The sequence below is a fragment of the Novosphingobium mangrovi genome, from assembly GCF_022818885.1.
Lineage (GTDB): Bacteria > Pseudomonadota > Alphaproteobacteria > Sphingomonadales > Sphingomonadaceae > Novosphingobium > Novosphingobium mangrovi.
Genome location: NZ_JALHAT010000018.1, coordinates 1 through 56,642, shown reverse-complemented (window position 1 = coordinate 56,642; position 56,642 = coordinate 1). Strand labels below are relative to the sequence as shown.

Below are 56,642 nucleotides of genomic sequence, written 5' to 3'. Positions count from 1 at the left end.
TGGGCCGGGTGAGCCCGGCTTCGAGCGAGGCGAAGGGGGCGCCGCCGCTTGCAAAGGCGCTGCGCGTGCGGATGTCGATGGCGCCGCCAATGGCGTTGGGATCGCGCTCGGGCGTAAAGGTCTTGAGAACGACGAGCTCGCTCACCAGCGCGGTGGGCAGGATGTCGAGCCGCACACCCCGGCTGGCGCTGTTCGAGCCGGCTTCGGGAATGCCGGTCGAGGCAATGGGAAGGCCGTTCACGGTGACGTTGTTGTAGGTCTGGGTGAGCCCGCGCACGACCGGGGCTATGGGCACGTCGCGCGGGTGTTCGTTGTCGGCAATGGGGATCACCGAGATGCCCGGGATCCGGCGCATGGCGTCGACCACGCTGGTGTCGGGGAGGCGGCGCACCTCGTCGCTGGAGATGGCATCGGCAATGACGCGGGCCTCGCGTTTGGCCGCCCGGGCGCGGCGCTCGGACATGCGCAGTCCGATGACGTGGATGGGATCTCCGGTCAGCGGGGGCGGTATGTAGGCGGGTGCTGCGCTGGACGGGGTACGCGATGCAGCTCCCGTGCGGGCGGAGGCCTTCGGGCGCGTGCGGATGAGGACGGCACCGCCCCGGCGCTGGGCGATGAGGCCTGTGCCCGCAAGGATGCGTTCGAGCGCGTCCATCTCCGCCATCCGTCCGTGCGCCCCGCGGCTTTGTCGGCCCTCCAGCGTTTCAGGCGAGCTCAGGACCTGCACGCCGCTTTGCGCGGACCAGGCGTTGAGCGCGTCGCCCAGCGCGCCTGCCGGGATGGCGAAGTCGCGCGTGCGGGCATCCGCAGGGGAGGCCGCAAGCGCCACCATCGCGGCAAGGCTGGCTGCAGCGGCAAGGCGCATCACCGGCCGATTTCCCCGCGGTCGAATGGGGGCGTACTAGATGCGGTCGAGCACCAAGGCATGACCGGTGTCCTTCACCGAGAAACCGTGGAGTAGGCCCAGATTCTCCAGCACCGTGACCGGCTCGGCAAGGTGCAGACGGCCCGCGACGCGCGTGCGCAGGAGGGCCGGATCCTCGACCAGGATCTGCCGGTCGGTCCAGCGCTCCAGCTGGGGTACGAGTTCGCCCAGCGGCATGTCGCGCACCCGCAGCCAGCCGCTGCGCCAGCTTTCGACGTCCTCGCCCGGGAGGCGCGCGAGCGGGGCGATCACACCATCGGCGAGGCGCGTGGCGTGACCGGCGGGCACCCTGACAGGGGCAACACCCGGTGCATTGGCGGCAAAGCGTACCAGACCGCGTTCGACCTGCAGGTCCACGGCCTCTCCGTTGAGCGCAACGTCGAAGCGCGTGCCCAGCACGGTCACGGTGCTGTCCTGTGCGCTGACGGTAAAGGGGCGGGCCGGGTCGTGCGTCACGTCGAACAGCGCCTCGCCTGTCTCGAGGCGGACTTCGCGCCGGTCGGCCCCGATGCGGGCGAAGAGGCGACTGTTGCCATTGAGATGGACCTGCGATCCGTCGGCCAGCGTGATCCCGCGGACTTCGCCGGGGCCGGTGCTCCAGCTGCTCTCGGGCGTGAGCTGAAAGCGCAACTGCGGCAGCCCAAGGGCGAGCGCGCCGACAAGCAGGGCGCCGCCCGCGGCCAGGCCAAGCGCGCGGCGGCGCGACGCACGCGCAGCTGTTCCGGCGTTGTCGTTGCCTGCGGGCCGCGGCGCGGTTTCGGCATGAAGGCGCAGGCTGTCGGTGACCGCCTCGTCCATGCAGGTCGCCCAGAGCGCTTCGAAACGCGCACGCCGGTCTGGCCCGCCGGCAAGCCAGGCTTCGAAGGCCATGGTATCGACCACATGGCTGAGATGGCGGGCCACCCAGAGTGCGGCGGCCTCGTCCTCGTCGTCCGGGAGGGTATCGCCTGGCGGCGTCATGCCGGTTCGTCCTGGCTGGCCATGGCGCGGTGGAGCGAAAGCACTGCGCGCGCGACGTGGGCATCGACCGCGCTCGGGCTGATGTCGAGCTGGGCGGCGACGTCCTTCGCGGAAAGCCCGTGGAGGCGGCGCAGGATGAAGACCTCGCGCCGCTGGCGCGGCATGGTGGCAATGATCCGGGACACCGTGTCCATCCGTTCGCGTTGCAGCATGGCGTGCTCCTGGGAGGGTTGCTCGCTGGGAATCTCGATTTCGCTGGCGGGCACGTCTTCGGCGCGGCGCAGACCCAGGCGCGCGTGATCGACGATGAGGTTGCGCGCGATCCGGCGCAGCATGGCGCCCACGTTGCGCACGGTATCGGGGGCGTAGTGGGCCAGGCGCACGAAGCTGTCCTGGACCACGTCCTCGCTCGCGGTGTGATCGCCCAGCCGCCTATAGGCAAAGCCGTAGATGTCGGTGCGCAGTTTGCGGTACGCCGTTTCGTCGAAGTGCATCGTGACAGCCCCGTATCCCCTTGGGGACGCCGCCTATGGCCTTCGCGTGACAGCTTGAAGACGATGGGGATGTCTTGCCTCTGCGCGGCTCAGAACGGCACGGCGTGGGCTCCGGCGAGGAGGTCGCGCACGAGCCTTGGCACCTCTTCGCTGGCCGGGCCCTCAAGGACATGGAGGATGTCCGCCGTGCCGGTCGGAGCCGGGTTGACCTCGATAGTGACGGCGCCGTTCGCCCGGGCAAGGCCGATCAGGCGGGCGGCGGGGTGGACGCTGGCGGATGTGCCGATGGCGATGAAGATATCGGCTCGTGCCGCGAGGGCTTCGAGCGCCTGGCGGTGGCGCGGGGTTTCGCCGAAGAGGACGACATCGGGGCGCAGCGCGGGCGCGTCGCAGGCTGGGCAGTCCTCGCGCACGGGGAGCTCGCCCTCCCAGCCCACGCGGTTTCCGCATTCGGCGCAAAGCGCGGCAAAGAGCGTGCCGTGCAGGTGGAGGACATTGCGGCTGCCTGCGCGTTCGTGCAGGTCATCGCCGTTCATGGTGGCGAGCGTGAAGGTCCCGCGGGCTTCTCTGGTCCAGCGCTTCTGCAACTGGGCAAGGGCGGCATGGGCCGGATTGGGAGCCACTTCGCGCAGCTGCGCCCGGCGCGCGTCGTAGAAAGCATGGACCTTGTAGGGCTGGGCGGCGAGCCCTTCGGCCGAGCAGAGCGCGTGGAGATCCACATCCTCCCACAGGCCGCCTTCGCCGCGGAAGGTGGCAAGGCCGCTCTCGGCGGAAATTCCTGCGCCGGTCAGGATGACGAGATCGGTCATGGCGTGTGTGGTCCTGTACTTTCAGCCCATCCTAGCGATGCCGGGCCGGGCGCAAAGGCGGTCCTGCAAGGAAAGACCGGGAAAATCAGGCTCGAAGGTGGGCTCTCCCGCGCAGGTGCGCGCAGATGGCAGGTGTGGCGCGTCGATCCGGGCAATCCGGCACAAAATCCCGGTTGGTTCGCGCTAGGGCCTGTGCTGTAAACGGGCAGTACGGGACGCAAGGGCCTCGAGGCCCTCTGGAGGACACGATGGCAATCCGCTTTACCCTCAATGGCGACGAGACGACGCTTGATGTCGATCCGGCCAAGCCGCTCTTGTGGACGCTGCGTGAGGATATCGGCCTGCCCGGCACCAAGTTAGGCTGCGGGGCGGGCCTGTGCGGGGCCTGCACGGTCCACGTCGACGGGGTGGCCACGCGCTCGTGCATCACGCCTGTAGGCCTCATCGAAGGCCAGAGCGTGACCACTATCGAGGCTGCCGGGGCTGACCCTGTGGGGCGCCATGTCGTCGCGGCCTGGTGCGCGCTCGACGTGCCCCAGTGCGGCTATTGCCAGGCCGGGCAGATCATGAATGCGACCGCCTTCCTCCACGAAGTGCCCGAGCCCACCGATGCGGACATCGACGCGGCCATGGCGGGCAACTTGTGCCGCTGCGCGAGCTACACCCGCATACGCGCCGCCATCAAGGATGCGGCGCACAAGGCGAAGGAGGCATGAGCATGGCTCGGACCTCTCTCAGCCGCCGGGGTTTCATCGCCGCCAGCCTGCTTGCCGGTGGCGGCGTTGCGTTCGAGTTTGCGCTGCCGCTGGGCCGGGCCTCTGCGCAAGGTAGGGATGCCGCGCCGATCACCGCCTTCGTGCGCATCCTGCCCGACAACCGCGTGGTGATCGGGGGCAAGAACGCCGAGATCGGGCAGGGCGCCAAGACCATGCTGCCCATGCTCATCGCCGAGGAGCTCGACGTCGCCTGGGACAGCGTGACGGTGGAGCAGACCGATGCCGATGCCACGATCTACGGCGCGCAGTCGGCGGGCGGTAGCCGCACCACGGGGCGTGAGTGGCTCCCCATGCGCCAGGCAGGCGGGGCCGCGCGCGCGATGCTGCTGGCGGCGGCTGCGCAGGAATGGGGTGTGCCGGTTGCGTCACTGTCGAGCGCGCAAGGGCGGGTGATCCACGACGCGAGCGGACGCTCGGCGCCCTACGCGGATTTTGCCGCAGGTGCCGCGCGCCAGACAGCGCCCGATCCCGCGTCGCTGACCTTGAAGGACCCGTCCGCCTTTCAGATCGTGGGTACGCGGGTCATGGGCGTCGATACGCCTGCGATCACGCAGGGCAAGCCACTGTTCGGGATCGACGTGGACCGGCCGGGTATGCTCCACGCCGTGCTCGAAACCTGCCCGGCTGTGGGGGGACGTTTTGTTTCGGCCAACCTCGACGAAATCCGCGCGATGCCCGGCATTGAACATGTCGTCGTGATCGAGGGGGACGGGCAGGCCGAATCGTTGCTCGACGGCGTCGCGATCCTCTCGAAAAGCTGGTGGAGCGCCGACCAGGCGCGGCTGGCACTCCAGGTCGAATGGGACACCCGCGCGGTGGAGGGCTACTCCACGCAAGGGTATGCCAAGTGCGCCGCCGAGGCGCTGGACCGCGGACCTGAGAAGACGGTGCTGGACAAGGGCGATGTGGCCTCCGCGCTTGACGGTGCCAGCCAGCGGATCACGGCGCGCTATGCCGTGCCGATCCTGGCGCATGGCACGCTTGAGCCGCAGAACACGACCGCGCTGTTTACCGGCGATGCCATCGAGATCTGGTCGCCCACGCAGAACCCGGAAAGCGGACGTGCGCTTGTGGCCGCAGCCCTGAGGCTGGAGAAGGAGGCGGTCCGCATCCACTTCACCCGTATCGGCGGAGGCTTCGGGCGGCGCCTCATGGGCGACTACATGGTCCAGGCCGCGGCCATCGCGGCCAAGGTGCCGGGCATTCCGGTCAAGCTCCTCTACAGCCGCCAGGACGAGTTTCGCCGCGACTTCTTTCGGGCCGGCGCCTGGCACGAACTGGACGCGGGGATCGACGCGGCAGGGCGTCTCACCGCCTTTCGCGACCATTATGTCACCTTCGGCGCGGACGGAGCGCCCTCGCGCGGGGCCGAGGTTGCCGCCGGGATCGTCCCTGCAAACCTCCTTGCCGATGCGCGGATCGAGCAGAGCCTGATCGCGACCAACCTGCCCACCGGCTGGCTGCGCGCGCCGCGCTCGAACAGCCTGGGTTTCGTGCTGCTCTCCTTCCTTGACGAGGTGGCGCAGGCGGGTGGACGCGATCTCCCGGCACTTCTTCTGGAATTGCTCGGCGAGGAGGCCCGCACGATCCCCGGCAGTGGCCCGCGCGAGGCCGATTTCCAGACTGGCCGCGCGCGTTCGGTGATCGAGAAGGTTCTCGTCCTGGCCGACTGGGCTGGTCGCGGCGGCCTCGAAAGCGGACGCGGCAAGGGCTTCGGCTTCTACTTCAGCCACGCAGGCTATTTCGCGGTGGTGGTCGAGGCGCAGGTGCGCGATGGTCAGGTGCGCGTGCCGCGCGTCTGGGCCGCGGGCGATGTCGGTAGCCAGATCGTCAATCCCCTGAACGCCGAACAGCAAGTGCGCGGCGCCGTGATCGAGGGGCTGGGACAGGCGCTCGCAGGCCAGGAGATCACCCAGGTCGACGGCGCGGTCGAGCAGGCGAATTTCGATACCCACCCCTTCATGCGCATTGACGCGGTGCCCGAGATCGAGGTGGCCTTCGTGCCGAGCGACAATGGCCCGACCGGCCTTGGTGAACCGGCGCTGCCGCCGGTGGTGGGCGCGCTCGTCAACGCGGTGCACGCCGCGACGGGCACGCGTATCCGCAAGCTCCCCTTGCGCGAAGAGGATTTGGTCTGAGCGGGCCTGTGACGCGCGGCAGATAGTTCCGATTCTGGCGGGGGAGGGCGCTTCGAAACCGCCGGTGGTGTCCACCTCCCTGCGAAAAACGCGCATGCTTGGGGCCTGAAAGGCGAGGGTTTCTGCGGGATTCTCGGCATTGTCGCACTTGTGTATGTGTGAAGCAGATTCGCCCGCACACCCGGCCAAAAACGACAGAAGACGCTCCAGCCCCCGACGCAATCGGGAGCAAAGACATCCCCGTCCCACTACAACGGAAGGCCGAGCCGCAAGGGACACAACATGATCGCCAATTCACTGCTGGAAAACGACAAGGCGCACTGGATCCACCCGGTGGCCTCGTGGCGCGACCACGAGGCGCGCGGGGCCACGATCCTGCGTTCGGGCAAGGGCACCTACCTCACCGACATCGACGGGCACGAGTTGCTCGACGGGTTCGCCGGGCTGTGGTGCGTCAACGTGGGCTATGGCCAGGACAGCATCGTCGCGGCCGCGACCGAGCAGATGTCGCGCCTGCCCTATGCCACCGGCTATTTCCACTTCGGTTCCGAACCCGCGATCGAGCTGGCGACCAAGCTCGCCCAGCGCGCACCGGGGGACCTCGACCACGTGTTCTTCTCGCTCGGCGGGTCGGACGCGGTCGACAGCGTCGTGCGCTTCATCCGCTACTACTACAACATCACCGGCCGCCCGCAGAAGAAGCACATGATCGCGCTGGAACGCGGCTACCATGGCTCCAGCAGCACCGGATCGGGCCTGACCGGCCTGCCGGCGTTCCACGCCGGGTTCGATGTGCCCACGCCCGTCCAGCACCATATCTCGTGCCCCTATCCCTACCGCTTCGAGGGCGACGATGCCGCGCTGATCGCCTCGTCCGTCGCCGAACTGAAGGCGAAGGTGGAAGAACTGGGCGCGGAGAACGTCGCGGCCTTCTTCTGCGAGCCTGTCGTGGGCTCGGGCGGCGTGATCGTCCCGCCCAAGGGCTGGCTCTCCGCGATGCAGGCGGCCTGCCGCGAACTCGACATCCTGTTCTGCATCGACGAGGTCATCACCGGCTTCGGGCGCACCGGCCCGCTGTTCGCCTGCGAGCACGAGGGGCTGACGCCCGACTTCATGACCACCGCCAAGGGGCTGACCTCGGGCTATGCGCCGATGGGCGCGCTGTTCATGTCGGACCGCATCTACCGCACGATTGCCGATGCGACCCCGCCGGGGGTCTCGATCGGCCACGGCATGACCTATTCGGGCCATCCGGTGAGCGCGGCGATCGGCCTGGAGGTCCTGCGCCTCTATGAAGAGGGCGGCCTGCTGGCCAACGGCGTCGCCTCGGGCGCACACCTCGCCAAGGGCCTGGAGGCGCTGCGCGATCATCCGCTGGTCGGGGATGTGCGCTCGCAGGGGCTGCTGGCCGGTGTCGAGCTCGTCACTGACAAGGTGGCCAAGACGCGGCCCACAGCACAGATGAAACTGCCCCAGCACCTTGCCGATATCGGCTATCGCAACGGCGTGGTGTTCCGGGCCTTCGGGGATGGCATCGTCGGCTTCGCGCCGCCGCTGTGCATCACCACCGACGAAGTCGACCTCATGCTGGAGCGCTTCCGCAAGAGCCTCGACGAACTGCTTACTATCAAGGAGATCCGCGATGCGGTTGGGTGATTACAAGGCCTTGTCGTTTGACTGCTACGGCACGCTCATCGACTGGGAATCGGGCATGATCGAGGGCCTGCGCGAACTGACCGCGCGGGTCGGCACGGACATGAGCCGCGACGAGATCCTGCAGGCTCACGCGCGCCACGAATCGCGCCAGCAGGCCCAGACGCCGGGCAAGCCCTACCGGGATCTCCTGCCCATCGTCTACAAGCGCCTGGCCGAGCAGTGGGGCGTTCCCTTCTCGCAGGCCGAGTGCGAGGAATACGGGCGCTCGGTGCGCAACTGGCCGGCTTTCGTCGACAGCCCGGGGGCCCTCCAGTACCTCAAGAAGTACTACAAGCTGATCATTCTCTCGAACGTCGACAACAAGACCTTCCACTACTCGAACGAGAAGCTGCAGGTCGAATTCGACGCGATCTATTCGGCCGAGGACGTGGGTGCCTACAAGCCCTCGGATCGCAATTTCGAGTACATGAACGGCCACATCGGCGATCTGGGCCTGGAGCCGGGCGACATCCTGCACACGGCGGAAAGCCTGTTCCATGACCACGTTCCCGCGCGCAAGTTCGGTATGGCCAATTGCTGGATCTACCGTCGCCACGCGCAGGCGGGTTTCGGCGCGACCATGACCCCCTCGCACGAGCCGACTTACGACTTCCGGTTCAACTCGATGGCGGACCTTGTGAAGGCGCACCAGGAAGAGCTACGCAACGGGGATTAAAGAACGCAAAAAGACAGGGGCCGCACCATGATCAATGCACCGAAACTCGACCGGATCGACATCAACATCCTGGCCGAACTGCAACGAAGCGGCCGCATCACCAATGCGGAACTGGCGGACAAGGTAGGCCTGTCCGCCAGCCCCTGTCTTACCCGCGTCAAGCGGCTGGAATCGGCGGGACTGATTTCGGGCTACAGCGCGATCATCAACCTCGCCAAGATCGGCACGAGCCAGATCGTCTTCACCTCGGTGACGCTGGGCGACCATCGCCGCGCCGACTTCCAGAAGTTCGAGACGCGCATCGCGCAGTACGAGGAACTGGTCGAGTGCCACCTCGTCAGCGGCGGTTTCGACTATCTCCTCAAATTCGTGGTGCGCGGCATTGCCGAGTACCAGGAGATGATGGAGGAGCTGCTGGAAAGCGGCATCGGCGTTTCCAAGTACTTCTCCTATATCGTGATCAAGACCGCGGTGGCGCGCGGACAGGCCCCGGTCAAGCTGCACGCTCCGTCCCTGGCCCGCTGAACACAGCCACACCGTCCGACACGAAAAAGCCCGGCAGGAAGCTATCCTGGCCGGGCTTTTTCGTGCCGGGCCCCTCCTGCCATGCGCAGGAGGGGCCTCTCTCCGTCTCAAGCGATGGCGTCGGCGATGGCGGTGCCGCAGCCCACGGTGTTGGTTTCGCCGCCGAGGTCCTTCGTGCGGGTTTCAGGCTTTGACAGCGCGCTCTCGATGGCGCCGACGATGGCGGCGGCGGCCTCGGTCTCGCCCAGATGCTCCAGCATCATCGCGCCACACCAGACCTGGCCGACCGGGTTGGCGATGCCCTGTCCGGCGATGTCGGGGGCCGAGCCATGGACCGGCTCGAACAGCGAGGGCTTGGAGCGGTCCGGGTTGATGTTGCCGCACGGCGCGATCCCGATGGTGCCGGTGCAGGCGGGGCCCAGATCGGAGAGGATATCGCCGAAGAGGTTGGAGGCGACGACCACGTCGAAGCGGTCCGGGTTCATCACGAACTGCGCCGCGAGGATGTCGATGTGGTACTTGTCGGTGCGGATCGCGGGGTACTTCTCCGCCATCTCCTCCACACGCGCGTCCCACCAGGGCATGGTGATCGCGATGCCGTTCGACTTGGTGGCCGAGGTGACGTGCTTTTCAGGGCGCGTCATGGCAAGGTCGAAGGCGTACTTCAGGATCCGCTCGGTCCCGAAACGGGTCATGATCGTGTCCTGCACCACGATTTCGCGCTCGGTGTCGGGGAAGGAGATCCCGCCGATGGCCGAGTATTCCCCCTCGGTGTTCTCGCGCACGATCATCATGTCGATGTCACCGGGCTCGCGGCCCGCGAGCGGGCAGGGGACGCCGGGCATCAGGCGCACCGGGCGCAGGTTCACGAACTGGTCGTATTCGCGGCGGAACTGGATGAGCGAGCCCCACAAGGAGATGTGGTCGGGCACGGTGTCGGGCCAGCCGACCGCGCCGAAGTAGATCGCATCGACATCGCCGATCTGCGCCTTCCAGTCGTCGGGCATCATCTTCCCGTGCTGGGCGTAGTATTCGCAGCAGGCAAAGTCGTGCCATTCCAGCTCCAGCGTGAAGCCGAACCTCCTGGCCGCAGCTTCCAGCGCGCGCACGCCTTCGGGCATGACTTCCTTGCCGGTCCCGTCTCCGGGGATCACGGCAATGCGATAGGTACGTTCACTCATTCGTCTCAGGCTCCCTTGATCCCGGCCCAATGGAAGGTCTTGGCTTCCAGGAATTCCTCCAGGCCCTCGCTCGCGCCTTCGCGGCCAAGACCCGATTGCTTCATGCCCCCGAAGGGCGCGACTTCCATCGCCATGGCGCCGGTGTTGAGACCGACCATGCCGAATTCCAGCGCCTCGCTGACGCGCCAGGCGCGGTCCATGTCGCGGGTGTAGAAATAGGCGGCAAGGCCATAGGGCGTGTCGTTCGCCGCGCGGATCGCCTCGGCCTCGTCGGTGAAGCGGATCACGGGGGCGAGCGGCCCGAAGGTCTCTTCGTGGCACACGCGCATGTCCTCGGTCACGCCGGCGAGCACGATGGGGGCGGCGTAGCCGTCCGGCGCGGCGCACTGCGCGGCGATCTCAGCCCCCTTGGCCAGCGCGTCATTGACGTGGGCCTCCACCTTGTCGCAGGCGGCCTGGTTGATGAGGGGGCCGATGTTGACGCCCTCCTCGGTGCCCGCGCCCACCTTGAGCGCGCGTACGGCTGCGCCCAGCTTCTCGACGAAGCGTTTGTGGATGCCCGCCTGCACGTAGAAGCGGTTGGTGCACACGCAGGTTTGCCCCGCGTTGCGGAACTTGCTGGCCATTGCGCCTTCAACGGCCAGATCGACATCGGCGTCGTCGAAGACAAGGAAGGGGGCATTGCCGCCCAGTTCCAGGCCCATCTTCTTCACCGTGCCCCCACACTGTTCCATCAGCAGCGCGCCCACGCGGGTGGAGCCTGTAAAGGTCAACATGCGCACGACGGGGCTGGAGGTCAGCTCCTCGCCGATCTCGGCGGGAAGGCCGGTGACGACGCTGAGGACGCCCTTGGGCAGGCCTGCCTCTTCGGCCAGCGCGGCAAGGGCCAGCGCGGTAAAGGGGGTGAGTTCAGACGGCTTCACGATCATCGCGCAGCCCGCCACCAGCGCCGGCGCCGCCTTGCGGGTGATCATTGCGGCCGGAAAGTTCCAGGGCGTGATCGCGGCGGTGACGCCGATGGGCTCCTTGCGCACGAGGATGCGGCGGTCGGCAAAGGGCGAGCCGACCTCGTGGCCGTGGATACGCAGGCCCTCGGCGGCAAACCACTTCACGAAGCTCGCCGCATAAGCGATCTCGCCCGCCGCTTCGGGCAGGGGCTTGCCCTGCTCGGCGGTCATGATGCGGGCAAGATCGGCCTGGTTGGCCATGATGAGGCGGTGCCATTCCTCGATGACGGCGCTGCGCTGCTGGGGCGTCTGGCGGCGCCACTGTACCTGCGCCTCTTCGGCCGCGGCAATCGCGCGGCGGGTCTCGGCCGCACCGCAGGCCGGAACGGTGCCGACGCGCGCGCCGCTCGCCGGGTCGGTCACGTCGAGCGCGGCGTTTCCATCGGCATCGACCCACGTGCCCGCAACAAAGGCCTGCTGGCGAAAGAGCGCGGGGTTGGCGAGGCTCTCGCCCAGAGGGGCGGTGCGCATATCGAGGGGGTCGGTCATCTGTGGCCCTGCAATTGGAGTTGGCGTCGTCCCCTCGTTCTAGTCGGGGCACGCGAGCGGGTGGTACTTGGATGCGAATGCCGGGCGGCACATGCCACCGAATTGCGCGAAAGGCGCGGCAGAATGTCGCACGGGCCCCGCATACAAGGCGCGCCGCCGCTTTCGCCCGGGCGCTAGACTGCGCAGGAAACAGCCATCTGGAGCCCCTATGACGCCCGAAGCAAAACCTGCCGCCGAATACGCCAATTTCGATGCGCTCGACATCCGGGTGGGGACCATCACGCAGGTCCTTCCCTTCCCGCGCGCGCGTAATGCCTCGTACAAGATCGAGGTCGACCTGGGCCCCCTCGGCCTTCGCTGGTCGAGCGCGCAGGTCACGAATTATTCGCCTGAGGAACTGCTCGGCAGCCAGGTCTGCTGCATCGTCAACTTCGGCGCGCGCAACATCGCCGGGTTCACCTCCGAAATCCTGATCCTGGGCGCGCCGGGCGAGACGATGGAGAGCGGTCATACCGGCGTCATCGTGGTCTCGCCCCGCTCGCGCGTGGAGGACGGTTCGGCGTTGTTCTGAGGCAGAATGAGGCAGTTTTCCGAGGGCCATCGCCCTCGGGCTCCCGGAATCGGGGAGCGTAGCGCTTTACTTCGAGTTGCGCGCGACGGGGTGAGGTAACTGGGAATAAACGGGGGCTTCGCCCCCAGTTCCATGGTCCCTGACCTGGCCATTGCTGCGCAAGGTGGCCGCGCGAACTGCCGCAGACGGTTTGGGGAGCCCGAGGGCGATGGCCCTCGGACCTAATTCTTTCCTTAAACCCTACTCGTGTGTCCGCGCCTTGTGGCTGGCAAGCGAGAACAGCGCATCGGTGGCGCTGTCGCCGGGTTGGTCGAGCACACGTGCCGCGAGGTACTCGCCGATGGTGGGTCCCATCTTGAAGGCGTGGCCCGAGCCGCCGCCCGCGACCCACACGCCCGGCAGGTCGGGATGGCGGTCGATGATGAAGTGGCCGTTGTCGCTCAGTTCCACCTGGCACACGCGGGTGGCGACGATGGGCTGGCCGACGAGGCCGGGGAAGCGCCGGGCGACGTAGTCTTCCACCTGCGCGCGCAGGAAGCCCGAGGCCATGCGGTCGCCCTCGTCCGGGTCCATCGGCACATCGCGCAGGTTCGCCGCGATCTTGGTGCCGTAGTCGACATCGGCGGCGGTGTAGGTGTGGCTGTCGGCGATGTTGGGCAGGTGCTCCCAGCGGTAGCGGTGATCGTCGATGGGCGAGCCCACGTAGAAGATCTCGCGGCGCGGGGTGACGATGCGGTCGCCCAGCAGCTCGGGGAACACGCGGGGAAGCCAGGGGCCGCAGGCAAACAGAGCGGAGCCGCACGCTAGTGGCTCACCATCGACGGTGAGCGGGGCCGAGCTGCCTGCCGGGGCGGGCTTGGCGTGGCCGATCTTCATCGTGCCGCCCTTGTGCATGAAGGCTTCGGAGGCGGCGACCATTGCCTCGCGGGCCTTCACGATGCCGCCGGTGGGTTCGTAGAATACCGTCTCGTATTCGGAGAAGTCGACCTGCGGCCAGCGCGCGTGGACCTCGTCCGGGGAGAGCACTTCGTAGGGCACCGAGAGCCGGTCGAAGAGTGCGCGCTGCTCGGCCAGAGCATCGGCGGACATCGTGCGCAGGCTGCCGTTGGGATAGAACAGGCGCGTGCCGAATTCCTCCTGGCGCTGCTCCCAGAGTGTCTGCGCGCGGCGGGCCCAGCGGGTGTAGATCTCACGCGGGCCATAGGAGAGGCGCAGGAGCCGGCTTTCATCGCCCGAGGACGCGCGCGGATTGCCCGGGCCATAGGCGTCGACCAGTGTCACCTTGGCTCCGGCCTCGCGCAGCGACAGCGCGGCCCAGCCGCCAAAGGCGCCTGCGCCTACCACGGCAACATCGGGCAGGTTGCGGTTGATCGCGGGCGCACCGGGGCGGGCGGACACCTGCGCGCTGGCGGACGAGGAGGCGGAAAGGGCCGCGGCTGCGCTCAGACCGGCGCCCGTGGCGAGAAGGCCGCGGCGCGTCAGTGCGGGGGAAGGGGTATCGCTCATGCGGATCGCTCCTTGTTCAGGGGTGTGCATGGGAAAGAAGGGCGCTGTGCCCCCAAAAAAACGGGCCCGGAGCGCGTGGCTTCGGGCCCGGTCAAGGTAGGGTGTTTTCGAAATGAAGATCGTTCCCGAGGCCGCCCCGGCGAAGGGCAGGAGGCGGCCTCGGAGCCGATTGGGTGGGGCCTTTCGGCCCCTATACGCGAGATCAGAAGTCGAAGTTCAGACGCGCGTAATAGAAGCCGCCCTGCCAGCTCATGGGGCCGTCGACGTAGGTGCGCCCGTTGGTGTCGTCGATGCGGTTCACCGGCGGGTAGCCGTCGAAGAGGTTGCGGGCGCCAAGCGTCAGGCTGTAGCCATCGCCCAGGGGAGCGGTCAGCTCGGCATCGAAGAGAACCTCGGTGCCATAGTCCTGGATGGCGTTGCCCGCGCGGGTGGTCTGGCGCGACCAGGGCCCGAAGACGTTGGCGCGCACCATGGCCTGGATCGGGCCGAAGTCATGGAACACCGTGGCGTTGGCGCGCCAGTCGGGGTTGTTGTTCTCGAAGTTGTAGACGGTCACGTCGTTGAACGAGACCTGCGCGATGTTGACGTTGTCGATGTTGTACGAGTTCGTGTTGAACGCCGCGGTGATCGTGGTCGGCTGGTCGCCCAGGAAGTAGCCGCGGTACGAGGCGACCACGTCGAGACCCTCGACCGTGGTGTCGATCGCGTTCTGGAAGAACTGGATCTGGTCGATGGCGCCTGCGCCTTCGATCCCGGCTTCGAGCATGGCGGCGCGGATGTCGTCCGTCACGGTGATGCGCGAGGTGGCGTAGAGCTGGTCCTCGATCTTGATGCGGTAGGCATCGATCGTCAGCGTGAAGCCGTCGAAGGGATTGAGGGTCAGGCCCAGCGAGTAGTTCTTCGAGGTTTCAGGGCCCAGTTCCTCACCGCCCAGGTACTGCGCGACCGGGTGCGAGGCGGGGTAGAGGCCGATGTTCATCGGCACGCCGCCCACGGTGTTGATCGCGGACTGGGTCATGTTGAGCTGGCCCGCCGTCGGCGCGCGGAAGCCCGTGCCGAGCGATCCGCGCACGGCGGCCCAGTCGGTGACGTTGTAGCGCGTGGCGATCTTCCAGACGAACTTGTCGCCGAAGCTCTGGTAGTCTTCGTAGCGGCCCGCGAAGTCGACGAACCATTCGTCGGTCACGTCCGCGCTGAGTTCGGCGTAGGCCGACTTGCTCTCGGTCGTGAAGTCGCTGGCGACATCGGGCGAAAGGCCGGTGATGCCGTTCGAGCCGGGCTGCATGATGGTATAGACCGGGTCGGACGGATCGGTGCAGGAAATGCCCATGCCCATTGGCGCGCCCGCGTTGAGCGAGCGGTCGGCGAAGTCGGCCTCGTTCGAGCAGAAGTTGAACGGGTCAGCCATGCCCCAGGGGCCACCGGTGTAGGAGCCGGGGCTGCCCGCGCCGATCTTGAAGCCTTCGCGGCGGAACTCACCGCCGAAGTTGAAAACGAGGGGGCCAGCTAGGCCTACGCCCACGGTGTAGACGAAGTCGGCGTTGAGCGCGAACTCGTCCGAGGTGTAGGTGCTGGCGTCGAAGTCGGTCGGCGAGTCCGGGCCCATCGAGGGGTTCACGGTGTCCGCGATCGAGTATTCGATCTTGTCCCAGCCGTAACGTGCCGCGATGTCGGCGGAGAAGGTCTGGTCGCCGCCCAGGTCCCGCTCGGTCCGCCAGCCACCCGCGATGCTCCAGTCGGTCACCTTGCCCGAGAAGTTGGGCTGGTAGCCAAGCGGGAAGCGGTCCGCGAAGCGCCAGGTCGAGCCATCCTCGAGGCGTACCGGGTTGTCCATGACCACGTGGCCGCCGCCGGGCACGCGGAAGGTTGCCATGGCGGTGCCCTTCGAGCGCGAGAAGTTGCCGAAGGCGTAGAGCTCGGTGTCGTCGCTGAGGTCGATACCGGAGTTGACGACGATGCGGCCCGCGCGTTCCTTGGGCTGGCCGCGCACTTCCATCGGCTCGGAGATGTCGATACCGGCCGCGTCCACGGCGTCGCGGTAAGCGGGATCGTTCTCGTAGGCGTCAAAGGGGTTCCAGCGGGTCGAATCGAAGGTCCGCGCGCGGTTGGTGTAGTCGTTGTCGGTGTACTGGCCCGAGATGTTGATGAAGCCGTTGTCGGTCAGCGGGAGGCCGATGTTACCGGCGATCTGCACGCTTTCGCCGTCACCTTCGTAGTACTGGCCGACCTGGGCGACGAGCGAGCCGCCGTGGTTGTCGTCCTTGAGCTCGTAGTTGATGACGCCCGCGATGGCGTCCGAGCCGTACTGTGCGGCGGCGCCGTCGCGCAGGACTTCGATGGATTTGAGCGCAATGGCCGGGATCACCGCGGAGTCCGCGGCATGGCTGCCGTAGCGGCTCACGCCTACGCTGGCCGACTTGTGGCGGCGACGGCCATTGAGAAGCAGCAGCGTCTTGTCGGCGGGCAGGCCGCGCAGGCTGGGCGCGCGGATGAAGGTGTCGGACGTGGTGTTGGCCGCGCGGTTGACGGTGTAGGACGGGATGAGCGTCTGCAGGATGTCGAGCGTGTCGGTCTGCGAGGCGCGCTCGATGGTCTCTTCGCTGAAGACGTCGACCGGCACGGCGGAATCGGTGACCGAGCGCGGCTGGCCGCGCAGGCCGCTGACGATGATGGCGTTGGCCGCACTTTCGTCGGCGGAAACGACGCTGTCCTGTGCAAGTGCCGGCGACGAGGCGAGCGCCACGGCCAGCGTGGAGGTGGCCACAAGCCCCCGGTACTTGGTGATCCTAGTCATCACGTAATCCCCCTTGTTGTGTCATTCCTCCCTCTCCGATTCTGGACCCGTACCTTTCTGTTTGTGGTGGCCGGATCTCTGGGTTCCGGCGTTATTTGTCCGGACCTTTGTGTCGCCTAGGATCGTCGTATGGGGCGACGGGATTGTGTTGCCGTTTTCTTTTGCGGCTTCGGCAGAACCTGCCAATTCGGACGCCGATTTTGCGAAATGTGCTGCTGCGACGTCTCATTGTGCACTGCGGCACGCTCGCTCCACGAGCAACTTCGAGTCCATCGCATCCTGATAATTCCGACGCTATTTTGACATTTGGTGTCCGTGTGTCGGATAAAATCGCCCAAAATTGCCCATGTAACCCTTTTCAGGAGGGCGTTTCCGGGGTTTCACTGCGCAGCTCAATGGACTCCCGCGCGGGCGTGATACGGCGGTGCAGGTGTTCGGCCGTGAGGGCGTATTCAGCAGAATCTGTTTCGCCTCGCCCGGAATTCGGCACGTATCGAACAGGGCCGCTGATAGCCTCGCTGCAGGAGCACAGGATGCCGGGCGCGCAAGATCCGCGTCCCGGCGTGCGTTCGGGGCCGCCGACATGGGCGAGGTCCCGCCCGCACCCAGGCACGACAGCACGACAGATCGTGCTGCCCGGGATGCTCTGCATGGACACGAAGGCCAGCCGTGCGCTGGCCCAGACCAGGGGAACGACTATGAGGGGTGAAGACAGGGATCTGGGTATGGGCCGGTCGATCGACCGGCGCGATTTCATCCAGGGCGTCGCCGCCGCGACCGCCGGCAGCGCGATTGCCATGGCCGCGCCTTCGGCCTTCGCCAAGGCGGGGATGGGCCCCAAGGGCGCCGCGCTTTCGGGCGTCAATGTCGATGGTGCCGTGACCGCGGCGAACTATCCGCCCTTCCGCACAGGGATGCGGGGCCATCACCCCGGCGCCTACGAGGCCGCCCACGAGATGCGCGACGGCAAGGTCTTCCCGGCGGGCGATCCCACCGGCGAGATGTATGACCTTGTCGTGGTGGGCGGGGGCATCAGCGGCCTTGCCGCGGCCTGGTACTTCCGCGAGCGTTTCGGCAACGACGCGAAGATCCTCATCATCGACAACATGGACGACTTCGGCGGTCATGCGAAGCGCAACGAATTTCAGGCGAGCGGCAAGCAGCTGATCGCCAACGGCGGTTCGTCCTACATCGTGGGCCCCTCGTTCTGGACGAAGGATTCGATCGCGCTCGTCAATCACCTGGGCATCGGTCCGGGCAATCCGACGGACCGCTCGGACGGCAATCTCTACAAGTCGCTGGGGTTGGAATCCGGCACGTTCTTCCGCAAGGAAGTCTACGGCCGCGACCAGATGGTGAAGGGCGGCTCGACGCTGCGCTTCGATCGCGCCTGGCTTGACCAGACGCCATTTCCGCCCGCCGTCAAGGAAAGCCTCGACCGTTTCGTGAATGGCAAGACCGACTACCTTGACGGAATGAGCGCGGCGCAGAAGGTCGAGACGCTGCGTTCGATGAGCTACCGCGACTACATGCTCAACGTCGCCAAGGTGCACCCGGACGTGGTGCCCCTGATGCAGGGCATCTGGTGCCTGGGCTCGGACATGGGCTCGGCCTGGTTTGCCTTCTTCCGCCACCGTCCCGGCTTTGAGGGGCTGGGGCTGGAGCGTCCGGCAAACTCGCCCGAGGGCGAGACGATCCATCACGACGATTACCATCTGCCCGCCGGCAACAGCGACATCGCGCGCCTCATCGTGCGTGATCTCATTCCCGACGCGCTGCCGCCGGGCAACTTCGCCGAGGTCGAGACCAAGCGGGTCGACTACTCGACGCTCGACCGGCCCGGCCAGAAGGTGCGCATCCGCCTCAAGAGCATCGTCACCGGCGTGAAGCACGAAGGGCCGGACGGGCGCCTGTTCGATCCCGACACGTCCGAGTGCACGGTCAACTACATCAACGACGGCAAGATGATGGCGGTGCGCGGCAAGAACGTGGTCATGGCCTGCATGAACAATGTCGTGCCCTACCTCATTCCCGAACTGCCCGAGGAGCAGAAGGGCGCGATGCACCAGGCCGTGCGCGCGGTGAATCAGGTCACCAACGTGCTCTTCCGCAACTGGCAGCCCTTCGTCGAGAGCAAGGTCGGGCGGGTTTCCTTCCCCAATACCTTCTACGGCTCGATGGGGCTCGCCGCGCAGCGCTATCTGGGCGAGATGACCCCGCCGACCTCGCCCGACCAGCCGATGGTGGTGGGCTTTGGAACCGGCTCGAACTCGGGCGTCTGCTCCAACACTACCATGCTGAGCGAACTGTGCGGCGGCGCCGCGCCCGAGCCTGGCACCTACGCCGACGACCAGTTCCGCATGGCACGTGCCGGTCTTCTGGCCACGCCTTTCGAGTACTTCGAGAAGGCCGTGCGCAGCCAGGCGGCCGCGGTCTTTGCGGGCACCAGCTTTGATCCGGCGCGCGATATTCTCGCGATCACGGTCAACCGCTGGGGCCATGGCTTTGCCACCGGGCGCAACACCCTGTTCGAGGCCGACCGCGAGGCCAAGGTCTCGCCCACCGCGCTGGCCAAGCAGCCTTTCGGGCGCATCACCATCGCCAATTCCGATGCGGGCGGCGTCTCCACTGCGGGGACGGCCATGGACGAGGCGTTCCGCGCGGTGCGTGAACTCGAACAGCGCCAGTTCGGCTTCTACGAACTGATCTGACCTGCGGCGCGGGGCAGGGCGTCTGACCTTGCCCCCCGTCCCTGACCTTCTTTCCCCCAAACCTTCGCGCACAAGGCGCGCGCAGCGCTGCCCTCCAGGGAGCACCGACAGCGCCCTTGCGCCCCGATCAGGAGATATTCGATGAACTGGATAGCCCGGACTTTCTCGGCCGCAGCCCTTGGCCTTGCCACCACCGGCGCGCTTGTCACCGGCCTTGGGGCAGGCGAGGCGCAGGCCGCCGCGCCCGAACTCGACCCGCGCATTTCCGGGACACAGGGCCTGATCGGCTACTGGAAGGTGGATCTTGAGGCTTCGACCTATCCCAAGACCGCGCCGCTCGCCGCGATCCGCAGCTTTGCCTATTCCGAGGACGGCAAGATCCTCGTCTCCTTCGCGACCAAGGGCGCGGACGGCAAGCTGACCTTCGGCCACTGGGCTGCGACGCCCGATGGCACGCCCGCGATCGAGTACCACGTCGATGCCAATTCCTACCCCTACAATGTCGTCTCGTGGAAGCTCGTTGGCCCGGGACGCCTCGAACTCGTGGTCGCGCGCAACGGTGGGTCCTACACCTGCATCTACCAGCTCTCCGAGGACGGCGAGACGCTCAACTACAGCTATGGCGACACCAACATCGTCTACCGCCGCTGGGACCTGATGGACTGATCGTGATGCGCACGTCTTTCATGATCGCCGCAGGGCTCCTCACAGGCCTGTCCCTGCCCGCCGAAGCGCAGGATGCCGCCGCAGGCCGCAAGGTCTTCACCGGCTCCTGCGCGGTCTGCCATGGCACGAAGCCGGGCGAGAAGAAGATGGGTCCCAGCCTCTTTGGCGTGGTGGGCCGCAAGGCGGGCTCGGCCGAGGGCTTCCGCTTCTCGCCCGCACTCGCCAAGGACGGACGGAGCTGGAATCCGAAGAGCCTGGATGCCTTCCTTGCCAACCCGCGCAAGGAAGTTCCCGGCACGCGCATGGCCTATGCGGGCCTGCGCAATGCCGAGCAACGCAAGGCGCTTGTGGCGTATCTTGCGACCCTGAAGTGACGCGTTCGTTTTAAGGAAGTCGAAGAGAAAGCAACTATTTTAAGGGGGCATCACCCCTTGCCCCCAGAGCCGGCGACCTCACCTTTCTCAGCCAAGGCTGTTCAATAGCCTTGAGGTCGCTGGTATGGGGAGCCCGAGGGCGATGGCCCTCGGAACTATTCTTCAGGCTTCTGGCACCTGATAGATCGCCAGGATCTGCCGCGTCACCTCGTCCAGGCTCAGGCGCCCGGGGCGGTACCAGTTCCCGGCCGAGTTGATCGTGGTCAGCAGCAGGATCCGGTAGAGCGCACGGTCGATGTGCACAGGCAGGGGCGTAGCCTCCACGAGCTCGGTGAAGAGCGTCTCGAAGGCATCGCGCCGCTCGATCAGCTTGGCCCGCACGGACGCAGGCACAGCGCGAAAATCGTTCATCAGCGGCAGTGTCAGCGAGGCCGGGTCGAGTTGGATCGCGATCAGCACCCGGCAGGCGGTTTCCAGTCTCCGGGCGGGATCGGAAATCGGCGCGATGGCGCTGCGGATCGCCTCTTCCGCGCCGCGCAGCGCATCGTCGTGGACGCGGATGAAGAGCGCGTCCTTGCTCTTGATGTAGTGGTAGAGCGAACCGCCCAGCAGGCCCACCTTTTCCCCGATGTCGCGAATGCTGGTGGCCGCATAGCCCCGCTCGGCAAAGAGTGCGGCCGCGGCGGCCAGGATACTGTCTTCGCGCGAGGGATCGCGTGAGGAAGGGGGAGCCGGGTTCGCCATGTCCTGCTGGGTGGCGAGCGCAGGGGAACAGTGCAAGCGCAAAATGGCAAAAGGGCCCGCCCCCGGGCCCGTTATTCCACGACGAGGAAGTAGCGGGCGAGGTCCTTGCCCTGGTTGCGGATCTCGATGACGTAGCGCTGGGTGAAGAGGGGCACCCACTGGCAGGCGCCGTTGTTTCCCTCGCACACGGCCCGGGCATTGCGATCCAGGACCCGCAGGGACAAGGGCGCCTTGCCGGGAGAGGAGAGGGCAATGCGCGCCTTCTCCCCGGAGAGAAAAACCTGTTCGAACTGCTCGGCCTTGCCGCCCGTGACCTGCCCGCTGCGGTAACCCGGGCCGAGCGGGCTGCCGCGGTAGATCGGGGCGGGCGCGGATGTGGTCGGGGCAACGGTTCGCCACAGGGGCACCGGGTCTTCGCCCGACCACTCGGCAATCGGATGGGCGCCTGCGCGCTCGATCACGGCCAGCGCACTCTCTAGCCTGTCGGGATCGTTACCGGCGTGGGCCTGCGCGGCCTCGGACAGGGCCAGGGCGACGACGCCGCTGACACTGTCCGGGGCCGCTTGGGCTGCGGCGCCTTGTGCCAGGGCAATGGGCGCGAGGCACAGCGCAAGACCACCCAGGATGGCCGTACGGGTCTGTCTGCCAAGGACTTCGATCAGCGAAGGCGTGCGCCTGGACAAGCTCATGTCGTGGTCTCCGGTGTCACGGTGAAGCAGGCGCCCTGTGGGGTGTCGACGAGGGTGATCTCGAGATGGTGGCGCTGGGCAATCGCCCGGCACAGCGTGAGGCCAAGCCCTGCGCCGTTGCCTTCCGGGTGCTGTCCGGCGCGGGAAAACTTCTCGAAGACCTGCTCGCGTTGTCCTTCGGGGATGCCCGGACCGTCATCGCGCACGGTGAGCCGGGGACCGGCCTCGAGCGCAAGGGTGATCGTACCCCCTTTCGGAACGAACTTGAAGGCGTTGTCGAGGAGGTTGGTGATGAGGCGGGTCAGGGCCATTTCCTCGCCGGGGATCACGACGTCCGGCTCGATGTCGAGGATGAGCGCATGGCCCGTTTCCTCGGCGCTGTCGGCATAGAGTTCGCCAAGGCGCTGGGCGATCTCGGACAGGTCGACGGGAACCAGCCCATGGCGGTCGCCGCGCCGGGCCTGGCTGGCGGCAATATCGAGCAGCGATTCGAGCATCCGGATGATCCGCCGGATCTCGCTGCGCGCGCTGGCAATGCGCCGGGCGGTTTCCGGGTCCGGGGTCGCGGCCAGCGTCTTTACCAGCCGGTTGTCGAGATGCATCAGCGGCGTGCGGATCTCGTGGGCGACGTGGTCTGTCGTCTCGCGGTTGGCGCTGGCAAGGCGGCGCAGGCGGGCGAGCGCGTTGGCCGAGTGGCGGGTGAGTTCGCCAATCTCGTCCTCGTTCTCCAGATGGCGCGACAGCGCTTCGAGCGCGGTGTCGTCGGGCGTGCGAAAGGCGGTGTTGAGGCGCTCGATGCGCGTGGCGAGGCGCCGCACGGCAATCAGGCCGGTCAGCGCGACGGCGGCCACGATGATGAGCCCCCCGGCAAAGAAGACGAAGCCGACCTGCCGCCGCAAGGTATTGAGATCGCGCGCCTCGTGCGCGACCAGTAGGCGCAGGTTCGGGCCCAGTTGGGTGACCCGGCCATAGGCGTGGCGGTTGCGATCGACCGCGATCTTGCCGGTCTGGGAGAGGCTGGCGTGAAGGTCCGGCCAGCGCGTGAGGTCTCCGGCCAGCCGCTGGCCCTGCCCGCCAACTAGCATGTAGTGGGTCAAGGTGCCCTTGCGCGGCTCCAGCGCGATGCGGTCGGCGATGCGGTCCTGCAGTTCAGGGAGGCCATTGCTGGTGTAGATGTCGACGAGCCCGGCCATATCGACGTCGACCGCGCGCTCGAGCGCGATCTGGTTGGCGCGTGAAATGGTCGTGTCGGTCAGGATCCAGAGCACGAAAGTGATGCTGAGCGCGCTGAGACAGGCCAGCACCACGATCCGCGAATAGATCGAGTGGCGCAAGCCAAGGAGCTTGATCACCGGCCTTCGAGCAGGCGGTAGCCTGCGCCCCAGATGGTTTCGAGCGCGGGGCTGTCGAAGCCTTCCTCCAGCTTGCGGCGCAGGCGCCCGATGTTGACGTCGACGACGTTGGTCTGGGGATCGAAGTTCATCTTCCACACGTCGCGCAGGAGCATCTCGCGGGTGAGGACTTCGCCTGCGTTCTCCATGAAGTAGCGGAACAGTTCGAACTCGCGCGGGCTGAGCGAAAGATGGCGGTTGGCCCGGAAGGCGGTGCGCGCCTTCACGTGGCACTCGAACGCGCCATAGAGGATCACGGCGCTGTGCGCACGGCCCGAAGCGCGCCGGTGCAGCGCGCGCAGGCGGGCAAGCAGTTCCTCGCTCTCGAAGGGCTTGGCGAGGTAGTCGTCCGCGCCGCCGTCGAGCCCTTCGGCCCGGTCGCTGGTGCGCCCGAGGGCGGAGAGCATCAGAACGGGCGTGTCGATGCCGCTCTCGCGCAGGCGCGCCAGGATGGTGAGGCCGTCGAGATCGGGCAGCATGCGGTCCAGGATGATGACGTCGAAAGGCTCGGCGCCCGCACGCTTGAGCCCGTCGGTGCCATTGTCGGCCCATTGCACGACGTCGCCGCCTTTCGCGGCCAGATCGCGGACCTGCCGGGCGGCGCGGGCGTCGTCCTCGACGTAGAGAATGTTCAGTCCGGCCATTTTCCCGTTTCCCGCTTGCCGGGAGTCCCGAATTTCAAAAGGATACCCTAGCCCGATGGCCTTCGCGCGCAAATGACGAAGGCTGTGAGAATTAGCCTTGCCGCGATTGCGCGCAAGGGATCAGGCGGCCACCGCCATGTTGTCGATGAGGCGCGTGGTACCCAGCCGTGCCGCCACGAGCAGGCGCATGGGGGCGGCAATGGTGGCCTCGAGCGGGGCGAGGCTGGCCGCATCGCACAGCAGGGCGTAGTCGATGGGGCCGAAACCGCCCGCAGCAAGGTCGTCCCTGAGTGCTGCGAGCGCGGTAGCCGGAACGTCTCCCTCCTCGATGCGCGCAATGGCCGTTTTCATCGCGGCGGGAAGGGTGGCCGCCCGGGCCCGCTCGTCGGCGGAAAGGTAGGCGTTGCGCGAGGACATCGCGAGCCCGTCCGTCTCGCGCACGATGGGAACGCCGTGGATCGCGGTAACGTGGGGGCGGGTGAAGTCGAGGTCGCGGGCCATGCGGCGGATGACGGCCAGTTGTTGCCAGTCCTTCTCGCCGAAGAAGGCCATGTCCGGCCCGACCTGATTGAAAAGTTTGGCGACGACGGTAGCCACGCCGTCGAAATGGCCCGGCCGCGCCGCGCCGCACAGCCCTTCGCTCACGCCCGTAACGCCGATCGAGGTGGCAAAACCGTCCGGATACATGGCCGAGACCTGCGGCGCCCAGAGGAGGTCCACGCCTTCCTTCTCCAGCAGCTGCGCATCGCGTTCGAGGACGCGCGGATAGGCATCAAGGTCCTCGTTTGCGCCGAATTGTAGCGGGTTGACGAAGATCGAGACAGCCACCGCATCGGCGCGGTGCCGGGCTTCGCGCACCAGTGTCAGATGGCCTTCATGGAGCGCGCCCATGGTCGGGACCAGCGCCAGCGTGCCGTTCGCGCGCAATCGGGCGGTGGCACTGCGCAGTGGATCAAGGGCGTGCACGGTTTGCATTGGCAAGGACTGCTCCGATAGGATACCGCCAACCCGAGGCGGCCTCGTGACCACGCCCATAGCGGTACAGGCCACGCGGCGGCAATGGGTTGAAAACAGGGGAAGGTGCAAAGGCGGTCTTGGCCGCCCGGCGCCAGCAGAAAGAGCGAAATCAGGATCCGTGACAGCGCATCGTATCGTCTTCGCAAACGAAAAGGGTGGGACGGGCAAGTCCACCACCGCCGTTCATGTGGCCATCGCGCTTGCCTATCAGGGGGCCAAGGTCGCCGCGATCGATCTCGATCCGCGCCAGCGCACCTTGTACCGCTACCTCGAAAACCGGGTCGAGACCGAGCAGAGGCGCGGCATCGCGCTGCCGGGCGCCCGTTTCTCCGTCTATGACGGCGAGGACTTCAATGAGCTTGACGACCTCGCCGAGCAGATCGCGGAAGGCTATGACTTCCTCATCTTCGACACGCCGGGCCGCGACGATGCCTTCGCGCGCCACGTCGCCTCGACCGCGGACACGCTGGTGACCCCGCTCAACGACAGCTTCATCGACTTCGACCTCATCGGCCAGGTCGAGACCGAGACCTTCAAGGTCAAGAAGCTCTCGTTCTATGCCGAGGTGATCTGGGAGGCGCGCAAGAAGCGCGGGGTCAAGTCGATCGAGCAGGGCGCGCGCGAGCTTGACTGGGTGGTCGTGCGCAACCGCATGCAGCACGTCGAGGCGCGCAACATGCGCCGCATGGACGGCGCATTGCAGGAACTGGCGCGCCGCGTGGGCTTCCGCATCTCGGGCGGCCTGTCCGAGCGTGTGATCTTCCGTGAGCTATTCCCCTCGGGCCTGACGCTGCTCGACAAGGGGCACCTGGGCGAACTGGGCACCAGCCACCTGGTCGCCCGTCAGGAACTGCGCGGTCTGGTGAAGGGCCTCAATCTGCCCCGTCCGGGCCGCACCGAGGCGCCCGCAGCCCTGGCGCCCGGCCGATGAAGTTCCTCTGGATCATCGTCCTGGCCGCGATTGCCTGGCGCATGGTTCTGGGGCGCTGGCCCTGGCAGACGCTTGGGATCAGCCACTGGCCCGACAGCCCGCCCAAGCGGCGCACGTTTGCGCAGCGCCAGGCGCAGGAACTGCTGGGCCTGAAGGAGGGCGCCAGTCGCAAGCAGATTCTGGACGCGCACCGTCGTCACGTGGCCCTGGTCCACCCTGACCGCGGCGGCTCGAGCGAAGAGGTCCACGCCGCCAATGCCGCGCGTGACACGCTGCTGTCCGCGCTTGGCGGGGCGGATGCGGAGGACACGGAGCGCTGACCATGCCTCCTGCCCCGGGGCCGCTCCACCCGCGCGGGGGGCATGTCTTCGACGCCTCGCTCCTGCGCGCCTACGACGTGCGCGGCATCTATGGCGCGACCCTGTTCGAGGCCGATGCCTACGCTCTGGGGCGCAGTTTCGGCTCTGTCGTGCGACGTGGATCTCCTGTCGAGATCCCGAAGGTGGTCGTCGGCCGGGATGGCCGTCTCAGTTCGCCGCAGCTCGAGCAGGCTCTTGTGGAGGGCCTTTGCGAGAGCGGCGTTGCCGTCATCCGGATCGGTCTTGCGCCCAGTCCGATGCTCTACTTCGCGGAGAGGTCATTGGAAGATGTGGAAGGCGGCATTGAGGTAACCGGCAGCCACAATCCCGCCGATCACAACGGCTTCAAGATAGTACTTGGCGGGCGTCCCTTCTTCGGGGCGGATCTCGCGCAGCTGGGCGGCATGGCTGCGCGCGCGGACTGGATGGAGGGGGTGGGCGCCGTGGAAGGGCGCGATGTCTCGTCGGACTACATCGCCGCGCTGCGTGGCGGGCTCGGCCAGACGGACCCGGATGCGCTCGCGCGCCTGCGGGTCGCGTGGGATGTAGGCAACGGTGCTGCCGGCCCCCTCGTTGAACGCCTGTGTCTGCAGTTGCCCGGAACCCACCATGTCCTGCACTCCTGTGTCGATGGACGGTTTCCCAATCACCATCCCGATCCCACTCTCCCGGAAAACCTGACAGACCTTCAGGCGCTCGTCGCGGCGAAGAGCCTCGATTTCGGAGTTGCTTTCGATGGCGACGCGGACCGGATCGGCGTCGTCGACGGACAGGGGCGGATTGTCTGGGGGGACCAGTTGCTGGCGCTTCTGGCGCGCGACATTCTGGCGCAAAGTCGCGGAAAAGGCGCGGATGTGAGGCCTTCGGTCGTGGGGGATGTGAAGATGTCCGCGACCACTTTCGCACAGATCGAGGCCGCGGGCGGAGTGCCGGTCATGGCGCCATCCGGCCATTCGCACATCAAGTCCACAATGAAGACGACGGGGGCAATTCTGGGCGGTGAGATGAGTGGCCACCTGTTCTTCGCCGATCGTTACTTCGGCTTCGACGATGGTATCTACGCAGCGGTACGGATGATGGCGCTGGTGGCGCAGGGCGGGCGCTCGGTCGCCGATCTGCTCGACAGTCTGCCGCGTACGTTCGCAACGCCCGAGTTGCGCTTTACCGTGCCGCCGGCGCGCCGCACGGCCGTGGTGGCCGAAGTGGGGGCACGTCTGGCTCAGGCGGGGCACGCCCCGGTGACGCTGGATGGTCTGCGTCTTGATGGACCCGATGGCTGGTGGCTGCTGCGCGCGTCCAACACCCAGGATATGCTGACCGCACGCGCGGAAAGCACCTCCGAAGAGGGATTGGCACGTCTTGTCGCGCAGATCGATGCGCAACTGGCGCTGTCGGGTATCATCCGGCCGCGCGAAGCCTGAAAACGGTGCGGGGAACCGGCCCGGGGCGCAGGGATTGCACGAGAGGTCAGGCGGCGGAGTAGGAAAGAGGATGGCCGAGCAGGCAATACCCCCGGAGATCACGGCGTGGTTCGAAGGCCGCGACTGGCGCGTGCGGCGCCACCAGGCCCGGATGCTCGAGGCCGCCGATGCCGGACACCACGCCCTGCTCGTTGCCGATACCGGCGCGGGCAAGACGCTCGCAGGTTTTCTGCCTACGCTTTGCGACTTCACGCCGTCACGGCTTAAGGATAAGGCGCCGCCCGAAGGGCTGCACACGCTGTACATCTCGCCGCTCAAGGCGCTTGCGCATGACGTTCAGCGCAACCTGATTGCCCCGATCGAGGAGATGGAGCTGCCGATCCGCGTCGAGACGCGCAGCGGGGATACGCCGTCGGATCGCAAGGCCCGCCAGCGTGCCCGGCCACCCCATGTGTTGCTGACGACGCCCGAATCGCTCTCGCTGCTGCTGAGCTATCCCGAAGCGGCGGAGATGTTTGCCAGCCTGCGCCGGGTGGTGATCGACGAGGTCCATGCCTTCGCGGCAGGCAAGCGTGGCGATCTGCTGGCGCTTTCGCTGGCTCGGCTCCAGGCGCTGGCCCCGGGCCTGCAACGCGCGGCGCTTTCCGCGACGCTGGCCGATCCCGATGCCTACCGGGGGTGGCTCGCGCCCTGGGGCGACCTCGATTCGGTCGCGCTTGTCGAAGGCGAAGCGGGCGCGGCTCCACTCGTCGAGATCCTGGTGCCCGAGGATGCGCGGATCCCCTGGAGCGGGCACGCGGCAACCTGGGCGATCCCGCAGCTGATGGAGCGGATCGCGGCGCACCGCACGACGCTGATCTTCACCAATACCCGCTTTCTTGCGGAGTATATCTTCCAGGAACTGTGGAGCGCGAACGAGGACACGCTGCCCATCGGCATCCACCATGGCTCGCTGTCCAAGGAGGCGCGGCGCAAGGTGGAAGGGGCCATGGCGCGGGGCGAATTACGCGCGCTGGTCTGCACCGCCAGCCTCGATCTCGGCATCGACTGGGGCGATATCGACCTTGTCGTGCAAATGGGAGCGCCGAAGGGTTCCTCGCGGCTTCTGCAGCGGATCGGGCGCGCGAACCACCGGCTCGACAGCCCGAGCGAGGCGCTGCTGGTGCCGGGCAACCGTTTCGAATTTCTCGAGGCTTTTGCCGCTCAGGAGGCCGTGCGCGCGGGCCAGCGTGATGGCGAGGGTTTCCGGCCGGGCGGGCTCGACGTGCTGGCCCAGCATGTCATGGGGCGGGCCTGTGCGGGCCCGTTTACCGAGGCCGAAGTGCTCGACGAAGTGCGCTCCAGCGCCGCCTATGCCTGGGTGGACGCGGCTGTCCTGCAGCGCGTGCTCGAATTCGCGGCAACGGGGGGCTACGCGCTGCGCGCCTACGACCGGTTCCGGCGCATCGTGAAGGATCGCGATGGGCTCTGGCGCCTCGCCCATCCCGAGCACGCGGCGCGCCATCGCCTGAATGCGGGCATCATCGTCGATTCGGAAATGCTCGAGGTGCGTTTTCGCAACGGGCGCTCCTTGGGGAAGGTCGAGGAGGGCTTCGGGGCGAGCCTGGAGCCGGGCGATACCTTTCGCTTTGCCGGGCTCGACCTCGAGGTCGAATCGCTCAAGGACCTCGATCTCATCGTGCGCGCGGCGAAACGCTCGGCCACGATCCCCAGTTACATGGGCCAGCGCATGCCGATCTCGACGCATCTGGCGGGACGTGTCCAGGCGATGCTGGCCGACCGCGCGGGGTGGGCTCGCTTTCCCGACGATGTGCGCGAATGGCTCGAAGTGCAGGACTGGCGTTCGCACCTGCCTGCGCCTGGACGCCTGCTGGTCGAGAGCTTTCCGCACCGTGATCTGGCCTACACCGCGCTCTATACCTTCGAGGGCTGGAACGCGAACCAGTCTCTGGGGATGCTGATTACCCGGCGCATGGAGGACAGGGGGCTTGGGCCGTTGGGTTTCGTGGCGACCGATTACACGCTCATCGTGTGGAGCTTGAAGGCGGTGGCGGAGCCCGCCGCGCTGCTTTCACCCGATATCCTGACCCATGAATTCGTCGACTGGGTGCAGCAGAGTTATCTCTTGCGGCGGGCCTTCCGGGAGGTGGCGGTCATCTCCGGCCTGGTCGAGCGCCAGCAGCCGGGCAAGCGCAAATCGGGACGGCAGGTCACGTTCTCGACGGACCTCATCTACGACGTGCTCTCGAAGTACGAGCCCGATCACGTGTTGATCGAGGCGGCCTGGGCCGATGCGCGCGCACGCCTGACAGACGTCGCGCGGGTGGGGGACCTGCTCGAACGTGCGGCGCGCGAAATCGACCATGTCCACCTGGAGCGAATCAGTCCGCTGGCGGTGCCGGCGCTGTCCATGATCGGACGCGAGAACCTGCCCACGGGAGCCGCCGAGGACGATCTTCTGCTCGAGGCCGAGACACTGGCGGGGCTCGCCATGCAGGTGGAGCCAGCCGCAGACGATCCCGAGATCCTGTGAGCGCGTTGTACCGGGTGCAGACATGAAAAAGGGGCGGATCGCTCCGCCCCTTGATCTGTGCTCGCAAGAGCTCGGCATCGTGTCAGCTTACTTGCTGAATTCGGCGAACTGTTCGTTGCCGACGAAACCGAACTTCGAGACGTTCGATCCCTTGATGATCTGCAGCACGTTGGCCGACAGCTCGTAGCTGGCGTTCGGCTCGGGCTGGAACTGAAGTTCCGGCTCGACTTCGTACTGAAGCGACTGCTGAAGCAGGTTCAAGAGGCCGCCGCCGTCCACCGGGGTGCCGTTCCACAGGATCTCGTCGTTCACGGTAAGAACGACCTTGTTGCGGATCGGATCGACCGGCGGCGGATCATTCGGCGTCTGCGAATTGACCGGCAGGTCGATGTTGATCGCGTGAGTCGCGACCGGGATGGACATGATGAACATGATGAGGAGGCAGAGCATGACGTCGATGAGCGGCGTCGTGTTCATCTCCATCATCGGCGCGCCGTCTTCCTTGCCGCCTGACATAGCCATGAGGGTGTTCTCCTGTTCTTGCCGGGGGCTTAGTTCGGGTCGATCGGGTTGGTGATGAAGCCAACCGTCGGGTAGCCCGAAATCTGCACGTTGTAGATCGTGCCGGCCACGCAGCGCCACGGGGCTTCCACGTCGCCGCGGATGTGCACCTGGGGCACCAGGTCCGGGTTCGACATGAGGGCCTCGGGGCCGCCCGCACGCTTGACGATGCCGTCAAGGCGCTTGAAGGCGCGGTCACGAAGTTCCTCGGCCGAGACCGGGGTGATGTTGTTGAAGTAAACGCGGCACTCACCGTTGCGCGATGCGCCTTCGTAGCCCGGTTCACCTGCACTGCGGCCGCCGTCATCGGTCGTCGACACGGTCAGGAGAAGGTTTTCGACCTTGTCCTTCGATTCGACGGCCTCGATCACCGGGATACGCAGCTTTTCGATCGTCTGGATCGCGACCGGAACCGCGATCAGGAAGATGATCAGAAGCACCAGCATGACGTCGACGAGCGGCGTCGTGTTGATGTCGGACATCGGTGTCTCAGCACCGCCTCCGCCCGAAGATATCGCCATAGTCTTATCCTAATCCTTGCGTTGCCTTGGGGAAGGCGACGATCAGCGCATGCATAGTACTGCCGCCGCCTTTGGGTCCCCGGAGGTTGCGGGACCGGCGAGGCCGGTCCCGGAAGCCCGGACTGATTACGACTTGGCCGGAGCCGGCTTGGCCGGAGCAGCCGCCGGCTTCTTGGCAGCCGAAGCGGTCGAGGTGATCGGCTTAACGGCACCCTTCGAGGTGATGTAGGCAAGAACGTCGCTCGAGAAGCCGGTCAGCAGCTCGGCGATGCGCTTGTTGCGAGCCTGGAGGTAGTTGTAGGCAAGCACGGCCGGAACGGCGACGAGCAGGCCGAGTGCGGTCATGATGAGAGCTTCACCGACCGGGCCGGCGACCTTGTCGATCGAGGCCGAACCGGCGAGACCGATGGCGATCAGGGCGCGGTAGATGCCGACAACGGTACCGAACAGACCGATGAACGGAGCGGTTGCACCGACGGTGGCGAGGAACGGAAGACCACCGGCGAGGCGGGCGTTGATCGAAGCTTCCGAGCGCGCGAGCGAAGCGTGCAGCCAGTCGTGGGCTTCGAGTTCGTCGGTCATCTTGGCGTGCTGCTCTTCAGCAACGATGCCGTCGTCGACGAGCTGGCGCCATGCGCTGTTCTTCTCGAGCTTGGTGGCGCCGTCCTTGATGGTCGGAGCCTTCCAGAACGAGCCACCAACGGCCTTGTACTGGCGGAAGATCTTCGACTGTTCGAACCACTTGGTGAACAGGATGTAGAACGAACCGAACGACATGATGCCGAGGATCACGACGGTGGCGTAGGCGATGAAACCGCCCTGTTCGAGGGCTTCGGCAAAGCCGAACTTGTTCTGCGGCGCGGCTTCGCCGGCGGCGGCAAGGATATCAACGATAAGCATGCGAATTACCTCTCAAGAAGAATGCAGGATTATAGGGCCGTCTCACGCAGAGGGCGGGGCCCTGTATCAATGGGCTTAGTTGAGCTGGTAGACGATCGTGGTCGAGTAGCTGCTCGAGATCGGGTTGCCGGCGGCATTGAGAGCCGGCTCGAAGCGTGCGTAACGCTCCATGCCCTCGCAAGCTGCCTCGTCCAGATCCGAGCTGCCGCTCGAGCTGGTGACCTGGCAGCTGCCGGCACGACCTTCGGTCGTCACCGTGACGCGAACACCCACGCGACCTTCACGACCCTCACGCGCGGCGCGGCTCGGGTAGTTGCGCTGGATCTGCGAGGCCCAGCGACCCGCGTTCTTCGTGGAGGCACCACGTGCCTTCGAAGGAGCCGGGGGAGCAGGCGGTGCCGGCGGTGCCGGCGGCGCAGCCGTGGTGATCACAGCGGGCGGTGCAGGCGGCGGCGTGATCACGGTCTGGATCGGCGGCGGAGCCGGCGCAATGTTGATCGGCGGCGGCGGCGCCACGACGGGCGGCGGCGGCACATCCGGCTGCGGTTCGGGAGGCGGCGGCGGGGGCTCTTCCTCCTTCGGGGGTTCTTCCTTGATATCCACGGTGGTCACTTTGCTGATGACCTTCTTAGTTGCCTCATAGGCAAGGCCCGAGATCAGCGCATAGCCGATGAACACATGGATCAAGGCGACGATGACAATAGTGGTAAGTTTACTACCACTCATTTGCTGGTCAGCGTAAGCCATTCAGACGCATCACTCCATTACCAAGCCCCGGCCATGCGCGAAAAAGCACATGTCCAAGGGCGCCGATGGCCCTCGCTGCACGCGAAGCCCATGACGAAATTCGAAATTACCCACCCTGACGGCTGACAGTCCACCTCGCGATTGTCACGCAACAGCAAGGCTTACCGCGGAGCATGTTTGTTTTATCGCCCCGTTTTGCAGTTTTCTTAGCGTTGAAGGTGCCCCTGCGCAACGCCCAATCGCAGAGCGTGGGGTTAACCTCCAATTAAGCTGCATTTACCGCATGGTGCATCGTGAGGTGGATTGCCGCAAGGCTTTTCACGTCTCATAAGATTGCGAATTTGTTACGGAGTCTGATTTCATGCCTGCTGTGCGACGCCCTTTTACGATGGGTCTGGCCGCTTTGAGTTTCGTTTTTCAGGCCGGGCCCGCACTTGCGGCTAACCCGCAGTCTCCGGGCGCGGACGTGACCTTTGCGGACCTTGCTGATCTGGCCGATTCGGCCCCCATGGTGATCGAGGCGCAGGTAACCCGGATGACCCGTCTCGGGGCCGAACGGGCGCCTGGTCTGGCTCCGGGAATTGCGCGATTCTATGTCGAGGCGGACACCCGTGCCTTGCTGGTTGGCAATTCGCCGATTGGCGAATCGTTGCGCTATCTTGTCGACATGCCCCTCGATTCCCGCGGCAAGGGTGAGGACCTGAAGGACCGGATGGTCATTCTCTTTGCACGCGCGGTGCCCGGGCGTTCGGGTGAGGTCCAGCTGATCGAGCCGGATTCGCAGCTCCTGTTTACGCCCACGCTCGACGCGAAGCTGCGCGGGTTGCTGCGTGAGACGGTCGCTCCCGATGCGCCCGGCGAGATCACCGGCGTGCGCGAACTGCTCTATGTCCCGGGGACACTGGCCGGGCAGGGGGAGACCCAGATCTTCCTGAATACCAAGGACGGTTCGGCCGCCTCGATCACGGTGCGCCATGAGCCGGGCAAGCCGGTTGCCTGGGGCGCCTCGTTCTCCGAACTGGTGGCCGATGTTACCCACCCGCCCGCGCCCGAGACGCTGGAATGGTACCGTCTGGCCTGCGCGCTGCCCGAGTACCCGCCGCAGGGGGCCAATATTTCGCAGGGGTATGACGCCAAGCGCCAGGCGCAGGACGATTACCGGGCGGTGCGCCGCCAGTTGGGGCCGTGCACGCGCAACCGCTCGTGATGCTGGGCTGCTTGGCCGCGTGCGAAGGTCGGTCTGCGGGCAAAGGGCAGGGCACGTGCGCAAGGTGCTGGAAAATCGCGTGCAGCTGTCCTAGGGCCCGGGGCCGAAAGGGGACCCGATGACTGAACCGCTGAAGATCGCACTTGCAGGCCTTGGAACCGTGGGGACGGGCGTTGTCCGTCTGATCGAGACGAATGCGCAGCTGATTGCCCGCCGCGCCCGGCGCCCGGTGCAGATTACCGCCGTCAGCGCGCGTGACCGCACCAAGGATCGCGGCGTGGACCTCTCTGCCTACGCTTGGGTCGATGATCCGGCCGAGCTCGCGACGCGCGAGGATGTCGATGTCGTGGTGGAAATGGTCGGGGGCTCGGACGGCCCGGCGCTCGCCATTGCGCGCACCGCGCTGGCCCATGGCAAGAGCCTCGTCACCGCGAACAAGGCAATGCTCGCCCATCATGGGCTGGAACTTGCCGAAACCGCCGAGAAGGCGGGCGCCGCGCTCAAGTTCGAGGCGGCGGTTGCGGGCGGTATTCCGGTCGTGAACGGGTTGATCGACGGCGCGGCGGCCAATGCGGTCGAGCGCGTCTACGGCATCCTCAACGGCACCTGCAATTACATCCTCTCCACCATGGAGGACACAGGCGCCGATTTCGGCGACGTGCTCGCCGATGCGCAGCGCCTGGGCTACGCCGAGGCCGATCCGACCTTCGACGTCGAGGGCATCGATGCCGCGCACAAGCTCTCGTTGCTTGCGTCCATCGCGTTCGGTGCGCGTCTCGATTTCGATGCGGTCGAGTGCGTGGGCATCAGCCAGGTCAAGGCGGCCGACATCGCGCAGGCTCAGGATCTGGGTTATGTCATCCGCCTGATCGGCATGAGCGAGGTTGATACCGCAGAAGGCTCTCCGCGCCTGTTCCAGCGCGTGCGTCCCTTCCTCGTCCCTACCGGCCATCCGCTGGCCAACGTCGATGGACCGACCAACGCGATCGTCGCTGAGGGCAACTTCGTCGGCCGCCTCCTGTTCCAGGGTGCGGGCGCAGGCGATGGTCCGACCGCGAGCGCGGTCGTGGCCGACATCATCGAGGTCGCGCGCGGCGAGAAGGGCCCGGCTTTCGCGATGCCCGTGGCCGAACTGGAAGTGATGGAGCCGGCAGCCTCGGGCCACCGCGTCTCGAGCTTCTACATCCGCTTCACCGTGCCCGACCGTCCAGGTGTCCTGGCCGAGATCACCGCGGCCATGCGCGATGCGGGCGTCTCGATCGAGAGCATGATCCAGAAGGGCGATCCCGACCAGGACGGCGAGGTGATCCTCGCCATCGTCACCCACCCGGGGCCCGAATCGGGCGTCGTGGAAGCGGTGCGCATCCTAGATGGGTCGGCCAGCCTGATCGCGCCGCCGCTGGTGATGCAGATCCTGGGCAGCTGATCGGCGCCGGGTCTTCGCGGCCCGGCCCCATGCCAAGATACAAAAAAAAAAGGGGCGCGCCATGTCCGTGGCGCGCCCCCCTTTTTTGTGTTTCGCCCCTGTGTGTCCGGGGGGGCGGAGCTAATTTACCCGCAGACGTCCCTTGGCGATCTTGTCCGCGTCCGAGCCCTCGGGCGCTTCGGGGATGGCGGAAAGGTCGATGATGAGCGGCTGCTCGGGCGGGCAGGGGCCGACGACGCACATGCCGCTCGCCGTCGCCTTGCCCTTGAAGATGCCGCCGCCTGCAACGTCGGGCGCACGCAGGCGACCATCGTCGGTTCCGGCAGCGCCAGTAGGATCGTCCTCGGCGGTGGAGGGGATGCGGAATTCCTCCTCGTCAGGCGCGCACACGATGATCTCGCCCTGGCGGATCGTGCGCAGGCACGCCCGGCGCGAGCGGTCGCGGGTGACCCGTCCGCCGTTGCCCAGCATCTTTTCCGCAATTGCGCGGTCCGCGTCGGAAACCTCGGAATCGGCGGGATTATCCCCTTCCTGGCCGAGCGCCGAGGTCGGGACGAGCGCGGCAAGCGCCAAAAGCACAGTTCGTCTTCTCGACAACTCAGGTTCCTCTGTTTAAGGCAGGCAAACCTTTCCTCCACGGATTAATCCGGAGTGAACATGTCTGAACATACCCCTGCCAGTAAAGTCCTCGATCGCGTCCTCGTCCTCGAAATGGTGCGTGTGACCGAAGCCGCGGCAATATCCGCGTCCAAGCTTGTTGGGCGCGGCGATGAAAAGGCGGCCGATGCGGCGGCCGTCGAAGCCATGCGCAAGGCTTTCGACGAACTCTACATGGACGGCACGGTCGTTATCGGTGAGGGCGAGCGCGATGAGGCGCCGATGCTTTTCATCGGTGAAAAGGTCGGCGGCGCTCCGGGCAAGGGGCCCAAGATCGACATTGCGCTCGATCCGCTGGAAGGCACCACCATCACCGCCAAGGCCGGTCCCAACGCGCTGGCCGTTCTGGCCGCCGCGGAAGAAGGTGGCCTGCTCAACGCGCCCGACGTCTACATGGACAAGATCGCGGTGGGCCCGGGCTATCCCAAGGACGTGATCAGCCTCGAGAAGAGCGCGACCGAGAACGTCAAGGCGGTTGCGGCGGCCAAGGGCGTGGAGCCGGGCGACATCATCGTGTGCGTGCTCGACCGTCCGCGCCATGCCGACCTCATCGAGGAACTGCGTGGCTTGGGCTGCGGCGTGGTGCTGATCGGCGATGGCGACGTGGCCGGTGTCATCGCGACCACCGACGAGAACACCAACATCGACATCTACATGGGTTCGGGCGGCGCGCCCGAGGGCGTGCTGGCGGCGGCGGCCCTGCGCTGCGTGGGCGGCCAGTTCAACGGACGCCTCCTGTTCCGCAACGACGACGAGCGTTCGCGCGCCCGCAAGTGGGGCATCGAGGACCTCAACCGCATCTACAAGCTGGAAGACCTCGCCAAGGGCGATTGCATCTTCGCGGCGACGGGTGTGACCGATGGCTCGCTGCTCGACGGCGTCAAGCACTTCAAGAACGGCAAGCTGACCACCGAGAGCGTGGTCATGCGCGCCAGCTCGGGCACCGTGCGCTGGATCAAGGGCGAGCACGCGATCTGAGCGCAGCGTTCTGACAGTGAACGAAAAAGGCCGGTTCCACGCAGGTGGATCCGGCCTTTTTGCGGAAAGGGACACGCCGCGCGCAGCGGTTTGCGACGCGCAAAAAAGCGGGGTGTCTCTATTGCATTTGGGTGACGGGTCACTAAGGGCGGGCGCGTTCTGGCCTCACGAGTGGCATTTTTCGGGGATTCGCAATGAAGATCATGTCGGGTAACAGCAACCTTCCGCTGGCGCGTGCGGTTGCCGCCTATCTGGAGCTGCCGCTGACCGATGCCAGCGTGCGTCGTTTCGCGGACGAGGAAATCTTCGTCGAGATCCACGAGAACGTGCGCGGCGAAGACGTCTTCGTCGTCCAGCCGACCAGCTACCCGGCCAACGACAACCTGATGGAACTGCTGATCTGCATCGACGCGCTGCGCCGTGCCTCGGCGCGCCGCATCACCGCAGTCGTTCCCTACTTCGGCTACGCCCGCCAGGACCGCAAGCCCGGCCCGCGCACGCCGATCTCGGCCAAGCTGGTCGCCAACCTGATGACCGAAGCCGGCGCCGACCGCGTCCTCTCTGTCGATCTGCACGCCGGCCAGATCCAGGGCTTCTTCGACATCCCCACCGACAACTTGTTCGCAGCCCCCGTGATGGCGGCCGACATCCAGGCCCGCTACGGCGACCAGTCGCTGATGGTGGTCTCGCCGGACGTGGGCGGCGTGGTGCGCGCCCGCGCGCTCGCCAAGCGCCTCGACAACGCGCCGCTCGCCATCGTCGACAAGCGCCGTGACCGTCCGGGCCAGTCGGAAGTCATGAACATCATCGGCGACGTTCAGGGCCGCGCCTGCATTCTCATCGACGACATCATCGATTCGGGCGGCACCCTGTGCAACGCGGCGCAGGCGCTGATGGACCAGGGCGCGGCGAGCGTCACGGCCTACATCACCCACGGCGTGCTTTCCGGCGCGGCGGTCTCGCGCGTGAACAACTCGGCGCTCAAGGAACTGGTCATCACCGATTCGATCCAGGCGACCGAAGCCGCGCAGGCTTCCGACCGTATCCGCATCCTCACCATCGCCCCGCTGCTGGGCGAGGCGATCCGCCGCATCGCGGACGAGAGCTCGGTTTCGAGCCTGTTCGACTGATTGATCTGCTCAGAAGGCCCTCAGGCGGGGGCCTTCTGCCAGGGGCGTGCATCGCCCGGAGCAATTCGCTTGAGGTCTTCGAGGCGCCGCGCCTGGCGGGCCTCGAGCGAAAGCGTCAGTAGCGGCTGCGCGGTCGCGGCGAACTGGCCGGGCGAAACTCCGAAGAGATCCGCGAATTCGTGGATCAGGTGACTTTCATCGTAATAGCGCAGCATGATCGCTTCGGTCTCGGAGCGGTCGCCCACCCCGCGCAGGTGGCTGGCCATGTCGAGCGCGCGCGCGCGCCGCAGGACCTGCTTGGGCGGTAGCCCGTAGTCGCGCAGGATCACCCGTTCCAGTCGCCGCCGATCCACCCCGCAGTCGCGCGCAGCCTGCGCCACGGTCATGGACGGCGTGCGATAGGCCAGTTGCTCGAACTGGACAGAGATGGGGTCGGGCACGGCGCCGCCGGTTTCCTCCACCCGTTCGCGAAACAGGTCTTCCAGGGCGCGCGCCCAGTCCTCGGGAGTTCCCTCGGGCGCGAAGCGGGCAAGAAGTTCATCTTCGGGTAGGCCGAGGTCGCCGGTGCGCACCAGCCGGTCGATGATGCCCGGCAGCGGGACGCCCTTCAGTGCGGTCGATGCGCCGGGCCGGATGGCAACGCCGATGCTGGTGAAGCTGCCCGTGACGCGGATCGGCATGGGACGGGTCTGCGGGCCGAACAGGCAGGCGGAGCGTTCCGACTCTTCCCAGCCATTCGCGGTCTTCGCGCCCCAGTGCCCCGCAAGCTGCAGGCGCAGACATGCGATGTCGTTGAACTGGCTGCATTGCAGGGTGTAGCCCTCGGGAAGATCGACCTTGCTGATGTAGATCCGGCCGATCCACGGCGCAACATCGCGCGAGGGCGCGCGATTGTAGGACAGGGGCTGTCCGGCAGGCGTGGTCCCGAACGCGGGAACGATGAGGGGGTCGAAGGCGGGAGCCCTTTTCTGCATCAATTCCAACCCTTGTAATCCGCTCCCTTCGCTTCGGCCTAGTCGGTGATTTGCCGAGCGACAAGCGCCAATCGCGCAGGAACGGTTGCACCATAGTCTTGACCTTGCAGGGATGCTGGGAGAACAGGGCCGCCATGACGATCGAACAGGACCTTGCCCTCGCCCTGCGCCTTGCCGATGCGGCCGGCGAGGCTATTCGCCCCTATTTCCGCGCCGCCAATCTCGATACCGAGAAGAAGGGCGATGCCTCGCCCGTGACTGTCGCGGACCGCGCCGCCGAAGAGGCGATGCGCGAAATCCTGCGGGCCGAAGCGCCCGAGGACGGCATCACGGGTGAGGAATTCGGCACCGAGAAGGGCACTTCGCGGCGCGAATGGGTGCTCGATCCCATCGATGGCACGGTCTCCTTCGTGGTGGGCCGCCCGATCTTCGGCACGTTGATTGCGCTGCTCGTCGATGGCTGGCCGGTGCTGGGCGTGATCGACCAGCCGATCCTGGGCGAGCGCTGGGTGGGCGCGAGCGGGCGGGTCACCACGTTCAATGGAAAGCCCATCGAAACGCGCCGCTGCCGCGAACTGTCGGATGCGGTGCTGGCAACGACGGGCCCGCACTACTTCGACAACCACCAGGGCGAGCACTTCATGGCGCTTGCCGCCAAGACCGACCACAAGCGCATGGTCATGGGCGGGGATTGCTACAACTACGGCCTGCTCGCCTCGGGCCATATCGACCTTGTCTGCGAGGCGGGCCTCAAGCTTTACGACTGGGCCGCGCTCGTCCCTATCGTGGAGGGGGCAGGTGGCATGATGTGCGACTGGAACGGCGATCCCCTGCACGCGGCCTCGGAAGGGCACGTGCTGGCGCTTGGCGATCCGGCGCGCATGGAGGACGTGGTCGAGGCGATGGTCTGCAACCATTGAGCGCGCGCTGCCCTGCGGCGCGCAAGGGGACGCGGGGGTGAACGCGCCGCGCCGCTTCTTCTTTTACGGTACATTGCTTGCGGGCATGGAGACCGCGCTGACGCGTCGGATCCATGCCCACCTTCGGGCGCTGGGGCCCGCGCAGGTGCGTGGGCGCCTTGTTGCGATCCCCGATCCTGACGGGTGGTATCCCGCGCTTCTGCCCGGTCCGGGATGGGTTGCAGGGATGCTCTACGCGGCCCGGCCCTCCTTTACGCGCGCGACTCTGGGCGAACTCGACGCCTACGAGGGCTGTTGCCCCCGGGCGCACGGGGCGGGCGAGTACCGGCGCGCGGCGATCGGCGCCCGGTTGGACGATGGTCGGTGCCGGGACGCGCAAGGCTATCTCTATGCACGTCCGCTGCCGCGCGGGAGCCTCGAACTGCCCGGCGGGGACTTCGCGCGCTGGCTGGAGGAAACCGGGACCTTGCCCTTTCGGCAGGCGTGAGGTCACTGGCCACTTGTATTCACAGGGCGAGCCTCCATACCTGCGCGCAGGATGAGGATCGGGGTACGAATCGCAGCTGCGGCCTGGGCCGCCTTCGTGGCGTTGCCAGCATGGGCGGCCTGCAGCGGACCCGCGGCCGAGCCTGCGCCGCGAACTCCCCTGGAAGAGGCGTTCGCACGGGCCCTTGCGCGCGACAGGTACGCCGATAGCGCGGGGCAGGCGGACGAATGGCGCGCGCTCCTTGCAAGGGCGGAGCGAACAGGCGGCGTGGGCGCGCGCTGGGAGGTGCGCGGCCAGACCCGCCTGGCCTGGTCGCTGGACTATTCCGACCAGGCGGAGGCCGCGCTGGAGGTGGGCGAGCGGACGCTCGCGCGGATCGCGCAGGCGGGCCTGACGGGCACCGCGCTTGAAGCCGATGCGCAGACCGTGATGGCAACGATCCTGACCGATACGAAACAGATTGCGCGGGCCGAGGCCAGCGCCCGCCGCGCGCTCGTGCTGGCCGAGGCGACGGCGGGGGCGCAATCGGCCGCAGCGAGCTTTGCGCACAACGGGCTTGGCACGGTCGCCTACGCGCAGGGGCGCTACATTGAGGCGGAGCACGAATACGGGATCGCGGCCGATCTTGCCGTGCGATGTCAGGACCCGGCCGATCCGGCGGTGGTCAACCAGATGGCCTCGCATGCGGGCACCCTGTTCATGGTCGGCCAGCTCGAAGCGGCGCTTACGGAGGCCAAGCGGGCGGCCAACCATGCCGCCGCGCACCTGTCCGAGGACAGTCCGCTGCAGACCCTGGCACTCGGCAACCTGGGGGCGATCCTCCTGACCACCGGACGTTATGCCGAGGCGCAGAAGGCGCTGGCGCGGGTTGTCGAACTGGAGGGGACCTACCAGGCCGAAAGCTGGCATTACCGGGCGATATCGCTTTCGAACTATGCAGGCGTGCTGCGGCGTCTGGGGCGTCTGGAGGAGGCCGAGACGCTCTGGCTGGAGGCTGCGCAGTTCCACGAAAAGGCGAGCATCGGTCGCGACCCGGCAAGCGCCTCCTTCCCCTTGCGTAATGCCGCCGATGCCGCGCAGGAGCGCGGGGACCTCGCGGTTGCCCGCGCGCGCTGGGATGCCGCTGTGGCCATCGTCGACTCAGCCTTGCCCGAGGATGATCCCGAGCGCGCCCGCACCCATATGGAGCGCGCGCTGACGCGTCTGGCGCAGGGCGATGCGCACGCGGCCCTGGCCGAGGCCGCACCGGCCATGACTGTCCTGCGCCGCCGTTTCGAGGCGGACGATGTACGCCGCATGCCGCTTGAGATCGGCGAGGCGCGCATCCTGGCCGCGCTGGGACGGGAGGAGGAGGCCTGGGCTCTCGCGCAGGACGTCGCGCAGCGGCTCGAGACCCGGCTCCTCGACGCCACCGCCAGCCGCGGCGACCTGGTCCGTTTCGCGCCGACCTTCGCCCCAGGCTTTGCCGTTGCGGCGGACCTGGCCTTGCGCACGGGGCGTGAGGAGGCCGCATTTCGCTACCTCCAGCTTGCCAACATGTCCGACATCGTGGTGGTGACCCGCGAAGTGGCTGCGCGCGCTGCGGCGGGGGACGCGCAGACGGCCGATCTGCTGCGCAGCTTTCAGGATCGCCTGCATCGACGCCGCGCGCTCGAACGGGAGAACAGCTTTGCGCTTTCGGCCGGGGAGGGGCCGCGCGCCGCACGCCTTGCAGCCGAGATCGCCGCAAACGACACCGAGATCGCTGGACTGGGCAAACGCCTTGAACGCGAAGTGCCGAGTTTGCGCACGCTTGGACGTCCCGAGCCGGTCGCCCTTGCCGATTACCGGACGGGCCTTGCCCCAGGCGAGGCGCTTGTCGCGCCGCTGCTTCTGGAAGACCACGTCCTGACGGTTTTCGTGACGCGAGAAGGGCTTCGCTGGGGGCAGTCGGCCCAGCCCCGCAGCGCCGTGCGCGGGCAGCTGCGCATACTGCGCGCATCGCTCGATCCGGCCTCGCCGCGGGCCATTGCCGGAGAGCCACCCGCTTTCGCTTACGAGGCCGCGCTTGGCCTCTATCAGGCGCTTTTCCCCGAAAAGTTGGCCGATGTCCTCGCGGCCCATCGCGACCTTGTCTATTTCGCGGGCGGTGATCTGGCGGGTCTGCCTCCGGCGTTGCTTGTGCGCGAAGGCGTGGGCAGGGATGGAGGTGAGGTCGATCCGGCGCAGGTTGACTGGCTGGTGCGCGGGCACAGTGTTCGCGTCGCGCCTTCGCTCCTGACGGATAAGCGGGCTTGGCGGTCCAAGGCGGGGAGGCAACGCTTTCTCGGCGTGGGGGCGCCCGTGAGCAGCCCCTCGGGCTCGGCCGAGGTGGATCTTTCCGATCTGGCGCCGCTGCCTGGCGCGGCGCGCGAACTGGAGGCGCTGGCCAGCGTGTTCGGGCAGGACCGTGCCACGCTGCTGGTCGGTGAGGGGGCTCGGGAAGAGGCTCTCGCGGCCCTGCCGCTGGAGGACTACGACATCCTGGCGTTCGCCGTTCACGGATTGGCGGGTGGGACGCGGGCCGGGCTTGAAGAGCCTGCGCTCGTTCTCGCGCCGGGCCGGGGAGCGGGGGCGGCCGCGGACGGCCTGTTGATGGCCTCGGAGGTCATGCGGCTGCGTCTCGATGCCGACTGGGTCATTCTCTCGGCCTGCGATACCGCCAGTGGCGGGGCGCCGGGCGCGCCGATCTTTGCAGGGCTCGCCGCAGCCTTCCTGCACGCAGGGGCGCGCTCGCTGCTTGTCTCGCACTGGCCGGTACGCGACGACGTGGCCGCGCAACTGGTGGTCCGGGCCGTCGAGGAGCACGCCAGGGGGCGCGATGCCGCGCGGGCGCTCCAGAACGCGCAGCTCGAACTCATCGCAGGTCGCGGGCCTGAGGGCGGGGCACAGCCCGGCAACTGGGCGGCGATGGTCCTGGTCGGCCACTGAGGGGCTTGCCTTCTGTGCCGTTGGCCGGTAATGGGCCGCCCTTCAATCGACACGGTTGAGTCTTTCACAAAGAGATTCGCGGGTCGGCCTGGCGACAAGGGCTGCCAGGGTCGACCGAACGTGTCCCTGTAAAGGAGACGAAAATGCCCAAGTTGAAGACGAAGAGCGGCGTCAAGAAGCGCTTCAAGCTCACCGCCACCGGCAAGGTGAAGCACGGCGTTGCCGGCAAGCGCCACCGCCTGATCAGCCACAACGGCAAGTACATCCGCCAGAATCGCGGCACCGAGGTCATTTCCGACGCCGATGCCAAGACGATCAAGAAGTGGGCGCCCTACGGGCTCAACTGAGGAGTACTGACCAATGAGCCGTATCAAGCGTGGTGTTACCACCCGTGCCAAGCACAAGCGTATTCTGGATCAGGCCAAGGGTTACCGCGGCCGTCGCAAGAACACGATCCGCGTTGCCCGTCAGGCCGTCGAAAAGGCTGGCCAGTACGCGTACCGTGACCGCAAGGTCAAGAAGCGCAATTTCCGCGCCCTGTGGATCCAGCGCATCAACGCAGCTGTCCGCAACGAAGGTCTGACCTACTCGCAGTTCATGCACGGCGCCAAGCTCGCCGGCATCGAGCTCGACCGCAAGACCATGGCCGACCTCGCCATGAACGAGGGTGCGGTGTTCTCGACCGTGATCGCGCAGGCCAAGGCCGCGCTTCCGGCGTAAGTATAGGATCGGATACGGGGCGTCTCTTCGGAGCCTCCCGTGGACGAAGCGCAAGGGCGCGGGCAGCAATGTCCGCGCCCTTTCCTTTAGGGGTATACTTACCCTCCTTTTAACCCTTGTAACTTTTACTTAACCGCCAGAACTTTCTCGGCTATGGGTCGTGCATGACGGCACGCTGTAAAGTTACGGCTAATTACTTAGATGTGGCTCCGGAACTGCATCGCTACTTTGCGAGCGTCTTTCTGATCGAGATCGACGTGTCCGATGGCGGGATGGTCGAGGACTTCATGTTCCCGGACTGGGCGACCATGCGTTTCAATGCGCAAGGGGTTGTGGGAGGCACCACCCGTTCGGGGGAGGCTCTGCCCGGTTCGCGTTTCGTGGTGTCCGGCGCGCGCTCGCAGGAAGCCTATGTGCGGACCGGCAGCGTGCGGCAGTGGGGCGTGCTGATCCACCCGCTGGGCTGGGCGCTGCTCGTGGGCAAGCCTGCGCGCGATTATGCCAACCGCCTTGTCGACGGCATGGCCGATCCGGCCTTCGAACGTTTCCGCCCCCTGGCCGACACGCTCGCATCGGGTGCGCTTGATCCGAAGGGTGAGCTGTGCCGGATTACCGAGTTTTTCATGGGGCTGGAGCCGATCGACGACCCGGCCGCAGGCACGATTGCGGCGGCCTACGAGGCGATCCTGGATCCGGAGGTGAGTAGTGTGGAGGGGCTCGCCGAACGGGCCGGTGTCACGCGCCGCACGTTGGAGCGGCTGTGCCAGCGCGCCTTCGGCTTTCCGCCCAAGCTCCTGCTGCGCCGCCAGCGCTTCCTGCGCAGTCTTGCGCATTTTGCAGCCGACCCTTCGCTAAAGTGGATCGAGGCGCTCGATCCGGGCTACTGCGATCAGGCCCAGTTCGTGCGCGACTTTCGCGAGTTCATGGGCATGACGCCCTCCGAATACAGCCATCGTTCCAAGCCTTTCGTCGATGCTGTGCTGAAAGAGCGGGCGCGCTACATGGTCGAGCAAGTGGGCCCGCGCGGCGGCACGCGTTCGCTGGTCGCCTGATCGGCGGGCGCTCCATCGTTGCGCTTCGCCGGAGAGGCTCCTAAAGGACCCCGCTCAGGACATTGACCAAAGAACAGGCAGAACTCGACGTGGACTACGCAGCAACAGGCCAGGACGCCCTTTCGCGCATCGAAGGGGCCGGGGATCTCGATACGCTGGAAGCCCTGCGCGTCGAGTTCCTGGGCAAGCAGGGCTCGATCTCGGGCCTGCTCAAGACCCTGGGCAAGATGACCCCGGACGAGCGCAAGGAAGAGGGGCCCAGGATCCACGCCCTGCGCGAGAGCGTGACGGGCGCCATCGCCGCGCGCAAGGACGCGCTTGAAAGCGCCGCGCTCGAAGCGCGCCTCGCCGCCGAGACGATCGACCTCTCGCTCCCCGCGCCCGAAACGCCGCGTGGGTCCGTCCACCCGATCTCGCAGGTCATGGATGAACTCGCCGAAGTCTTCGCGGACCTGGGCTTTGCCGTCGCGACCGGTCCTGAGATCGAGGACGACTGGCACAACTTCACCGCGCTCAACATGCCCGAGACGCACCCCGCGCGCGCGATGCACGACACCTTCTACTTCCCCGACCGGGACGAGAAGGGCCGTGAGATGCTGCTGCGCACGCACACCTCGCCCGTGCAGATCCGCTCGATGATCGAAAAGGGCGCGCCGATCCGCATCATCGCGCCGGGCCGCGTCTACCGCTCGGACAGCGACGCCACGCACACGCCGATGTTCCACCAAGTCGAAGGCCTCGTCATCGACAAGGGCATTCACCTTGGCCATCTCAAGTGGACGCTGGAGACCTTCCTCAAGGCCTATTTCGAGCGCGACGACATCGTTCTGCGCCTGCGCCCCAGCTACTTCCCCTTCACCGAGCCCTCGGTGGAAGTGGACGTGGGCTACAGCCAGGAGAACGGACGCCGCGTGGTTGGCGGTTCGGGCGATGCGCCGGGCCATGCCTGGATGGAAGTGCTCGGCTCGGGCATGGTCAACCGCCGCGTCATCGAAGCGGCCGGGCTCGACCCCGACGAATGGCAGGGCTTTGCCTTTGGCACCGGCGTCGACCGCCTCGCCATGCTGAAATACGGCATGGATGACCTGCGCGCCTTCTTCGACGGCGATGTGCGCTGGCTTTCGCATTACGGTTTTTCCGCCATGGACGTGCCGACCCTCTCGGGTGGCGTCGGCACCCCGGCCTGAGCGGAAAAAGAGGACTAGATACGATGAAATTCTCGCTTTCCTGGCTCAAGAAGTACCTTGAGACCGACGCCGGCATCGAGGATGTCGCGGCCACTCTCAACCGCATCGGCATCGAGGTCGAGGGCATTGAGGACCCGGCCGAGAAGCTGGCCGGTTTCCGCGTCGCCAAGGTGCTGACCGCGGCCAAGCATCCCGATGCCGACAAGTTGCAGGTCCTCTCGGTCGACACCGGCGAGGGCGATCCGCTGCAGGTCGTGTGCGGCGCGCCCAACGCGCGCGCAGGAATGCTGGGCGTGCTCGGGCTTCCTGGTGCCAGCGTTCCGGCCAACGGCATGGTCCTCAAGAAGTCGGCCATTCGCGGTGTCGAATCGAACGGCATGATGTGCTCGGTGCGCGAACTGGAACTGGGCGATGCGCACGAAGGCATCATCGAGCTTCCCGAGGATGCGCCGGTGGGCATGGCCTTCGCCGATTATCACGGCGCCGATCCGGTCATCGACGTCTCGATCACCCCCAACCGTCCCGACTGCATGGGCGTCTACGGCATCGCGCGCGACCTCGCCGCCGCCGGTCTCGGCACGCTCAAGTCGATTGATGCCGCAGACGTGGCCGGCACCTTCCCGTGCCCGGTCGAGATTCGTATCGAGGACGCCGAGGGTTGCCCGGCTTTCCATGGCCGCGTCATCAAGGGCGTGAAGAACGGCCCTTCGCCGCAGTGGCTGCAGGATTGCCTCAAGGCCGCGGGCCAGCGCCCGATTTCCGCGCTCGTCGATGCCACCAATTTCGTGATGCTGGCCTACGGCCGCCCGGCCCACGCCTATGACCTTGCGAAGCTGAGCGGCGCGATCACCGCGCGCCGCGCTGCCGAGGGCGAGAAGGTCACCGCGCTGAACGAGAAGGAATACACCCTCGACGCCAGCATGACCGTGATCGCCGACGAGGCGGGCGTCCACGATATTGCCGGGATCATGGGCGGCGAGCACTCGGGCTGCGAGGATGCGACCACCGACGTTCTCCTCGAGATCGCCTACTTCGATCCGCAGCGCATCGCGCTGACGGGCCGCGCGCTCAACCTCACCTCGGACGCGCGTGCGCGCTTCGAGCGTGGCATCGACCCGGCCTTCCTCGACACCGGCCTGAACCTCCTGACCGGCCTGATCCAGTCGCTGTGCGGCGGCGAGGCGTCCGAGGTCGTGCGCGTGGGCGCAGCGCCCGCAAGCCCCAAGATCGTCCACTTCGATCCGGCGCTCACCGGGGACCTTGGCGGTGTGGTCATCGCGCCCGAGCAGCAGCAGGCGATCCTGGAAAGCCTCGGCTTCTCGGTCGTTGGCGAACAGGCGGGCCACGACAAGGCCTGGGCGGTGACCGTCCCGGGTTGGCGTCCGGACGTCGATGGTGCGCCCGATATCGTCGAGGAAGTCGTGCGCATCTTCGGCCTCGACAACATCGAGAGTGTGGCGCTGCCGCGCGCGGATGGCGTGGCCCAGCCCACCGCGACCCCGGCGCAGAAGCTGGAGCGCCGCGTGCGCCGCGCAGCCGCTGCGCGCGGTCTCAACGAGGCGGTGACCTGGTCCTTCCTTCCCGAAGCCGAGGCCGAGGCCTTTGCAGGCGAGGAAAAGCTCTGGGTTCTGGCCAACCCGATCAGCGAAGACCTGAAGGCAATGCGTCCCTCGCTCCTGCCGGGCCTCATTTCGGCGGCCAAGCGCAACCTGGACCGGGGGTCCTCCTCGCTGCGCCTGTTCGAACTGGGCCGTCGCTACCTGCGCGGCAAGGGCGGGGCGAGCGATGAGCGCCTGACGCTTGGCGTTATCCTGGCGGGCGACAAGACTCCGCGTGGCTGGGCCACCGGCAAGGCCGTCGCTTTCGACGCCTACGACGCCAAGGCCGAAGCCATGGCGCTGCTGGCTGAGGCGGGTGCGCCTGTCGAGAAGCTGCAGGTCATGGGCGAGGCGGGCCCCCAGTTCCACCCCGGCCAGTCGGCCACGCTGCGCCTTGGTCCCAAGAATGTGCTCGCGCGCTTTGGCATGCTGCACCCGGCCATTGCCAAGCAGTTCGACATCGCGGGCAGCGTGGCTCTCGTCGAGATCTTCCTCGATGCGATCCCGGGCAAGAAGGGGGCGGCGAGCTTTACCCGCACCTCCTACACTCCGCCCGCGCTCCAGTCGGTGACGCGCGACTTCGCCTTCCTCGTCCCCGCCGAGCTTCCCGCCGCCGATCTGGTGCGCGTGGTACAGGGCGCGGACAAGGCGAACATCGTCGCGGCTCGCCTGTTCGACGATTTCCGCGGCCAGGGCGTGCCCGAAGGCCAGAAGTCGCTCGCGCTTGAAGTCACGCTCCAGCCGCTTGAAAAGAGCTACAAGGAGGCCGACCTCAAGGCGATCAGCGAGAAGGTGACGCAGGCCGCCGCCAAGCTCGGAGCCACGCTGCGCGGCTGACGCGCAGCAAGGCAACGAACGGACAGGAGACGCGCGCGTGTCGGACAGTGAACTGGTCACCATCCGCTCCGGGGACCTGACGGCCCGGATCAACCCGCTGGGAGCCGAACTGTGGTCCCTCGTCGATGGCGAGGGGCGCGAGTTCATGACCGATGGTAATCCGGAATTCTGGGGCGGTCACGCGCCGATCCTGTTCCCGATCGTCGGGGGGCTCAACAACGGGCGCTATCGCCTGAACGGCACCGAATACGAACTGCCGCGCCATGGCTTTGCCCGGCACAGCGAGTTCGAGGTGCTGATCGCCGAGGAGGAACGCGTCATGTTCAGCCTTGGCGCGAGCGATGCGACCCGCGCGGTCTACCCCTTCGAGTTCAAGCTCAATGTCAATTTCCGGCTGATCGAGAAGAAGCTGGTGATCGGCGCGGGCGTGCAGAACTGCGGCGAGGTGCCGATGCCTTTCAGCATCGGGTTCCACCCCGCCTTCGCCTGGCCGCTGCCGGGTGCGGGCGCCAAGGAGGACCACAAGATCGTCTTCTCCGAGGACGAGCCGCACCGCATCCGCCGTCTCGATCCTGACACCGGCCTGCTGCTGGCCGACCGCAAGCACTCGCCGATCAAGGGCAATTCCTTCGTGCCGCGCCCCGAGCTGTTCGAGGCCGACGCGCTGATCTGGGACAAGCTCAACAGCCGCGTGGTCAAGTTCGGCCCGACCAACGGCCCGCGCATCGCGATCAAGAGCCCCGCGCTCCCCATGCTCGGCATCTGGCAGAAGCCCGGCGCGGACTTCCTGTGCATCGAACCCTGGCAGGGCATCGCTGATCCGGTCGGTTTTGAAGGCGATTTTCGCGAGAAGCCGGGCGTGGTCTCGGTGCCGGCAGGCCAGACCCGGTTCTTCGAGCTGCACATCGCGGTTCTCGACGCGGGCTGAAGTGGCGCGCGCGGGAGTGCTTTTCCGCGCGCAATGAGGTACTTGGGGAGCACGGCGCACCGGATCGGTGCGCCGCCTGACGAATTCTACCGCCCCAAACGTGCCAAGGAGATCCCCATGAAGACTGCCCTCGTGACCGGAGCAACCTCGGGGATCGGTGCGGACACCGCGCGCGCGCTGGTAAAGGCGGGCTGGCGCGTGGTGGCGACGGGCCGCCGCGCGGACCGTCTGGCCGATCTGGTCAAGGAACTGGGCGCGGACAACGTCCACGCCTGCGCCTTCGATGTCTGCGATGAAGCTGCACGCGACGAGGCGCTGGCGCTGCTGCCCGCCGACTTCGCCGGGATCGACTGCCTCGTGAACAACGCCGGCCTCGCGCTGGGCACCAGCCCGGCGCAGGAGAGCGATCTCGCGCAGTGGAAGACCATGATCGACACCAACGTCACCGCGCTGGTCTCGCTCACCCACAAGCTCCTGCCCATGCTGATCGAGCGCAAGGGGCTGATCGTGAACTTGGCTTCGGTTGCGGCGACCTACCCTTACACCGGGGGCAATGTTTACGGCGGTACCAAGGCCTTCGTGCGCCAGTTCTCGCTCGGCCTGCGCTCGGACCTTGCAGGCACGGGCGTTCGCGTCACCTCGATCGAGCCGGGCATGGTCGAAACCGAGTTCACGGTTGTGCGCACTGGCGGCAACCAGAAGGCCTCGGACGATCTCTACCAGGGCGCGAACCCGATGACGGGCGCGGACATTGCCGAGACGATCCTGTGGGTTGCAAGCCTGCCGGCCCACCTCAACATCAATACGCTGGAGCTGATGCCGGTCAGTCAGTCCTTCGCAGGCTTCAAGGTCACGCGCGAAGAGGGTTGATCCGCCGAGGTTTTTGAGTGGGCGGGGGTCTCCCGCTCGCCTTCTTGGCTGTCCCGGCGTTGCGATACCGGGGCAGGGCGCGTAAAGGCCCGCGCATGAGCAATTCACGCCGTACCTTCGCGATCATCTCGCACCCCGACGCCGGTAAGACCACGCTGACCGAAAAGCTGCTGCTGCAAGGCGGCGCGATCCACCTTGCCGGACAGGTCAAGGCACGCGGCGCGGCGCGCCGGGCGCGTTCGGACTGGATGAAGATCGAGCAGCAGCGCGGCATCTCGGTGACGAGCTCGGTGATGACGTTCGAGCGCACCGACGCGAATGGCGAGACGGTGACCTTCAACCTTCTCGACACCCCGGGCCACGAGGACTTCTCGGAAGACACCTATCGCACGCTGACCGCGGTCGATTCGGCCATCATGGTGATCGACGCGGCCAAGGGTATCGAGCCGCAGACCCGCAAGCTGTTCGAGGTCTGCCGCCTGCGCTCGGTGCCGATCATCACTTTCATCAACAAGGTCGACCGCGAGGGCCGGGCCTGCTTCGACCTGCTCGATGAAGTGGCTGACATGCTCGCGCTCGACGTGTGTCCGATGTCCTGGCCGGTGGGCATGGGCGGCCTGTTCCAGGGCATCTACGATCTCGAGAGCGGCAAGGTCAGCCGCCCCGAGGGCCCCAGCAAGGAGTTCCTCGGCAAGGTCGACGAGAACGTGGAGCTGCCCGAAGAAGTCGCCGAGGAGATGGAGCTGGCCCAGGTCGGCTATCCCGATTTCGATCTCGAGGCCTACCGTGCGGGCGATCTGACACCGGTCTACTTCGGCTCCGCGCTCAAGAACTTCGGCGTGACCGAGCTCATCGAGGCCATCTCGCAATATGCCCCGCCGCCGCGTCCGCAGCCGACCGAAGAGGGGCCGATTGATCCCGAGACGCCGGAAGTCACCGGCTTCATCTTCAAGGTCCAGGCCAACATGGACCCGATGCACCGCGACCGCATCGCCTTCATGCGCCTCGCCTCGGGCACCTTCAAGCGGGGCATGAAGCTGACCCCGTCCGGGCTGGGCAAGGCGATCGCGGTCCACTCGCCGATCATGTTCTTCGCGCAGGACCGCGAAATCGCCGACACTGCCGAGCCGGGCGACATCATCGGCATTCCCAACCACGGCACCTTGCGCGTGGGCGACACGCTGAGCGAGAAGAACAAGATCCGCTACATCGGCCTGCCCAATTTTGCGCCGGAAATCCTGCGGCGCGTGGCACTCAAGGACCCGACCAAGACCAAGCAGCTGCGAAAGGCGCTCGACGACCTCTCCGAAGAGGGCGTGATCCAGGTCTTCTATCCCGAGATCGGCGCGCAGTGGATCGTGGGTGTGGTCGGCCAGCTCCAGCTCGAAGTGCTGATCTCGCGGCTTGAGGCGGAGTACAAGGTCGAGGCCATGCTTGAAGCCTCGCCCTTCGATACCGCGCGCTGGATCAAGGGCACCGACAAGGCGCTGGACGATTTCGAGAGCTTCAACAAGATGAACCTTGCGCGCGACCGCGACGGCGACCTCGTGTTCATGGCGCGCTCGGCCTGGGACGTGAACTACCAGCAGGAGCGCAACCCGGAACTGACCTTCAGCGCGACCAAGGAGCGCTGAGGGCGGAACTCGTGGCCTTCCCGGGGCTTGCTTAGGGAAAGGTCTTGCAAGCAAGCGCTCTGTTCCTAGCTTGGCAAGGCCTGTCCGATGCCGGGAAGGGAGCCCTCGTGCCGCTCACGTTTGCCAGCTACAACATCCACAAGGCCGTCGGTCTCGACCGGCGGCGCGACCACGAGCGGATCCTGCGCATCCTGCTGGAAGTCGATGCGGATATCGTCGCGCTGCAGGAGGTGGACCGCCGGTTCGGGCGTCGCATGGCCGCGCTTCCGCTCGATGCCATTCACGCCGCGACCGACTACACGCCGGTTCCGCTTTCGATGAAGCCCGACAGCCTGGGTTGGCACGGAAACGCATTGCTGGTGCGCAAGGGGATCGAGCTGCTTGAGGCCGCGCCCGTCGACTTGCCCGTGCTGGAGCCGCGCGGGGCGGTGCGCGCCGATCTTGCGGTGGAAGGGCGCAGGGTTCGCGTGGTCGGCATGCACCTTGATCTTTCAGGGCTCCGTCGTCGGCAGCAGGTGCGCCGCGTACTCCATCACATTGCGCAGTGCCGCGAGGAATGTCCCACTGTATTGCTCGGGGATTTCAATGAGTGGTCGCAGAAGGGCTGTTTCCGCGAGTTCGGACAGGATTGGCGGGTGCTGGCACCGGGGCGGAGTTTTCCCTCGCGCAGGCCGATGGCCCAACTGGACCGCATCATTATATCCGAAGGGTGGGAAGTTCGTGGAACAAATGTCCATCGCAGTGCGCTTTCCGCGATAGGATCTGATCACCTGCCTGTATTTGCTGCGCTTGATCTGCCTAAAAAATAGGCAGCTGCACAGGAATCGGGCTTCGCGCCAGCCGAAAATAGCGTTGCCGGTGCGTTAAGCGGCGTAAATCTCCGAATAGGTGAATTGGCATAGAACTTGCTGACCTGTTTTCAGCCGGCGTGGGGCCGGTAGCAAACAGGGGACAGGCATGAAGTTCATCATAGCCATCATCAAGCCCTTCAAACTCGACGAAGTTCGAGAAGCGCTTGGCGCGATCGGGGTCGCGGGCATGACCGTTTCCGAAGTGAAGGGGTTCGGGCGCCAGAAGGGGCAGACCGAAATCTACCGTGGGGCGGAATACTCCACCAACATGCTGCCGAAGGTGAAGATCGAAGTGGCCGCGCCGGACGAACTGGCGCCCAAGATCGTCGAAACCATCCAGCAGGTCGCCAGCACCGAGGCTATCGGTGACGGCAAGATCTTCGTTCTCGACCTCGCGTCTGCCGTGCGCATCCGCACCGGCGAGGCCGGCGATACGGCGCTTTGAGGAGGCTAACCAACATGAACCGCACGATTCTCGGCGGCGCAGGCGCTCTCACCGCGTCGCTGTTCGCCGCCATCCCCGCCTTTGCGCAGGAAGCTGCCGCGGCGGCGCCTGTACCCAACCCCGGCAACAACGCCTGGATGATGACCTCGACGATCCTCGTCCTGCTCATGATCCTGCCGGGCCTGGCCCTGTTCTACGGCGGCCTCACCCGCTCCAAGAACATGCTCTCGACCATGACCCAGGTTGGTGCTGCGGCGGCTGTCGCGATGCTTCTCTGGGTGATTTACGGCTACTCGATGGCCTTTGGCGGCGAGGGCAATGCGTTCATTTCGAACTTCTCCAAGGTTTTCCTTGCTGGCGTGACCCCGGATTCGACCGCGGCGACGTTCAGTGACGAAGTCATCACGGAATACGTCTTCATCAGCTTCCAGATGACGTTTGCCGCCATCACGGCTGCGCTGGTGTTCGGTGCGACCGTGGAGCGCATGAAGTTCTCGGCGGCCATGGTGTTCGTCATCGTCTGGCTCACCATTGTCTATTTCCCGATCGCGCACATGGTCTGGTACGACGGCGGCGAGGGGACCAGTGGTCTGATGTTCGGCTGGGGCGCCCTGGATTTCGCAGGCGGCACCGTTGTCCACATCAACGCCGGCGTCTCCGCTCTCGTGGCCTGCTTCATTCTCGGCAAGCGCAAGGGCTTCCCGACGGAGCCCATGCCTCCGCACTCGCTGACGCTGACCATGGTCGGCACCGGCCTCCTGTGGGTGGGCTGGTTCGGCTTCAACGCCGGCTCCGAGCTCGAAGCCGACGGCACCGCGGGTCTTGCCATGATCAACACCTTCGTTGCGACCGCCGCGGCAGGCCTGTTCTGGATGCTCGCCGAGCGTCTGGCGGGTCACAAGGGTTCGGCCCTGGGCTTCTGCTCGGGTATCATCGCCGGCCTCGTCGCGGTGACCCCGGCGGCGGGCAACTCGGGCCCCTTCGGTGCTATCGTGCTCGGCGCGGTCGCCTCGATCGTCTGCTTCATCATGGTCTCGAAGGTGAAGCCCGCTCTTGGCTATGACGACTCGCTCGACGCGTTCGGCATCCATGGTGTCGGCGGCATGATCGGCGCGATCGGTACGGGTATCGTCTATTCGCCGGCTCTCGGCGGCCCGGGCGGCGACGATTTCGTGATGGCGACCCAGGTCTGGATCCAGCTCAAGTCGGTGATCGTCTCGATCCTGCTGGCGGGCGTTGGCACCGTCATTGCCATCTTCGTCGCCAAGCTGATCACCGGCCTGCGCGTCAGCGAAGAGGTCGAGCACGAAGGTCTCGACATCGGCGAGCACGGCGAGCGCGCCTACAACTGATCTTACCGAATTGGCTGCGGCGGCGCAGGCCGTCGCCGCAGCCTCACTATGTTCCTCCTGCGAACACAACCTTTCCGGGCCGGACGCGTATGCGCCGGCCCTTTTTTCGTGGGGTTTTCCGGGAATTCTGGATGGATTGACGGCTCTCGTGCAGTCCCTAAGCTACCGTGATCGAGCCAGGGCCAAGCAGGATGGGGAACTGCCATGAAATTCGTGACCGCCGTGATCAAGCCGATGAAGTTCACCGAAGTGAAGGCCGCGCTCGACAAGGCGGGCGTGTCGGGCCTGACGGTATCCGAGGTGAGCGGCGTCGGGCGCCAGAAGGGGCAGACGGAAGTCTACCGAGGCGCGGAGTACACCTCGAACATGCTGCCCAAGATCAAGCTGGAAATCGCGGTCTCGGATGCGTTTGCCGACACGGTGATCGGAATCCTGCGCGAAGCGGCCAGTACGGGCGAGATCGGCGATGGCAAGGTCTTTGTGTTCGACCTCGCCGAGGTGCTGCGTGTGCGCACGGGCGAGCAGGGCGATCTCGCCCTGTGAAGCGCCGTCAGGCTTTCGAAAAGCGGACAACCTGAAGGATGTGGTCCGAGAGCCATTGCCCTCGGGCTCCCAGAATCGGCGACCTCACCTGCCGGGCGCTGCGTTGGCGCTGGAAGGTGAGGTCGCCGATTCTGTGGTCAAGGGGCGATGGCCCCTTGAAACCGTGTTCGTGTCCTTTCTGAACTAACTGCGTCAGCCCTTCGCGCTGGCCGCCAGCACGTCGACGATCTGGCGGATCGGCGAGATGTCGTAGCCTGCCGCTGCGGCCTGTGCGGCGATGACGCCAGGATTGTCACCCGACTTGGCGCGCGCGAGCGACCACAGGAGGGTCGAGCGGGTGCCCGAACGGCAGTAGCCCAGGACCGGCCCCTCGTTGCTTTCGAGCGCGGCGATCATCGCGTCGACCTGGCCTTCGCTGAAACCACCGTGGGTGATCGGGATGGCCGTGTAGGCAATCCCCGCTTCCTTGGCTGCCGCTTCGATCTCGCTGCCGGGCGTCTGGTCGTCGCTTTCGCCTTCGGGGCGGTTGTTGACGATCAGCGTGATGCCCAGGGCCTTTGCCTCGGCAATCGCGGACGTGTCGATCTGCGGGCTGGCGTACATGGAATCGGTAATTTTGGCGAACATGGATTCGAGCCTCCGGCCGGCGTTTTGCGCCTCGTAAGACGCGGAAATGATTCGCCCATCAAACGTGAGTCAGGGCTGCTGGCAACCCCCAATTTCGCGCCCAAACGGCGCAGACTGTCGGTGCCGGACCGAATTGGCGCGTAATTCCGTTCGCTATCGGGCCAAGACTCGTGTATGAATCCTAATCGCAGCAGAGCGATTGCGGAAATCGCAGGTAACTCTGGCTGACTCTCGGCACGGTTCGTCCACGTGTACGGGTGACTGCTTACTAGGGCGCATCGAAGGTACGTTCGTAAACATGGGTTTTGATAGAGGTCGTCGCGGAAGGGGACGCGACAAGCGGGATCGGTTCGGAGAGGACGAATTTGATCCCTTCTTTGCCGGACAGGACCGTTTCGGCGGTGGTGACCGTTTCGGCGGGGGCGACCGCTTTGGAGGCGGCGGTGACCGCTTCGGCGGCGGTGGCGGCGGCGGTTTCGACGACCGTGGCGGCTCGCGCGGCGGCGGTGGCGGCG

The 56,642-nt window shown here is 66.4% G+C and carries 52 protein-coding genes and 1 pseudogene (1 of these 53 running past the window's edge); 33 read left to right on the top strand and 20 right to left on the bottom strand.

Annotated elements, in window-relative coordinates:
• From MTR65_RS11515 to MTR65_RS11500, 4 genes are all read right to left on the bottom strand, one after another.
• Positions 1-865: the 5' end (the start) of a TonB-dependent receptor gene (locus MTR65_RS11515; protein WP_243800269.1), read on the bottom strand. 2,123 nt of this gene lie to the left of the window's left edge; only the first 865 of its 2,988 coding nucleotides appear in the window; its start codon is at positions 863-865; the stop codon falls past the left edge of the window.
• A gap of 36 nt (positions 866-901) precedes the next feature.
• Positions 902-1,885: a FecR family protein gene (locus MTR65_RS11510; protein WP_243800266.1), complete on the bottom strand. Its 984-nt coding sequence runs from the start codon at positions 1,883-1,885 to the stop codon at positions 902-904.
• A complete protein-coding gene (locus MTR65_RS11505; protein ID WP_243800264.1) occupies positions 1,882-2,379 on the bottom strand; it encodes an RNA polymerase sigma factor in 498 nt (165 codons plus the stop codon). Before MTR65_RS11505 ends, MTR65_RS11510 begins: the two co-directional genes overlap by 4 nt.
• Positions 2,380-2,468: 89 nt before the next feature.
• Positions 2,469-3,188 (bottom strand): NAD-dependent deacylase, encoded by a 720-nt coding sequence (locus MTR65_RS11500; protein WP_243800261.1) that lies wholly within the window; start codon positions 3,186-3,188, stop codon positions 2,469-2,471.
• 248 nt (positions 3,189-3,436) lie between these two features.
• Between MTR65_RS11500 and MTR65_RS11495 the strand changes: the two genes are divergently transcribed.
• The 5 genes from MTR65_RS11495 to MTR65_RS11475 all read left to right on the top strand — a co-directional run bounded on the left by MTR65_RS11495 (position 3,437) and on the right by MTR65_RS11475 (position 8,998).
• Entirely contained in the window at positions 3,437-3,904 is a 468-nt protein-coding gene (locus tag MTR65_RS11495; RefSeq protein ID WP_243800258.1) for a (2Fe-2S)-binding protein, read from the top strand.
• Positions 3,905-3,906: 2 nt separating this feature from the next.
• Positions 3,907-6,102, top strand: coding sequence for a xanthine dehydrogenase family protein molybdopterin-binding subunit (locus tag MTR65_RS11490; protein ID WP_243800256.1), 2,196 nt, complete (start codon positions 3,907-3,909; stop codon positions 6,100-6,102).
• 282 nt (positions 6,103-6,384) lie between these two features.
• Positions 6,385-7,758 carry an aminotransferase class III-fold pyridoxal phosphate-dependent enzyme gene (locus MTR65_RS11485; protein WP_243800254.1) on the top strand — a complete coding sequence of 458 codons (1,374 nt, stop codon included), beginning with the start codon at positions 6,385-6,387 and terminating at the stop codon, positions 7,756-7,758.
• Entirely contained in the window at positions 7,745-8,473 is a 729-nt protein-coding gene (locus MTR65_RS11480) for a haloacid dehalogenase type II (protein ID WP_243800252.1), read from the top strand. The genes MTR65_RS11485 and MTR65_RS11480 overlap by 14 nt, the downstream gene beginning before the upstream one ends.
• A 27-nt stretch (positions 8,474-8,500) precedes the next feature.
• Positions 8,501-8,998: an Lrp/AsnC family transcriptional regulator gene (locus MTR65_RS11475; protein WP_226632247.1), complete on the top strand. Its 498-nt coding sequence runs from the start codon at positions 8,501-8,503 to the stop codon at positions 8,996-8,998.
• A 107-nt stretch (positions 8,999-9,105) separates the two neighbouring features.
• On the opposite strand, the gene MTR65_RS11470 is transcribed toward MTR65_RS11475, so the two are convergent.
• Positions 9,106-10,179 (bottom strand): tartrate dehydrogenase, encoded by a 1,074-nt coding sequence (locus MTR65_RS11470; RefSeq protein ID WP_243800250.1) that lies wholly within the window; start codon positions 10,177-10,179, stop codon positions 9,106-9,108.
• Positions 10,180-10,184: 5 nt separating this feature from the next.
• Entirely contained in the window at positions 10,185-11,675 is a 1,491-nt protein-coding gene (locus MTR65_RS11465; RefSeq protein WP_243800248.1) for an NAD-dependent succinate-semialdehyde dehydrogenase, read from the bottom strand.
• A gap of 208 nt (positions 11,676-11,883) precedes the next feature.
• Here MTR65_RS11465 and MTR65_RS11460 point away from each other — a divergent pair, with 208 nt between their 5' ends.
• Positions 11,884-12,246 (top strand): tRNA-binding protein, encoded by a 363-nt coding sequence (locus MTR65_RS11460; protein WP_243800245.1) that lies wholly within the window; start codon positions 11,884-11,886, stop codon positions 12,244-12,246.
• 240 nt (positions 12,247-12,486) lie between these two features.
• On the opposite strand, the gene MTR65_RS11455 is transcribed toward MTR65_RS11460, so the two are convergent.
• Both MTR65_RS11455 and MTR65_RS11450 read right to left on the bottom strand, forming a co-directional pair.
• Positions 12,487-13,752: an NAD(P)/FAD-dependent oxidoreductase gene (locus MTR65_RS11455; RefSeq protein ID WP_243800243.1), complete on the bottom strand. Its 1,266-nt coding sequence runs from the start codon at positions 13,750-13,752 to the stop codon at positions 12,487-12,489.
• 202 nt (positions 13,753-13,954) lie between these two features.
• The gene (locus MTR65_RS11450) at positions 13,955-16,546 is read right to left on the bottom strand and encodes a TonB-dependent receptor plug domain-containing protein (RefSeq protein ID WP_243800241.1); all 2,592 of its coding nucleotides are present in this window, start codon (positions 16,544-16,546) and stop codon (positions 13,955-13,957) included.
• A 725-nt stretch (positions 16,547-17,271) separates the two neighbouring features.
• On the opposite strand from MTR65_RS11450, the gene MTR65_RS11445 reads away from it, so the two are divergent.
• From MTR65_RS11445 to MTR65_RS11435, 3 genes are all read left to right on the top strand, one after another.
• Complete coding sequence (locus MTR65_RS11445) at positions 17,272-19,257, top strand: NAD(P)-binding protein (RefSeq protein WP_243800238.1); 1,986 nt, start codon at positions 17,272-17,274, stop codon at positions 19,255-19,257.
• Positions 19,258-19,398: 141 nt separating this feature from the next.
• Entirely contained in the window at positions 19,399-19,923 is a 525-nt protein-coding gene (locus MTR65_RS11440) for a hypothetical protein (RefSeq protein WP_243800236.1), read from the top strand.
• 5 nt (positions 19,924-19,928) lie between these two features.
• Positions 19,929-20,297 (top strand): c-type cytochrome, encoded by a 369-nt coding sequence (locus MTR65_RS11435; RefSeq protein WP_243800234.1) that lies wholly within the window; start codon positions 19,929-19,931, stop codon positions 20,295-20,297.
• Positions 20,298-20,459: 162 nt separating this feature from the next.
• Here MTR65_RS11435 and MTR65_RS11430 read toward each other — a convergent pair whose 3' ends face one another.
• The 5 genes from MTR65_RS11430 to panC form a co-directional block, all read right to left on the bottom strand.
• Positions 20,460-21,041, bottom strand: coding sequence for a TetR/AcrR family transcriptional regulator (locus tag MTR65_RS11430; protein ID WP_419145044.1), 582 nt, complete (start codon positions 21,039-21,041; stop codon positions 20,460-20,462).
• Between the two features lie 71 nt (positions 21,042-21,112).
• Positions 21,113-21,730, bottom strand: a complete 618-nt coding sequence (locus tag MTR65_RS11425; RefSeq protein WP_243800229.1) for a hypothetical protein — start codon at positions 21,728-21,730, stop codon at positions 21,113-21,115.
• A complete protein-coding gene (locus tag MTR65_RS11420; protein ID WP_243800227.1) occupies positions 21,727-23,082 on the bottom strand; it encodes a sensor histidine kinase in 1,356 nt (451 codons plus the stop codon). Before MTR65_RS11420 ends, MTR65_RS11425 begins: the two co-directional genes overlap by 4 nt.
• Positions 23,079-23,765 (bottom strand): response regulator transcription factor, encoded by a 687-nt coding sequence (locus MTR65_RS11415; protein WP_039389145.1) that lies wholly within the window; start codon positions 23,763-23,765, stop codon positions 23,079-23,081. The genes MTR65_RS11420 and MTR65_RS11415 overlap by 4 nt, the downstream gene beginning before the upstream one ends.
• 120 nt (positions 23,766-23,885) lie before the next feature.
• A complete protein-coding gene (gene panC, locus MTR65_RS11410; RefSeq protein ID WP_243800225.1) occupies positions 23,886-24,740 on the bottom strand; it encodes a pantoate--beta-alanine ligase in 855 nt (284 codons plus the stop codon).
• Positions 24,741-24,900: 160 nt separating this feature from the next.
• On the opposite strand from panC, the gene MTR65_RS11405 reads away from it, so the two are divergent.
• The 4 genes from MTR65_RS11405 to MTR65_RS11390 all read left to right on the top strand — a co-directional run bounded on the left by MTR65_RS11405 (position 24,901) and on the right by MTR65_RS11390 (position 30,026).
• Positions 24,901-25,713, top strand: a complete 813-nt coding sequence (locus MTR65_RS11405) for a division plane positioning ATPase MipZ (RefSeq protein ID WP_243800223.1) — start codon at positions 24,901-24,903, stop codon at positions 25,711-25,713.
• Positions 25,710-26,033 carry a J domain-containing protein gene (locus MTR65_RS11400; protein WP_243800220.1) on the top strand — a complete coding sequence of 108 codons (324 nt, stop codon included), beginning with the start codon at positions 25,710-25,712 and terminating at the stop codon, positions 26,031-26,033. The genes MTR65_RS11405 and MTR65_RS11400 overlap by 4 nt, the downstream gene beginning before the upstream one ends.
• A gap of 2 nt (positions 26,034-26,035) precedes the next feature.
• The gene (gene pgmG, locus MTR65_RS11395) at positions 26,036-27,493 is read left to right on the top strand and encodes a phosphoglucomutase/phosphomannomutase PgmG (RefSeq protein ID WP_243800218.1); all 1,458 of its coding nucleotides are present in this window, start codon (positions 26,036-26,038) and stop codon (positions 27,491-27,493) included.
• 70 nt (positions 27,494-27,563) lie between these two features.
• Entirely contained in the window at positions 27,564-30,026 is a 2,463-nt protein-coding gene (locus MTR65_RS11390; RefSeq protein WP_243800216.1) for a ligase-associated DNA damage response DEXH box helicase, read from the top strand.
• An 87-nt stretch (positions 30,027-30,113) separates the two neighbouring features.
• Here MTR65_RS11390 and MTR65_RS11385 read toward each other — a convergent pair whose 3' ends face one another.
• The 4 genes from MTR65_RS11385 to MTR65_RS11370 form a co-directional block, all read right to left on the bottom strand.
• A complete protein-coding gene (locus MTR65_RS11385) occupies positions 30,114-30,548 on the bottom strand; it encodes an ExbD/TolR family protein (RefSeq protein ID WP_243800213.1) in 435 nt (144 codons plus the stop codon).
• Positions 30,549-30,577: 29 nt separating this feature from the next.
• The gene (locus tag MTR65_RS11380) at positions 30,578-31,108 is read right to left on the bottom strand and encodes an ExbD/TolR family protein (RefSeq protein WP_213500612.1); all 531 of its coding nucleotides are present in this window, start codon (positions 31,106-31,108) and stop codon (positions 30,578-30,580) included.
• 126 nt (positions 31,109-31,234) lie between these two features.
• Positions 31,235-32,008: a MotA/TolQ/ExbB proton channel family protein gene (locus tag MTR65_RS11375; protein WP_039389137.1), complete on the bottom strand. Its 774-nt coding sequence runs from the start codon at positions 32,006-32,008 to the stop codon at positions 31,235-31,237.
• Positions 32,009-32,083: 75 nt separating this feature from the next.
• The gene (locus MTR65_RS11370; RefSeq protein WP_243800211.1) at positions 32,084-32,755 is read right to left on the bottom strand and encodes an energy transducer TonB; all 672 of its coding nucleotides are present in this window, start codon (positions 32,753-32,755) and stop codon (positions 32,084-32,086) included.
• 403 nt (positions 32,756-33,158) lie between these two features.
• Here MTR65_RS11370 and MTR65_RS11365 point away from each other — a divergent pair, with 403 nt between their 5' ends.
• Positions 33,159-33,962 (top strand): hypothetical protein, encoded by an 804-nt coding sequence (locus MTR65_RS11365; protein WP_243800208.1) that lies wholly within the window; start codon positions 33,159-33,161, stop codon positions 33,960-33,962.
• 118 nt (positions 33,963-34,080) lie between these two features.
• Positions 34,081-35,388: a homoserine dehydrogenase gene (locus tag MTR65_RS11360; protein ID WP_243800206.1), complete on the top strand. Its 1,308-nt coding sequence runs from the start codon at positions 34,081-34,083 to the stop codon at positions 35,386-35,388.
• 120 nt (positions 35,389-35,508) lie between these two features.
• Here MTR65_RS11360 and MTR65_RS11355 read toward each other — a convergent pair whose 3' ends face one another.
• The gene (locus MTR65_RS11355) at positions 35,509-35,967 is read right to left on the bottom strand and encodes a hypothetical protein (protein ID WP_226632303.1); all 459 of its coding nucleotides are present in this window, start codon (positions 35,965-35,967) and stop codon (positions 35,509-35,511) included.
• Between the two features lie 78 nt (positions 35,968-36,045).
• Between MTR65_RS11355 and glpX the strand changes: the two genes are divergently transcribed.
• Complete coding sequence (glpX, locus tag MTR65_RS11350) at positions 36,046-37,023, top strand: class II fructose-bisphosphatase (RefSeq protein ID WP_243800204.1); 978 nt, start codon at positions 36,046-36,048, stop codon at positions 37,021-37,023.
• A 194-nt stretch (positions 37,024-37,217) separates the two neighbouring features.
• Entirely contained in the window at positions 37,218-38,153 is a 936-nt protein-coding gene (locus tag MTR65_RS11345; protein WP_039389128.1) for a ribose-phosphate pyrophosphokinase, read from the top strand.
• A gap of 20 nt (positions 38,154-38,173) precedes the next feature.
• Here MTR65_RS11345 and MTR65_RS11340 read toward each other — a convergent pair whose 3' ends face one another.
• The gene (locus MTR65_RS11340; protein ID WP_243800201.1) at positions 38,174-39,127 is read right to left on the bottom strand and encodes a helix-turn-helix domain-containing protein; all 954 of its coding nucleotides are present in this window, start codon (positions 39,125-39,127) and stop codon (positions 38,174-38,176) included.
• Positions 39,128-39,261: 134 nt separating this feature from the next.
• On the opposite strand from MTR65_RS11340, the gene hisN reads away from it, so the two are divergent.
• From hisN to MTR65_RS11265, 15 genes are all read left to right on the top strand, one after another.
• A complete protein-coding gene (gene hisN / locus MTR65_RS11335; protein WP_243800199.1) occupies positions 39,262-40,047 on the top strand; it encodes a histidinol-phosphatase in 786 nt (261 codons plus the stop codon).
• Between the two features lie 37 nt (positions 40,048-40,084).
• Entirely contained in the window at positions 40,085-40,534 is a 450-nt protein-coding gene (locus tag MTR65_RS11330) for a gamma-glutamylcyclotransferase family protein (protein ID WP_243800196.1), read from the top strand.
• 96 nt (positions 40,535-40,630) lie between these two features.
• The gene (locus MTR65_RS11325) at positions 40,631-43,483 is read left to right on the top strand and encodes a CHAT domain-containing tetratricopeptide repeat protein (protein ID WP_243800194.1); all 2,853 of its coding nucleotides are present in this window, start codon (positions 40,631-40,633) and stop codon (positions 43,481-43,483) included.
• 143 nt (positions 43,484-43,626) lie between these two features.
• On the top strand, positions 43,627-43,830 hold the full coding sequence (rpmI, locus tag MTR65_RS11320) for a 50S ribosomal protein L35 (protein ID WP_007012839.1): 204 nt from the start codon (positions 43,627-43,629) through the stop codon (positions 43,828-43,830).
• A 13-nt stretch (positions 43,831-43,843) separates the two neighbouring features.
• Entirely contained in the window at positions 43,844-44,203 is a 360-nt protein-coding gene (gene rplT, locus MTR65_RS11315; RefSeq protein WP_039389117.1) for a 50S ribosomal protein L20, read from the top strand.
• Positions 44,204-44,406: 203 nt separating this feature from the next.
• Entirely contained in the window at positions 44,407-45,255 is an 849-nt protein-coding gene (locus tag MTR65_RS11310; protein WP_243800191.1) for a helix-turn-helix domain-containing protein, read from the top strand.
• A gap of 89 nt (positions 45,256-45,344) precedes the next feature.
• Entirely contained in the window at positions 45,345-46,442 is a 1,098-nt protein-coding gene (gene pheS / locus MTR65_RS11305; protein WP_243800391.1) for a phenylalanine--tRNA ligase subunit alpha, read from the top strand.
• A 23-nt stretch (positions 46,443-46,465) separates the two neighbouring features.
• The gene (gene pheT / locus MTR65_RS11300; protein ID WP_243800188.1) at positions 46,466-48,877 is read left to right on the top strand and encodes a phenylalanine--tRNA ligase subunit beta; all 2,412 of its coding nucleotides are present in this window, start codon (positions 46,466-46,468) and stop codon (positions 48,875-48,877) included.
• Positions 48,878-48,914: 37 nt separating this feature from the next.
• Positions 48,915-49,805, top strand: coding sequence for an aldose 1-epimerase family protein (locus MTR65_RS11295; RefSeq protein ID WP_226632313.1), 891 nt, complete (start codon positions 48,915-48,917; stop codon positions 49,803-49,805).
• A gap of 117 nt (positions 49,806-49,922) precedes the next feature.
• A complete protein-coding gene (locus tag MTR65_RS11290; RefSeq protein WP_243800186.1) occupies positions 49,923-50,675 on the top strand; it encodes an SDR family NAD(P)-dependent oxidoreductase in 753 nt (250 codons plus the stop codon).
• Between the two features lie 95 nt (positions 50,676-50,770).
• A complete protein-coding gene (locus tag MTR65_RS11285; protein WP_243800184.1) occupies positions 50,771-52,309 on the top strand; it encodes a peptide chain release factor 3 in 1,539 nt (512 codons plus the stop codon).
• A 107-nt stretch (positions 52,310-52,416) separates the two neighbouring features.
• Complete coding sequence (locus tag MTR65_RS11280; RefSeq protein ID WP_243800182.1) at positions 52,417-53,118, top strand: endonuclease/exonuclease/phosphatase family protein; 702 nt, start codon at positions 52,417-52,419, stop codon at positions 53,116-53,118.
• Positions 53,119-53,266: 148 nt separating this feature from the next.
• Positions 53,267-53,605, top strand: a complete 339-nt coding sequence (locus MTR65_RS11275; RefSeq protein WP_039389106.1) for a P-II family nitrogen regulator — start codon at positions 53,267-53,269, stop codon at positions 53,603-53,605.
• A gap of 14 nt (positions 53,606-53,619) precedes the next feature.
• Positions 53,620-54,957 carry an ammonium transporter gene (locus MTR65_RS11270; protein ID WP_243800179.1) on the top strand — a complete coding sequence of 446 codons (1,338 nt, stop codon included), beginning with the start codon at positions 53,620-53,622 and terminating at the stop codon, positions 54,955-54,957.
• Between the two features lie 204 nt (positions 54,958-55,161).
• Positions 55,162-55,500, top strand: a complete 339-nt coding sequence (locus MTR65_RS11265; RefSeq protein ID WP_226632318.1) for a P-II family nitrogen regulator — start codon at positions 55,162-55,164, stop codon at positions 55,498-55,500.
• A gap of 192 nt (positions 55,501-55,692) precedes the next feature.
• Here MTR65_RS11265 and MTR65_RS11260 read toward each other — a convergent pair whose 3' ends face one another.
• Positions 55,693-56,127, bottom strand: coding sequence for a protein tyrosine phosphatase family protein (locus MTR65_RS11260; protein ID WP_243800177.1), 435 nt, complete (start codon positions 56,125-56,127; stop codon positions 55,693-55,695).
• 298 nt (positions 56,128-56,425) lie between these two features.
• Between MTR65_RS11260 and MTR65_RS11255 the strand changes: the two are divergent.
• Positions 56,426-56,642 (top strand): annotated as a pseudogene (locus MTR65_RS11255) (cold-shock protein); the annotation flags it as partial.

Bases quoted from the DNA above. Each gene is read 5' to 3' on its own strand.
- MTR65_RS11510 (WP_243800266.1), bottom strand. From the start codon at position 1,885: ATGACGCCGCCAGGCGATACCCTCCCGGACGACGAGGACGAGGCCGCC.
- MTR65_RS11505 (WP_243800264.1), bottom strand. From the start codon at position 2,379: ATGCACTTCGACGAAACGGCGTACCGCAAACTGCGCACCGACATCTAC.
- MTR65_RS11500 (WP_243800261.1), bottom strand. From the start codon at position 3,188: ATGACCGATCTCGTCATCCTGACCGGCGCAGGAATTTCCGCCGAGAGC.
- MTR65_RS11495 (WP_243800258.1), top strand. From the start codon at position 3,437: ATGGCAATCCGCTTTACCCTCAATGGCGACGAGACGACGCTTGATGTC.
- MTR65_RS11490 (WP_243800256.1), top strand. From the start codon at position 3,907: ATGGCTCGGACCTCTCTCAGCCGCCGGGGTTTCATCGCCGCCAGCCTG.
- MTR65_RS11485 (WP_243800254.1), top strand. From the start codon at position 6,385: ATGATCGCCAATTCACTGCTGGAAAACGACAAGGCGCACTGGATCCAC.
- MTR65_RS11480 (WP_243800252.1), top strand. From the start codon at position 7,745: ATGCGGTTGGGTGATTACAAGGCCTTGTCGTTTGACTGCTACGGCACG.
- MTR65_RS11475 (WP_226632247.1), top strand. From the start codon at position 8,501: ATGATCAATGCACCGAAACTCGACCGGATCGACATCAACATCCTGGCC.
- MTR65_RS11470 (WP_243800250.1), bottom strand. From the start codon at position 10,179: ATGAGTGAACGTACCTATCGCATTGCCGTGATCCCCGGAGACGGGACC.
- MTR65_RS11465 (WP_243800248.1), bottom strand. From the start codon at position 11,675: ATGACCGACCCCCTCGATATGCGCACCGCCCCTCTGGGCGAGAGCCTC.
- MTR65_RS11460 (WP_243800245.1), top strand. From the start codon at position 11,884: ATGACGCCCGAAGCAAAACCTGCCGCCGAATACGCCAATTTCGATGCG.
- MTR65_RS11455 (WP_243800243.1), bottom strand. From the start codon at position 13,752: ATGAGCGATACCCCTTCCCCCGCACTGACGCGCCGCGGCCTTCTCGCC.
- MTR65_RS11450 (WP_243800241.1), bottom strand. From the start codon at position 16,546: ATGACTAGGATCACCAAGTACCGGGGGCTTGTGGCCACCTCCACGCTG.
- MTR65_RS11445 (WP_243800238.1), top strand. From the start codon at position 17,272: ATGGGCCGGTCGATCGACCGGCGCGATTTCATCCAGGGCGTCGCCGCC.
- MTR65_RS11440 (WP_243800236.1), top strand. From the start codon at position 19,399: ATGAACTGGATAGCCCGGACTTTCTCGGCCGCAGCCCTTGGCCTTGCC.
- MTR65_RS11435 (WP_243800234.1), top strand. From the start codon at position 19,929: ATGCGCACGTCTTTCATGATCGCCGCAGGGCTCCTCACAGGCCTGTCC.
- MTR65_RS11430 (WP_419145044.1), bottom strand. From the start codon at position 21,041: ATGGCGAACCCGGCTCCCCCTTCCTCACGCGATCCCTCGCGCGAAGAC.
- MTR65_RS11425 (WP_243800229.1), bottom strand. From the start codon at position 21,730: ATGAGCTTGTCCAGGCGCACGCCTTCGCTGATCGAAGTCCTTGGCAGA.
- MTR65_RS11415 (WP_039389145.1), bottom strand. From the start codon at position 23,765: ATGGCCGGACTGAACATTCTCTACGTCGAGGACGACGCCCGCGCCGCC.
- panC (WP_243800225.1), bottom strand. From the start codon at position 24,740: ATGCAAACCGTGCACGCCCTTGATCCACTGCGCAGTGCCACCGCCCGA.
- MTR65_RS11400 (WP_243800220.1), top strand. From the start codon at position 25,710: ATGAAGTTCCTCTGGATCATCGTCCTGGCCGCGATTGCCTGGCGCATG.
- pgmG (WP_243800218.1), top strand. From the start codon at position 26,036: ATGCCTCCTGCCCCGGGGCCGCTCCACCCGCGCGGGGGGCATGTCTTC.
- MTR65_RS11390 (WP_243800216.1), top strand. From the start codon at position 27,564: ATGGCCGAGCAGGCAATACCCCCGGAGATCACGGCGTGGTTCGAAGGC.
- MTR65_RS11385 (WP_243800213.1), bottom strand. From the start codon at position 30,548: ATGGCTATGTCAGGCGGCAAGGAAGACGGCGCGCCGATGATGGAGATG.
- MTR65_RS11380 (WP_213500612.1), bottom strand. From the start codon at position 31,108: ATGGCGATATCTTCGGGCGGAGGCGGTGCTGAGACACCGATGTCCGAC.
- MTR65_RS11375 (WP_039389137.1), bottom strand. From the start codon at position 32,008: ATGCTTATCGTTGATATCCTTGCCGCCGCCGGCGAAGCCGCGCCGCAG.
- MTR65_RS11370 (WP_243800211.1), bottom strand. From the start codon at position 32,755: ATGGCTTACGCTGACCAGCAAATGAGTGGTAGTAAACTTACCACTATT.
- MTR65_RS11360 (WP_243800206.1), top strand. From the start codon at position 34,081: ATGACTGAACCGCTGAAGATCGCACTTGCAGGCCTTGGAACCGTGGGG.
- glpX (WP_243800204.1), top strand. From the start codon at position 36,046: ATGTCTGAACATACCCCTGCCAGTAAAGTCCTCGATCGCGTCCTCGTC.
- MTR65_RS11345 (WP_039389128.1), top strand. From the start codon at position 37,218: ATGAAGATCATGTCGGGTAACAGCAACCTTCCGCTGGCGCGTGCGGTT.
- MTR65_RS11340 (WP_243800201.1), bottom strand. From the start codon at position 39,127: ATGCAGAAAAGGGCTCCCGCCTTCGACCCCCTCATCGTTCCCGCGTTC.
- hisN (WP_243800199.1), top strand. From the start codon at position 39,262: ATGACGATCGAACAGGACCTTGCCCTCGCCCTGCGCCTTGCCGATGCG.
- rpmI (WP_007012839.1), top strand. From the start codon at position 43,627: ATGCCCAAGTTGAAGACGAAGAGCGGCGTCAAGAAGCGCTTCAAGCTC.
- rplT (WP_039389117.1), top strand. From the start codon at position 43,844: ATGAGCCGTATCAAGCGTGGTGTTACCACCCGTGCCAAGCACAAGCGT.
- pheT (WP_243800188.1), top strand. From the start codon at position 46,466: ATGAAATTCTCGCTTTCCTGGCTCAAGAAGTACCTTGAGACCGACGCC.
- MTR65_RS11290 (WP_243800186.1), top strand. From the start codon at position 49,923: ATGAAGACTGCCCTCGTGACCGGAGCAACCTCGGGGATCGGTGCGGAC.
- MTR65_RS11285 (WP_243800184.1), top strand. From the start codon at position 50,771: ATGAGCAATTCACGCCGTACCTTCGCGATCATCTCGCACCCCGACGCC.
- MTR65_RS11275 (WP_039389106.1), top strand. From the start codon at position 53,267: ATGAAGTTCATCATAGCCATCATCAAGCCCTTCAAACTCGACGAAGTT.
- MTR65_RS11270 (WP_243800179.1), top strand. From the start codon at position 53,620: ATGAACCGCACGATTCTCGGCGGCGCAGGCGCTCTCACCGCGTCGCTG.
- MTR65_RS11265 (WP_226632318.1), top strand. From the start codon at position 55,162: ATGAAATTCGTGACCGCCGTGATCAAGCCGATGAAGTTCACCGAAGTG.
- MTR65_RS11260 (WP_243800177.1), bottom strand. From the start codon at position 56,127: ATGTTCGCCAAAATTACCGATTCCATGTACGCCAGCCCGCAGATCGAC.